Annotated in this window: 46 protein-coding genes, 1 tRNA gene and 1 pseudogene (1 of these 48 running past the window's edge); 10 read left to right on the top strand and 38 right to left on the bottom strand. The window is 65.6% G+C overall.

What is annotated here, in order from left to right:
- The 24 genes from QLH51_RS07815 to QLH51_RS07700 form a co-directional block, all read right to left on the bottom strand.
- Nucleotides 1–1,097: the 5' portion of an SPOR domain-containing protein gene (locus tag QLH51_RS07815; RefSeq protein WP_206429001.1), read on the bottom strand. 892 nt of this gene lie to the left of the window's left edge; only the first 1,097 of its 1,989 coding nucleotides appear in the window; it begins with the start codon at nucleotides 1,095–1,097; its stop codon lies beyond the left edge, outside the window.
- A 277-nt stretch (nucleotides 1,098–1,374) separates the two neighbouring features.
- Nucleotides 1,375–1,701 carry a hypothetical protein gene (locus tag QLH51_RS07810; protein WP_125657452.1) on the bottom strand — a complete coding sequence of 109 codons (327 nt, stop codon included), beginning with the start codon at nucleotides 1,699–1,701 and terminating at the stop codon, nucleotides 1,375–1,377.
- A gap of 90 nt (nucleotides 1,702–1,791) precedes the next feature.
- A complete protein-coding gene (ftsZ, locus tag QLH51_RS07805; RefSeq protein ID WP_125657450.1) occupies nucleotides 1,792–3,312 on the bottom strand; it encodes a cell division protein FtsZ in 1,521 nt (506 codons plus the stop codon).
- Between the two features lie 109 nt (nucleotides 3,313–3,421).
- Nucleotides 3,422–4,681: a cell division protein FtsA gene (gene ftsA / locus QLH51_RS07800; RefSeq protein WP_125657447.1), complete on the bottom strand. Its 1,260-nt coding sequence runs from the start codon at nucleotides 4,679–4,681 to the stop codon at nucleotides 3,422–3,424.
- A 16-nt stretch (nucleotides 4,682–4,697) separates the two neighbouring features.
- The gene (locus tag QLH51_RS07795; protein WP_125657444.1) at nucleotides 4,698–5,630 is read right to left on the bottom strand and encodes a cell division protein FtsQ/DivIB; all 933 of its coding nucleotides are present in this window, start codon (nucleotides 5,628–5,630) and stop codon (nucleotides 4,698–4,700) included.
- Nucleotides 5,627–6,550, bottom strand: coding sequence for a D-alanine--D-alanine ligase (locus QLH51_RS07790; protein WP_125657441.1), 924 nt, complete (start codon nucleotides 6,548–6,550; stop codon nucleotides 5,627–5,629). Before QLH51_RS07790 ends, QLH51_RS07795 begins: the two co-directional genes overlap by 4 nt.
- A gap of 172 nt (nucleotides 6,551–6,722) precedes the next feature.
- The gene (murB, locus tag QLH51_RS07785) at nucleotides 6,723–7,598 is read right to left on the bottom strand and encodes a UDP-N-acetylmuramate dehydrogenase (RefSeq protein ID WP_125657438.1); all 876 of its coding nucleotides are present in this window, start codon (nucleotides 7,596–7,598) and stop codon (nucleotides 6,723–6,725) included.
- Nucleotides 7,599–7,600: 2 nt separating this feature from the next.
- Nucleotides 7,601–7,795, bottom strand: coding sequence for a hypothetical protein (locus QLH51_RS07780; protein ID WP_125657435.1), 195 nt, complete (start codon nucleotides 7,793–7,795; stop codon nucleotides 7,601–7,603).
- A complete protein-coding gene (gene murC, locus QLH51_RS07775; protein ID WP_125657433.1) occupies nucleotides 7,792–9,198 on the bottom strand; it encodes a UDP-N-acetylmuramate--L-alanine ligase in 1,407 nt (468 codons plus the stop codon). The genes QLH51_RS07780 and murC overlap by 4 nt, the downstream gene beginning before the upstream one ends.
- Nucleotides 9,195–10,340 carry an undecaprenyldiphospho-muramoylpentapeptide beta-N-acetylglucosaminyltransferase gene (gene murG / locus QLH51_RS07770; protein ID WP_125657430.1) on the bottom strand — a complete coding sequence of 382 codons (1,146 nt, stop codon included), beginning with the start codon at nucleotides 10,338–10,340 and terminating at the stop codon, nucleotides 9,195–9,197. The genes murC and murG overlap by 4 nt, the downstream gene beginning before the upstream one ends.
- On the bottom strand, nucleotides 10,337–11,569 hold the full coding sequence (locus tag QLH51_RS07765; protein ID WP_125657427.1) for an FtsW/RodA/SpoVE family cell cycle protein: 1,233 nt from the start codon (nucleotides 11,567–11,569) through the stop codon (nucleotides 10,337–10,339). Before QLH51_RS07765 ends, murG begins: the two co-directional genes overlap by 4 nt.
- Nucleotides 11,566–12,948: a UDP-N-acetylmuramoyl-L-alanine--D-glutamate ligase gene (gene murD, locus QLH51_RS07760; protein ID WP_206429000.1), complete on the bottom strand. Its 1,383-nt coding sequence runs from the start codon at nucleotides 12,946–12,948 to the stop codon at nucleotides 11,566–11,568. The genes QLH51_RS07765 and murD overlap by 4 nt, the downstream gene beginning before the upstream one ends.
- A complete protein-coding gene (gene mraY, locus QLH51_RS07755) occupies nucleotides 12,945–14,015 on the bottom strand; it encodes a phospho-N-acetylmuramoyl-pentapeptide-transferase (protein ID WP_125657424.1) in 1,071 nt (356 codons plus the stop codon). The genes murD and mraY overlap by 4 nt, the downstream gene beginning before the upstream one ends.
- Nucleotides 14,015–15,403, bottom strand: coding sequence for a UDP-N-acetylmuramoyl-tripeptide--D-alanyl-D-alanine ligase (locus tag QLH51_RS07750; protein WP_206428999.1), 1,389 nt, complete (start codon nucleotides 15,401–15,403; stop codon nucleotides 14,015–14,017). The genes mraY and QLH51_RS07750 overlap by 1 nt, the downstream gene beginning before the upstream one ends.
- Entirely contained in the window at nucleotides 15,387–16,802 is a 1,416-nt protein-coding gene (locus tag QLH51_RS07745) for a UDP-N-acetylmuramoyl-L-alanyl-D-glutamate--2,6-diaminopimelate ligase (RefSeq protein ID WP_125657421.1), read from the bottom strand. The genes QLH51_RS07750 and QLH51_RS07745 overlap by 17 nt, the downstream gene beginning before the upstream one ends.
- A complete protein-coding gene (locus QLH51_RS07740; protein WP_125657419.1) occupies nucleotides 16,799–18,514 on the bottom strand; it encodes a peptidoglycan D,D-transpeptidase FtsI family protein in 1,716 nt (571 codons plus the stop codon). Before QLH51_RS07740 ends, QLH51_RS07745 begins: the two co-directional genes overlap by 4 nt.
- Entirely contained in the window at nucleotides 18,511–19,092 is a 582-nt protein-coding gene (locus QLH51_RS07735; protein WP_125657416.1) for a hypothetical protein, read from the bottom strand. The genes QLH51_RS07740 and QLH51_RS07735 overlap by 4 nt, the downstream gene beginning before the upstream one ends.
- The gene (gene rsmH / locus QLH51_RS07730; protein WP_125657414.1) at nucleotides 19,092–20,042 is read right to left on the bottom strand and encodes a 16S rRNA (cytosine(1402)-N(4))-methyltransferase RsmH; all 951 of its coding nucleotides are present in this window, start codon (nucleotides 20,040–20,042) and stop codon (nucleotides 19,092–19,094) included. Before rsmH ends, QLH51_RS07735 begins: the two co-directional genes overlap by 1 nt.
- Complete coding sequence (locus tag QLH51_RS07725) at nucleotides 20,039–20,506, bottom strand: division/cell wall cluster transcriptional repressor MraZ (RefSeq protein ID WP_164516140.1); 468 nt, start codon at nucleotides 20,504–20,506, stop codon at nucleotides 20,039–20,041. Before QLH51_RS07725 ends, rsmH begins: the two co-directional genes overlap by 4 nt.
- Nucleotides 20,507–20,985: 479 nt before the next feature.
- Entirely contained in the window at nucleotides 20,986–21,228 is a 243-nt protein-coding gene (locus tag QLH51_RS07720) for a hypothetical protein (RefSeq protein WP_206428998.1), read from the bottom strand.
- Between the two features lie 50 nt (nucleotides 21,229–21,278).
- Nucleotides 21,279–22,271 (bottom strand): cysteine synthase A, encoded by a 993-nt coding sequence (locus tag QLH51_RS07715; RefSeq protein WP_125657408.1) that lies wholly within the window; start codon nucleotides 22,269–22,271, stop codon nucleotides 21,279–21,281.
- Between the two features lie 84 nt (nucleotides 22,272–22,355).
- Nucleotides 22,356–23,147, bottom strand: coding sequence for a LysR family transcriptional regulator (locus tag QLH51_RS07710; protein WP_125657405.1), 792 nt, complete (start codon nucleotides 23,145–23,147; stop codon nucleotides 22,356–22,358).
- On the bottom strand, nucleotides 23,144–23,542 hold the full coding sequence (gene apaG / locus QLH51_RS07705) for a Co2+/Mg2+ efflux protein ApaG (RefSeq protein WP_125657402.1): 399 nt from the start codon (nucleotides 23,540–23,542) through the stop codon (nucleotides 23,144–23,146). Before apaG ends, QLH51_RS07710 begins: the two co-directional genes overlap by 4 nt.
- Nucleotides 23,539–24,747 carry a trans-sulfuration enzyme family protein gene (locus QLH51_RS07700; protein ID WP_125657399.1) on the bottom strand — a complete coding sequence of 403 codons (1,209 nt, stop codon included), beginning with the start codon at nucleotides 24,745–24,747 and terminating at the stop codon, nucleotides 23,539–23,541. Before QLH51_RS07700 ends, apaG begins: the two co-directional genes overlap by 4 nt.
- Before the next feature lie 119 nt (nucleotides 24,748–24,866).
- Here QLH51_RS07700 and QLH51_RS07695 point away from each other — a divergent pair, with 119 nt between their 5' ends.
- The 4 genes from QLH51_RS07695 (at nucleotide 24,867) to QLH51_RS07680 (ending at nucleotide 29,657) form a co-directional block, all read left to right on the top strand.
- Nucleotides 24,867–25,727 (top strand): hypothetical protein, encoded by an 861-nt coding sequence (locus QLH51_RS07695; RefSeq protein ID WP_125657396.1) that lies wholly within the window; start codon nucleotides 24,867–24,869, stop codon nucleotides 25,725–25,727.
- A gap of 49 nt (nucleotides 25,728–25,776) precedes the next feature.
- Complete coding sequence (gene recJ, locus QLH51_RS07690) at nucleotides 25,777–27,540, top strand: single-stranded-DNA-specific exonuclease RecJ (protein ID WP_125657393.1); 1,764 nt, start codon at nucleotides 25,777–25,779, stop codon at nucleotides 27,538–27,540.
- A gap of 66 nt (nucleotides 27,541–27,606) precedes the next feature.
- A tRNA-Glu gene (locus QLH51_RS07685) sits at nucleotides 27,607–27,681 on the top strand.
- 98 nt (nucleotides 27,682–27,779) lie between these two features.
- Complete coding sequence (locus QLH51_RS07680) at nucleotides 27,780–29,657, top strand: DUF6538 domain-containing protein (protein ID WP_125657390.1); 1,878 nt, start codon at nucleotides 27,780–27,782, stop codon at nucleotides 29,655–29,657.
- A gap of 96 nt (nucleotides 29,658–29,753) precedes the next feature.
- On the opposite strand, the gene QLH51_RS07675 is transcribed toward QLH51_RS07680, so the two are convergent.
- Nucleotides 29,754–32,735, bottom strand: coding sequence for a MobA/MobL family protein (locus QLH51_RS07675; protein ID WP_164516139.1), 2,982 nt, complete (start codon nucleotides 32,733–32,735; stop codon nucleotides 29,754–29,756).
- A 666-nt stretch (nucleotides 32,736–33,401) separates the two neighbouring features.
- On the opposite strand from QLH51_RS07675, the gene QLH51_RS07670 reads away from it, so the two are divergent.
- Nucleotides 33,402–34,043 (top strand): hypothetical protein, encoded by a 642-nt coding sequence (locus QLH51_RS07670; RefSeq protein WP_125657385.1) that lies wholly within the window; start codon nucleotides 33,402–33,404, stop codon nucleotides 34,041–34,043.
- A 98-nt stretch (nucleotides 34,044–34,141) separates the two neighbouring features.
- Here QLH51_RS07670 and QLH51_RS07665 read toward each other — a convergent pair whose 3' ends face one another.
- Nucleotides 34,142–34,810, bottom strand: coding sequence for a hypothetical protein (locus tag QLH51_RS07665; RefSeq protein ID WP_125657382.1), 669 nt, complete (start codon nucleotides 34,808–34,810; stop codon nucleotides 34,142–34,144).
- A 133-nt stretch (nucleotides 34,811–34,943) separates the two neighbouring features.
- On the bottom strand, nucleotides 34,944–37,136 hold the full coding sequence (locus QLH51_RS07660) for a S8 family serine peptidase (protein WP_206428997.1): 2,193 nt from the start codon (nucleotides 37,134–37,136) through the stop codon (nucleotides 34,944–34,946).
- 472 nt (nucleotides 37,137–37,608) lie between these two features.
- Between QLH51_RS07660 and QLH51_RS07655 the strand changes: the two genes are divergently transcribed.
- From QLH51_RS07655 to QLH51_RS07645, 3 genes are all read left to right on the top strand, one after another.
- Nucleotides 37,609–37,884: a hypothetical protein gene (locus QLH51_RS07655; protein ID WP_125657379.1), complete on the top strand. Its 276-nt coding sequence runs from the start codon at nucleotides 37,609–37,611 to the stop codon at nucleotides 37,882–37,884.
- 110 nt (nucleotides 37,885–37,994) lie between these two features.
- Nucleotides 37,995–38,513 (top strand): hypothetical protein, encoded by a 519-nt coding sequence (locus QLH51_RS07650; protein ID WP_125657376.1) that lies wholly within the window; start codon nucleotides 37,995–37,997, stop codon nucleotides 38,511–38,513.
- Between the two features lie 55 nt (nucleotides 38,514–38,568).
- Nucleotides 38,569–39,069: a hypothetical protein gene (locus QLH51_RS07645; protein WP_125657374.1), complete on the top strand. Its 501-nt coding sequence runs from the start codon at nucleotides 38,569–38,571 to the stop codon at nucleotides 39,067–39,069.
- Nucleotides 39,070–39,108: 39 nt separating this feature from the next.
- On the opposite strand, the gene QLH51_RS07640 is transcribed toward QLH51_RS07645, so the two are convergent.
- A complete protein-coding gene (locus QLH51_RS07640; RefSeq protein WP_125657371.1) occupies nucleotides 39,109–40,230 on the bottom strand; it encodes a DNA N-6-adenine-methyltransferase in 1,122 nt (373 codons plus the stop codon).
- Between the two features lie 170 nt (nucleotides 40,231–40,400).
- On the opposite strand from QLH51_RS07640, the gene QLH51_RS07635 reads away from it, so the two are divergent.
- Nucleotides 40,401–41,012 carry a hypothetical protein gene (locus QLH51_RS07635; RefSeq protein ID WP_125657368.1) on the top strand — a complete coding sequence of 204 codons (612 nt, stop codon included), beginning with the start codon at nucleotides 40,401–40,403 and terminating at the stop codon, nucleotides 41,010–41,012.
- A gap of 44 nt (nucleotides 41,013–41,056) precedes the next feature.
- Here the strand turns inward: QLH51_RS07635 and QLH51_RS07630 are convergent, their stop codons facing one another.
- The 6 genes from QLH51_RS07630 to QLH51_RS07605 all read right to left on the bottom strand — a co-directional run bounded on the left by QLH51_RS07630 (nucleotide 41,057) and on the right by QLH51_RS07605 (nucleotide 49,446).
- Nucleotides 41,057–41,293, bottom strand: a complete 237-nt coding sequence (locus QLH51_RS07630) for a hypothetical protein (RefSeq protein WP_206428996.1) — start codon at nucleotides 41,291–41,293, stop codon at nucleotides 41,057–41,059.
- Complete coding sequence (locus QLH51_RS07625) at nucleotides 41,266–44,661, bottom strand: YobI family P-loop NTPase (protein ID WP_206428995.1); 3,396 nt, start codon at nucleotides 44,659–44,661, stop codon at nucleotides 41,266–41,268. Before QLH51_RS07625 ends, QLH51_RS07630 begins: the two co-directional genes overlap by 28 nt.
- A 258-nt stretch (nucleotides 44,662–44,919) precedes the next feature.
- Nucleotides 44,920–46,173, bottom strand: a complete 1,254-nt coding sequence (locus tag QLH51_RS07620; RefSeq protein ID WP_164516138.1) for a hypothetical protein — start codon at nucleotides 46,171–46,173, stop codon at nucleotides 44,920–44,922.
- 35 nt (nucleotides 46,174–46,208) lie between these two features.
- Nucleotides 46,209–47,162 (bottom strand): toll/interleukin-1 receptor domain-containing protein, encoded by a 954-nt coding sequence (locus QLH51_RS07615; RefSeq protein WP_125657362.1) that lies wholly within the window; start codon nucleotides 47,160–47,162, stop codon nucleotides 46,209–46,211.
- 356 nt (nucleotides 47,163–47,518) lie between these two features.
- Nucleotides 47,519–47,788, bottom strand: a complete 270-nt coding sequence (locus tag QLH51_RS07610; protein ID WP_125657358.1) for a hypothetical protein — start codon at nucleotides 47,786–47,788, stop codon at nucleotides 47,519–47,521.
- 479 nt (nucleotides 47,789–48,267) lie between these two features.
- Nucleotides 48,268–49,446, bottom strand: coding sequence for a restriction endonuclease (locus tag QLH51_RS07605; RefSeq protein ID WP_125657355.1), 1,179 nt, complete (start codon nucleotides 49,444–49,446; stop codon nucleotides 48,268–48,270).
- Between the two features lie 123 nt (nucleotides 49,447–49,569).
- On the opposite strand from QLH51_RS07605, the gene QLH51_RS07600 reads away from it, so the two are divergent.
- Entirely contained in the window at nucleotides 49,570–50,667 is a 1,098-nt protein-coding gene (locus tag QLH51_RS07600) for a DUF4238 domain-containing protein (RefSeq protein ID WP_125657352.1), read from the top strand.
- 367 nt (nucleotides 50,668–51,034) lie between these two features.
- Here the strand turns inward: QLH51_RS07600 and QLH51_RS07595 are convergent, their stop codons facing one another.
- The 4 genes and pseudogenes from QLH51_RS07595 to QLH51_RS07580 all read right to left on the bottom strand — a co-directional run.
- Entirely contained in the window at nucleotides 51,035–52,759 is a 1,725-nt protein-coding gene (locus QLH51_RS07595) for a chemotaxis protein (protein ID WP_125657349.1), read from the bottom strand.
- Complete coding sequence (locus QLH51_RS07590) at nucleotides 52,756–54,510, bottom strand: hypothetical protein (protein ID WP_125657346.1); 1,755 nt, start codon at nucleotides 54,508–54,510, stop codon at nucleotides 52,756–52,758. Before QLH51_RS07590 ends, QLH51_RS07595 begins: the two co-directional genes overlap by 4 nt.
- A gap of 116 nt (nucleotides 54,511–54,626) precedes the next feature.
- Entirely contained in the window at nucleotides 54,627–57,503 is a 2,877-nt protein-coding gene (locus QLH51_RS07585) for a hypothetical protein (RefSeq protein ID WP_125657343.1), read from the bottom strand.
- A 51-nt stretch (nucleotides 57,504–57,554) separates the two neighbouring features.
- Nucleotides 57,555–57,671, bottom strand: a pseudogene (locus tag QLH51_RS07580) (IS5/IS1182 family transposase); the annotation flags it as partial.

Raw genomic sequence — 57,671 nt, 5'->3', positions numbered from 1 at the left:
CGCTGGGCCAGCGCGGCGCGGCGGGCGGCCTCGTCGGCCTGCGCCTGCGCGAGTTGCTGCGCGCGGGCGTCGGCGGCGCGACGGGTCGCCTCGGCCTGCGCGGCCTGCGCCTGTGCCAGTTGCTGCGCACGGGCTTCGGCGGCGCGGCGGGTCGCTTCGGTCTGCGCGACCTGTATGGCTTGCGCCTCGCGCTGGCGTTCGGCGCGGCGCTCGGCATAGGTCGGGCGGCGCGCGGCGGTGCGGGCCGGGGCCGCGGCGGCGACAGGCGTGGCGGAGGCCAGCGCGACCGGCGGCGCGGTGCGGACCGGCGCGGGCAGCGGCGGGGCGAGCCGGGCATCGGCCAGCCGCTCGGGACTCGGCACCAGTCGGCCATAATGGACGGCGAAGGCGCGATCGGCCCCGGCCAGCTGGGGCAGGCGGCGGAAGAAGGGCGAGAGGCTGGCGGAGAAGCCGGGCAGCACGCTGGCGGTGATCTTGTCCGCACCGGCGGCGTCGCCCGACATGGCGAGGACGAAGGCGCGCACCCGCCATGCGGCACGGTCGCCGCGCTGGAGCAGCGGGTTCAGTATGGCGGTCGAGCCGGCCATGTCGCCATCGATGCCGAGCGACAGCGCGAGACGGCGGGTCACCTCGTCATCGTCGCCCGCACGCAGCGCCTGCCGGTAATCAGCCTGGGCCAGCGATCCGCGGCCGAGCAGGTCGTAGGCAAGGCCCCGCTCGGCGAGATAGGGAGTCATGTTCACGCCGGCACGCTCGGCCGAGGCGAACAGCGCCAGCGCCTCGCCCGGCCGCTCCATCCCGACCAGCGCGACGCCGCGGGCGGCACGGATGCGCGGGTCGTTCGGCGCGACCTTCTCGGCACGCGCGAGGAACTGCATCGCCGCATCGGTATCGCCGAGCTTGCCCGACAGCCGCCCCGCCTCCACCAGCGCCGACACGTCGTTCGGGCTGCGGCCGAGGACGCGCATCTGTTCCGACAGGCGGTCGGCGTTGGGCGTCGGCGGCTGGACGATCGCCCCGGTCTGCGCCGCGGCGGGCAGGGGCAACGCGGTGGCGAGCAGCAGCGCGGTCAGATGAAGCGGTGAGAGTCGGGTCATGGGCGCGACCGCTTAACCATGCGGCGGCTGAACGGGGAATGTTCGGGCGGCGGTCCGGCGACGAAACGAGTGGTGGTGACGATGAAGCGAGCCATGCGGTCCAAAGGTCACGAAAGTCACACTCGTGCGCATTTGGTGCGGCGTGCGGATTGCGGGTCGGGAAACGGGTCGGTTGCGAAACGGGAAGCGACAGGCTGGCAGGATGTGTTGTTGTAGGAAAGGGGTTTGGGCAAGGTCGAGCGCACGCGTCCAACCGTTTGCCTCGCCTACGCCGCTATCAACCGAAACCGGCCGGCCGTTTCCCCGCAGTCCACAGGAACCCGATCGACCCGAGAATGGAACCGAGCAGTGCCACCTGAAACAGCAGCGGCCATCCGAAATCGGCAAAGCCCATCATCCGGGTCGCAACGACGTTGATAGCCACGTCGCTGACCATGATCGCAAGGCCGACAAGCAGTCCTGCCCGTATTCGCCCGATCGTCAACAGCACCACTACCGACAGATCGAGCAGGATAAGCGCCGACCAATATAGCTCGAACGCGGGCAACGGCGCCCAGCGATAAGGCCGCCACCCCCCGATCACGAAATCGCGCGCATGGTTCAACGCGCCGATCGAGAAGCAGGCCGCCTGAAGGAAGATCGCAATACGCGCCGCCCCGCGAAACGAGTCACGGGGCGGCATAGCAACGGTCGCCTACTGATTGTTCTGGCGATGCAGGAAGCGGGGGATGTCCAGCGGTTCCTTCGCATCGTCGGTGCCGCGCGCGGGGGCGCGGCCGGCATTGGCCATGCGTTCGAACAGCGTGCCGCCGGGCTTGCGTGCCGGCGGGGCCTCGTTGCGCGGAGCCTCGGCCGGGGCGTCGGGGGTCAGCCAGCGGCGACGGCCGTCGCTGGACGACGCACCGAAGTCGCTCGCCGGGGTCGGCGCGGGCATCGGGGCGGGCATCGGGGCGGCGGCCTGTTCGGCGCCAAGGACCAGTTCGTCCTCGTCATGCGCCGCGGTGGCCGGCGTGTCGTAGGTCGAATGCGGCACGACGCGCTCCGACGCCGAAGGCTGGCTCGTTCCTTGCGGGAAACGGTCCATCGGCGCGGGCGCCGGTGCCTCGTCGAGATGCTCGGCAGCGGCACCGCTGGGCGCGACCGGCGCGGCGGCAGGTGCCGTCGGGGCGGCGGGGCGGCGCGGCGCGTTGAACGAGAAGGCGCGGGTCGGTTCAGCCTGTGCCGGCTGCGGCGCAGCCTGCGACGGGGCCTCGTCCTCGATGCCCGTAGCGACGACCGAGACGCGGATCTTGCCTTCCAGCTCGCTGTTGAACGCCGAACCCCAGATGATGTTGGCGTCGTCGTCGACCAGCTCGCGGATGTGGTTCGCGGCCTCGTCGACCTCCAGCAGGCGCATGTCGTCGCCGCCGGTGATCGACACGATCACGCCCTTGGCGCCGTTCAGCGACACGCCGTCGAGCAGCGGGTTGGCGATCGCCTGCTGCGCGGCCTCGATCGCGCGGTTGTCGCCCTCGGCCTCGCCGGTGCCCATCATCGCCTTGCCCATTTCCTGCATCACCGAACGGACGTCGGCGAAGTCGAGGTTGATGAGGCCGGGCATGACCATCAGGTCGGTGATGCCGCGCACGCCCTGCTGCAACACTTCGTCGGCCATTTCGAAGGCCTGCTTGAAGGTCGTGTTGGCGTTGGCGATCAGGAACAGGTTCTGGTTCGGGATGACGATCAGCGTATCGACATATTTCTGCAGTTCCTCGATCCCGGCATCGGCCGACTTCGCGCGGCGCTTGCCCTCGAACGCGAACGGACGGGTCACGACGCCGACGGTCAGGATGCCCATCTCGCGCGCCGCTTTCGCGATCACCGGGGCGGCGCCGGTGCCGGTGCCGCCGCCCATGCCGGCGGCGATGAAGCACATGTGCGCGCCCTCGAGGCTCTTCTGCACCTGCTCGATGGTTTCCTCGGCCGCGGCGCGACCGATTTCGGGACGGCTGCCGGCACCGAGCCCCTGCGTGATCTTGGCACCCAGCTGGATACGCTGCGGCGCGGACGACTGCTTCAACGCCTGCGCATCGGTGTTGGCGACGAGGAACTCGACCCCCTGCACCTCGGCACGGATCATGTTGGCGATCGCGTTGCCGCCGGCACCGCCGACCCCGATGACGGTGATACGCGGGGTCAGCTCATCCACGTCGGGTGCCAGAAATTCGATGCTCATACTCGGTCTCCCTGTCCCGGCCGGCACCGGGCACAAATTTCGAAAGGCGGTTGTGCATCAAGCCGGGGGACGATCCTAGCCCCCCACCCGGCCCGATGGTAATAAAAAGTCAATAGTTCGTGCGGAATGCGGTCATCAGACGCTGGAACAGCGCACCGGTGCTGGGGCGCGATACCATCTGTTGCGTCGGCTGCAACGCGCGCAGGTCGACCGGGTTCGACGCGGCGAACATGGCGAGGCCGGCGAGCGTCGCGAATCCCGGGCCGGAATGCGCGTCGGGCAGCGCGACCAGCCCGCGGGCGCGGCCGACGCGGACCGGACGACCCAGCGCCTGCTGCGCATAGTCGGCGATCCCCTTCAGCTCCGCGCCGCCGCCGGTCAGCACCACCTGCCGCCCGACCGGGTCCTCGAAGTTCAACCGGCGCAGTTCCTTGTTGATCTCCGCCACCAGACGGTCGAGCCGCTGGCGGATCACCGCGATCAGCTGCGCACGGGTGATGCGGGTCCCCTCCGCATCCTCGTCGACGCGGACCGGCGCGACATCGATCATGTCGTGATTGTCGCGCGGGGACATGTTGGCGGAGCCATAGAAGCATTTCAGCCGCTCGGCCTGCGCACGGTTGGTGCCGAAGGCGGAGGCGACGTCGTCGGTGATGTCGCTGGCCCCCATGGCGATCGAGGCGAGGCCGGTCAGCACGCCGTTGGCGAAGACCGAGACGTTGGTGATCCCCGCGCCGATCTCGACCAGCGCGACGCCGAGTTCGCGCTCCTCCTCCGACAGGCAGGCGAGACCGGTGGCGACCGGGGCGGCGACGATCGACTTCGTCTCCAGATGCGCCGAGCGGACGCACAGGTCGAGGTTGCGGACCGGCGAGCCTTCGGTCGCGACGACGTGGATCTCGACGCCGAGGCGGTCGGCGTGCAGGCCCTTGGGCTCCTTCACCCCGCCGAGCCCGTCGAGCGTGTAGCGCATCGGCTGCGCGTGCAGCACCATGCGCTGGCCCGGATCGATCGCGTTGCGACCGGCCTTCAGCAGCGCATCGATGTCCGACTGTTCGACGCGGTGGCCGCCCAGATCGACCTCCAGCTTGACGATGTCGGACACGAGGCCCCCGGCCGAGAAGCTGACCCACACATCCTCGATATTGAAGCCGGCGATGCGTTCGGCCTGTTCCACCGCTTCGCGCACCGCCGTCTCGGTCGCCTTCATGTCGGCGATATAGCCGCGCTTGACGCCGCGGCTCTCGCGCTGGCCGGTGCCGAGCACGGTCAGTTCGCCGCCCTCGCCCGCCTGCGCGATCATTGCCGACACCTTCGACGTGCCGATGTCGAGTGCGGTGATGATCCCTTCCGGTGCCGTCTTCGCCATGGTCCCTGCCCCCTGTTCAGTCGCCGTCGACCGGTTGCGCGGTCGCGGTGCCGTTACCCTGTTCGCTGCCGTCGTCCCCGTTGTCCGGCGTCGCATGCTTCATCCGCACGACCAGCTTGGTCGGATCGCGCAGGTCGAACCGGTCATAGCCCTTGCCCAGCAGGCCGAGCGTCCCGTCGAGCTGCGCGAACTTGACCAGTGCGCGCGCCGATTCCCGGTCGCCTTCGGGCAGGACCAGCCGCTCGCCGGTCTGGAACAGGATGTCCCAGCGGCGATTGCCGACCCAGATCGCGGCCTTCACCACCGGCTTGAGCGCCGGCGCGGCAGCCATCAGCCTGCGATAGGCCGGTTCCTTCGCATTGGCGCCGTCGCCGATCACCAGCGGCAGGCGCGGCATCCGGTTGGGCTGTACGCCGTCGAGGAGCACGCCGCCCTCGTCGATCAGCATCAGCTGACCCTTGTTCTGCCACACGGCGGCGGGATCGCGTTCGACCACGTCGACGACCAGCGTGTCGGGCAGCCGGCGCGAGACGCGGGCGTCGGCGATCCAGCCATAGTCGAGCAGCTTCTGCCGCGTGGCGTCGAGATCGACCAGCGGCATCGCGCGCGAGCGCTGGTCGAGCGCGACGGCATAGACCGAGGTGGCGTCCATCCGCTTGAGCCCGGTCACCTCGATCTGTTCGACGCGGAAGCCCGCCGCGCCGACCGCCTCGGCCGCCGCCACGCCGACCATGCCGAACAGCCCGAACCAGTTGGCGAGCGCGATGACGATCGCGCCGGCACCGGCGGTCAGGCTCCAGCCGACGATGCGCCGCGCGGTCGCGGCACCGCCGGGGAGCGCGGCCACCGCCTGATCGAGGACCGAGACGCGGACCGGGCGCTTGGCCTGGACGCGGCGCTTGGGTTTCACGGTGCGGGTCTGGACGACGCGCTTGCCGGTCTGGGTCATCGCATCGCCTCTTCCACGATCCAGCCGACGAGCTGTTCGTAGCGCATGCCGACATGCCGCGCCTGTTCGGGGACGAGGCTTAGCGGAGTCATGCCCGGCTGGGTATTGGTTTCGAGGACGAACAGCCCGTCGATGCCACGCTCGTCATCCCAGCGGAAATCGGTGCGCGACGCGCCCTTGCACCCCAGCACGCGGTGGGCGGTGACGGCATAAGCCATGCATGCCTGCGCGATGTCGTCGGGAATGTCGGCGGGGCAGACATGTTCGGTCAGGCCGTCGGTATATTTGCTGTCGTAATCGTAGAAGCCGCTCTTGGGCTTGAGTTCGGTGACGCCCAGCGCGCGATCGCCAAGGACCGCGGTGGTCAGTTCGCGCCCGCGGATGAACGGTTCGGCGAGGAGTTCGTCGAATTCCTGCCACGGGCCTTTCGAGCCCTGCGCGATCGGGTTGCCGTAGTTGCTGTCGTCGGTGACGATCGCGACGCCGACCGAAGAGCCTTCGCTCACCGGTTTCAGGACATAGGGGCGCGGCAAGGGATCGCGTTCGAACAGTTCCTGCGTCTTCACGATGCGACCGCCGGGCATCGGCACACCGGCGGGGACGAGCGCGTGCTTGGTCAGCACCTTGTCGATCGCGATGACCGAGGTGGCGAGGCCGCTATGGGTGTAGCGCAGCCCCATCAGGTCCATCATGCCCTGCACCGTGCCATCCTCGCCGGGCGAGCCATGCAGCGCGTTGAAGACGAGGTCGGGCTTCGCCTCGGTCAGCCGCGCGGCGATGTTGCGGTCCATGTCGATGCGGGTGACGCGGTGGCCGAGCGATTCCAGCGCGGTCGCGACGCCGGCGCCCGACATGAGCGAGACTTCGCGTTCCGACGACCAGCCGCCCATCAGGACGACGATGTGGAGGAGGTCGGTCACGCGGTCGGTTCCTTCGTTGTTACACTATACCCGTTTGCTTCGAGCGCAGGGTCGAGCCTGTCGAGACCCGAAGTCGAGAAGGCGGCGGTTATTGCACGCGCGTTCTCGACGGGCGCTTCTCGACTACGCTCGAAGCTGCTCGAACCGAACGGGGAGGTTGGGGACAGGTTGGTCACGGCACCCCCACGCGCTGAACTTCCCATTCGAGCGTTACGCCCGATGCCGCCAAAACCTTCGCGCGCACCTCTTCCCCCAGCGCCTCGATATCGGCGCTGGTGGCGTCGCCGGTGTTCAGCAGGAAATTGCAGTGTTTCTCCGACACCTGCGCGTCGCCCCGGCGCAGCCCGCGGCAACCGGCGGCGTCGACCAGTGCCCATGCCTTGTGGCCGTCGGGATTCTTGAAGGTCGATCCGCCGGTCTTCGAGCGCAACGGCTGCGAAGCTTCGCGTGCCGACGCGATGCGGTCCATTTCGGCCTGGATGACCGACGGTTCGCCCTGCTCGCCGCGAAACGTGGCGGAGACGACGATCGCGCCGTCGGGCAGGTCGCTGTGGCGGTAGCGATAGTTCAGCTCGGCGCACGACAGCGTCACCGGCGTCCCGTCGCGCAGCAGGACTTCCGCCGCGACCAGTATGTCCGCCACCTCGCGGCCATAGGCGCCGCCGTTCATCCGCACGAAGCCGCCGACCGTGCCGGGGATCGAGCGCAGGAACTCGACGCCGGCAATCCCCGCATCGCGCGCGCTCGACGATACGAGGATACCGCTCGCCCCGCCGCCACAGGTCAGGGTCAGGCCGTCGGCGGATACCTTCGCGAAGGGCTTGCCGAGGCGGACGACCACGCCCGGCACGCCGCCGTCGCGGACGATCAGGTTCGAGCCCAGCCCCAGCCCCATCACCGGCGCGTTCCCGTCGAGCGCGCGCAGGAAGTCGGAGAGGTCGTCGGCATCGGCCGGTTCGAACAGCCATTCGGCGTTACCGCCCGCCTTGAACCAGACGAGCGGGGCGAGCGGGGCGTTCGGGGTCAGCCGGCCACGGACCGGCGGCATCGTCATTTTCCTGCGCCCCAGAAGCGCGCCCACGCGGTCCACGCCTCTGCCTGCGCATCGGCGATCTGCTTGCCCACCTCGGTCATGTCGCGCGTTTCGGCGGTGTCGAGCAGCTTTCTGGCCGCGTCGAGCTGCGCCTGCTGCGCGCGCAGGATTTCGCGCTGCATCTCGATCGCCGTGGAGAACCAGTCGCTCATGCCAGCTTCGCTCCGATCGCAGCCGGCAGGCCGGCGGCGATCTTCGTGATGTCGCCCGCGCCCAGACAGACGATCAGGTCGCCGTCCTGTCCATCCGCCGCCAGCGCGGTCGCCAGCGCGTCCTTGTCGGCCGCGACCTGTGCCGAGCGGTGGCCGCGCAGGCGGATGCCGTCGACCAGCGCCTCGGCGCTCACCCCCTCGACCGGGGTCTCGCCCGCGGCATAGACGGGCAGGACATGGACCGCATCGGCATCGTTGAACGCCTGTGCGAACTCGTCCATCAGCGCGCCCAGTCGCGAATAGCGGTGCGGCTGGACCACGGCGATCACGCGGCCGCCGGTAGCCTCGCGCGCAGCGGAGAGGACGGCGCGGATCTCGACCGGGTGATGGCCGTAATCGTCGATCACGGTCATGCCCGCGACATCGCCCACGCGGGTGAAACGGCGCTTGACCCCGCCGAACTTGGCGAACCCCTGCGCGATCGTCGCGTCGTCCAGCCCCAGCTCGACCGCGACGGCGATCGCCGCCAGCGCGTTCTGGACATTGTGGCGGCCGGCCATCGGCAGGTGGATGCCGGCGATGGTGCGGGCATTGCCGTCGCGATCGCGGACCACGCAGTCGAAGCGATTGCCGTCGCGACCCGCCGTCACCTCGACCCCGCGAATGTCGGACTGGGCGGAAAAGCCGTAGGTCACGATGCGCCGGTCGCGGATGCGCGGGATCAGCGCCTGCACCTCCGGGTGATCGAGGCACAGGATCGCGGCACCGTAGAACGGCACGTTCTCGATGAATTCGACATAGGCGTCCTTCGCCCGGTCGAAGCTGCCATAATGGTCGAGATGTTCGGGATCGATGTTGGTGACGACCGCATAGGTGCCGTCGAGGCGCAGGAAGCTGCCGTCGCTCTCGTCGGCCTCGACCACCATCCAGTCGGACGCGCCGAGCCGCGCGTTCGAACCATAGCTGTTGATGATGCCGCCGTTGATGACGGTCGGATCGACCCCGCCGGCATCGAGCAGCGCGGCGATCAGCGAGGTCGTGGTCGTCTTGCCATGGGTGCCCGCGACCGCGACGGTCGATTTGAGGCGCATGAGTTCGGCGAGCATCTCCGCACGGCGCACCACCGGGATGCGCTTCGCCAGCGCATGGTCGCGTTCGGGGTTGCCGGGCTTGATCGCGGTCGAGGTGACGACGACCGCCACACCCTCCACATTCTCCGCCTTGTGGCCGATATGCACGTCGATGCCGCGCGCGCGCAGGCCGTCGACGACATAGCCCTCGGCCACGTCCGATCCCTGAACCTTGTAGCCGAGATTGTGCATCACCTCGGCAATGCCCGACATGCCGATGCCGCCGATGCCGACGAAATGGATCGTGCCGATATCGGTCGCGACACCCTTCACGCAAATACTTCCTTCTGCCGTTTGACGGGGGCGACCTTGCCCACCTTCGCCCTGGGTGCGTCGATGCTTTCGACCAGATCGGCGAGGTCGCGCACCGCGAACGGCCGGCCGCAGCTGCGCGCGCGGGCGGCGGCATTGGCGAGCGCTGCCGGGTCGAGGCCGAGCTTCTGGATCTGCTTGGCCAGTTCGGGCGCGGCGAACTGCGCCTGCGGGATCGAACGCCCGCCGCCGGCGGCCACGATCTCGCGGCAGTTCGCGGTCTGGTGATCGTCGGTGGCCGAGGGCAGCGGCACGAGGATCGCGGGACGACCGGCGGCGGTCAACTCGGCGATGGTCGAGGCACCGGCACGGGCGATGACGACATGGCTCCATGCCAGCCGGTCGGGCAGGTCGGGCAGATAGGTCGCGATCTCCGCCGGAATGCCGTGTTCGGCATATTTGGCGCGCACAGCGTCAATATCCTCGATCCGCGCCTGATGCGTCACCTGCATCCGGCGGCGGAAGGCGACGGGCAGCAGCGCGAGGCCGTCGGGCACGACCTGGCTGAGGATGCTCGCCCCCTGGCTGCCGCCGGTCACCAGCACGCGGAACAGGCCGTCCTCGTCCAGCGCGGGATAAGGCCGTTCGCGGAGCGCAAGGACGCTCTCGCGCACCGGGTTGCCGACCAGATGCGTCTTGGGGACGTGCTTGTCCTTCAGCCGGTCGACGCGTTCGTAGCTGGTGGCGATGGCGTGGACGCTGCCCGCGACCAGCCGGTTGACCCGGCCGAGCACGGCGTTCTGTTCGTGGATGATCGTCGGCACCTTCTGCGCAAAGGCCGCCAGCAGCGCCGGGAGCGCGGGATAGCCGCCGAAGCCGATCACGGCTGCGGGGCGGAACGTCTTGTAGAGTTCGATCGCCATCGACCGGCCGGCCAGCATCTGTCGCCCGGCCTTCATCCAGCCGATCGGCCCGCCGCTCAGGCGCCCGGCGGGCAGGACATGGGTCTGCACGCCGTCGAACAGGTCGGGAAAGCGCACGCCGCGCTCGTCGCTGACCAGTGCGACGCGGTGCCCGCGTCGGGTCAGTTCGGTCGCCAGCGCCGCGGCGGGGACCATATGCCCCCCGGTGCCCCCGGCGGCGAGGACATAGTGCTTGCTCATTTCGCTGCGCTCCAGCGCTGTGGGCCGTAAGGTGAGCGGCTCAGATACGGGTTCCGGCGGGTGAAAGCGAGCAGCAGTCCCATGCCGATCGACAGCGCGATCATCGAAGACCCGCCGTACGAGATGAACGGCAGCGTCATTCCCTTCGACGGGGCGATGCCGACATTGACCGCCATGTTGATGAGCGCCTGCGCGCCGAACTGCAGCGCCAGGCCTGCGGCGGCGAGCAGCTTGAACGCATCCTCCTCGTCCAGCAGGCGGACGAAGACGCGCACGACGATGGCGAGGAAGATCAGCGCGATGATGGCGCAGGCGATCAGGCCGAACTCTTCGCCGACGACCGCGAAGATATAGTCGGTATGCGCCTCGGGCAGCTTGAACTTGACGCGACCGCCGCCGGGGCCGGTGCCGACCACCCCGCCCGCCGTCAGCACGGCATGGGCCATGTCGACCTGATAGCTGTCGGTCGCGGCGCTGGCGGGATCGGGGAACAGGAAGCCGTCGATGCGGACGCGCGCGGTGCCGTAGAAGGTGTAGGCGGCGGCGATCAGCCCGACGCCCGCAGCACCGAGGATCGCCATCGTGCGCACCGGGATGCCCGCGATCACCAGCAGCGCCGCCCATACGCCGCAGAAGATCACCGTCTGCCCGAAATCGGGCTGGAGCATCAGGCAGCCGGCGATGACCGCGGTCAGCGCGCCGGTGACCCACAGCATCGGCAGCTGCGGGTCCTTCGCGCGCAGCGACAGCAGCCAAGCGGTCGTGACGATGAACATCGGCTTGAGGAACTCGGACGGCTGGAACTGGCCGACGCCGAGGTTGATCCAGCGCCGCGCGCCGTTCGCCTCCACGCCGACGAACGGGGTCACCATCAGCGCGAGGAGCAGCACCGCGGCGCCGAGCAGGCACAGCCGCCGCGCGAGCGTGACCGGCAGCATCGAGACGACGATCATCACCGGGAAGGACAAGGCGATCCACCCCGCCTGTCGCCAGAAATACATCATCGGCGGCACGGTGACGTCGCCACCCGAATAACGCACCGCCGAGGCAGGCGATGCGGCTGCGACCGCGACAAGGCCGATCGCGATCAGCACCATCGCGATCAGCAGCAGCACCCGGTCGACCTCGCGGAACCACGCGCCGACCGGTGAGCGCGCGCTGCGACCCTGCAGCGTCTCCACCCGTTGCCGCAGCGCCCGGACGTCGCGCCCGCGTACCGTATCGGTCATTGCAATGCCCCCACCGCCGCCGCGAAGGCGCGTCCCCGCGCTTCGAAATCGCTGAACTGATCGAACGACGCACAGGCCGGCGACAGCAATACGGTATCGCCCGGCTGCGCGGCTGTCGCGGCCATTTTTACGGCGTCGTCCAATGTGTTGGCGATGGTGACCGGCAGGTCGGGTGCCAGCAGCCCGGCGAAGCGTTCGGCGGCGGTGCCGATGGTATAGGCGTGGACGACGTTGCCGAAGCCGGGACGGCAGGCATCGAGGTCGTCGGACTTGGCGAGGCCGCCGACGATCCAGTGGATGCGCTTGAACGCGTTGAGCGCAGGCGCGGTCGAATCGGGGTTCGTCGCCTTGCTGTCGTCGATCCAGGCGACGCCGTTCACGTCGGCGACGTGCGCCATGCGGTGCGGGAGGGCACGGTAGCTTTGCAGCCCGGCGCGGATGGTATCGGCGGACAGGCCGAGGGCTTCGCAGACGGCGATGGCGGCCAGCGCGTTCTGGGCATTGTGCGGACCGGCGAGCGCGGGGCCATGAGCGGGGGCGTCGGCGGGCACGGCGATGCGGATCGCGTGCGGCAGGGTGTCGGCGATGGCGGTCGAAGCCGCGTCGCCGGTGCCGACGATCGCGATGCGACCGGGCGACTGCATCGCGAACAGGCGGGCCTTCGACGCGGCATAGGCGTCGAACCCCGCATAACGGTCGAGATGGTCGGGGGTGACGTTGAGCAGCACAGCGACGTCGCAGTCGAGGCTGCGGGTCAGGTCGATCTGGTAGCTCGACAGTTCGAGGACATAGACGCCGCCCGCCGGCAGCGGGTCCTGCGCGAGGATTGGCAGGCCGATATTGCCGCCCATCCGCGTCGGCACGCCGGCCTGTTCGAGGATGTGGTGGATCAGCGCGGTGGTGGTCGACTTGCCGTTGGTGCCGGTGATGCCGACGACCCTGTGCGGGGGCAGGTCGGCGCGCGCCTGCGCGAAGAGTTCGATGTCGCCGATGATCGGCGCGTCGCCGGCGTGCTGGGCGATCGGGTGGCGGTTCAGTGGAACGCCCGGCGACACGACCACGCCATCGAAGCCGGTGAGGTCGATCGAGAGCGGATCGGCCAGGATCAAATCCTCCCCGGCACGGGGAGGGGGACCGTCCGCGGGACGGTGGAGGGGGGTGGCCACGGACGGGGTCGCTTGCGGCACTCCCCCTCCACCAGCCTGCGGCTGCTCCCCCTCCCCGCGAGCGCGGAGGATTTGGTGGCGCTTCGCCTCGTCACCGTCCCACGCCACGACCCGCGCACCACCGGCAAGCAGCGCGCGCACCGTCGCCGCGCCGGAACGGGCGAGCCCCAGCACCGCGAACCGCTTCCCCGCCCAGGCGGCAGCGACAATCACCGCAGCTTCAGCGTCGAGAGGCCGGCCAGCGCCAGCACGAAGGCGATGATCCAGAAGCGGATCACGACCGTCGCCTCGGCCCAGCCGAGCTGTTCGAAATGATGGTGGATCGGGGCCATGCGGAAGATGCGCTTGCCGGTGCGCTTGTACCAGAACACCTGGATGATGACGCTCAGCGCCTCGACGACGAACAGCCCGCCGATGATCGCCAGCACGATTTCATGATGCGACGACACCGCGATCGCGCCCAGCGCGCCGCCCAGCGCAAGGCTGCCGGTATCGCCCATGAACACCGCCGCCGGGGGCGCATTGTACCACAGGAACGCCAGCCCGGCGCCGACGATCGCGCCGCAGAACAGCGCGAGGTCGCCCGCGCCCAGCACGTGCGGAATGCCGAGATACGCCGCGAATTTCGCGTTGCCGACCATATAGACGATCAGCATCAGCGCGACCGACGCGATGATGACCGGCATCGTCGCCAGCCCGTCGAGCCCGTCGGTCAGGTTCACCGCATTGCCGAACGACACGATCGTGAACGCGGCGAAGACGATGTAGAACGGCCCGAGATCGATCGCGACGCCCGAGAAGAACGGCACGTACAGCATCGTGCCGGTCTGGCGGATGATGATCCAGCTGGCGATGCCGGCGATCAGGAATTCGAGCAGCAGCCGCACCCGGCCGGAAACGCCGGCGGTGCTGGCCTTTCGCACCTTGTCGTAATCGTCGAGGAAGCCAATCGCCGCAAACCCCAGCGTCACGAACAGGCAGGCCCAGACGAACGGGTTGGCGAGGTCCATCCACAGCAGCACAGACGTGGCGAGCGACGTCAGGATCATCAGCCCGCCCATGGTCGGCGTGCCGCGCTTGGCGAGGTGGGTCTGCGGCCCGTCGACGCGGATCGGCTGCCCCTTGCCCTGTCGCACGCGCAGCCAGCCAATGAAGCGCGGGCCGATGATGAGCCCCAGGAACAGCGCCGTCGCCGTCGCCGCGCCGGTGCGGAACGACAGGTAGCGAAAGAGGTTCAGCACCCCGGGAAAGCCGAGATATTCGGCGAGTTCGTACAACATCAGTCCTGGCCCCACAGGTCGGCGACGACCCGCGCCAGCCCCACCCCGTTCGATCCCTTTACGAGTACCGCATCGCCCGGCGCGATCAGGGTCGCAAGGACCTGCGCGGCGGCGGCGGCGTCGGGCACATGGACGGTTTCGATGCGGCCCTCAAGCGCCTTGGCGAGCGGAAGCATCCCCGCCCCCACCAGTACGGCGCGCGAAACGCCCGCTTCGTCGATCGGGACCGCCAGCGCGGCGTGATAGGCGTCGGACGACTCGCCCAGCTCGCGCATCTCGCCCAGCACCGCGATGCGGCGATCGGCGCGTTCGGCGGCCAGCACCTTCAGCGTCGCGCGCATCGATGCCGGGTTGGCGTTGTAGCTTTCGTCGATCAGCAGCGCGTCGCCGCCGCCCAGCCGAACCTGCCGCCGCGCGCCCCGTCCGGCCAGACCGGCGAGATCGGCGAGCGCGAGGCCGGCGACGCCCAGGTCGCCGCCGATCGCATCGACCGCCGCCATCACCGCCAGCGAATTGGCGACCCAGTGTTCGCCCGGCGGGGCGAGGGTATAGCTGACCTCGCGCGCGCCCAGCCGCGCGGTGACGAAGCTGTCGCCGCCCGACAGGCGGACATGTTCGATCGCGCGGACATCGGCCCCCTCACGCAGGCCGAAGGTGACGATGCGGGCGGCATGCGGACGCGCGGCGGCGATCAGCGTGTCGCGATGCGGGCTGTCGAACGGGACGATCGCGATGCCGCCGTCGACCAGCCCTTCGAAGATCTCGCCCTTGGCGCGGGCGATCGCATCCTCGCCGGTGAAGAATTCGGTGTGGGCGGGGGCGATGGTGGTGACGATCGCGACTTCGGGGCGGACCAGCCGGGTCAGCTTCGACAGCTCGCCCGCATGGTTCATGCCCATTTCGAACACCGCCGCCTGCGTGTCCGCCGGCATGCGGGCGAGGCTCAGCGGCACGCCGGTATGGTTGTTGTAACTCTTGACCGAACGATGCGCGGCCCCATGGGTAATCCGGTCGAGCGCGGCGAACAGCGCTTCCTTGGTTCCCGTCTTGCCGACCGATCCGGTCACACCGATGATCCGCGACGCGGTGCGCGCGCGCGATGCGGTGGCGAGCAGGTTCAATGCCGTGGTGGTGTCGTCGACCAGTACGTGCGGGCCATCGACGGCACGCGACACGATCGCCCCCGCCGCCCCTTGCGCGAACGCCTGTGCCGCGAACCGATGACCATCGGTCGCCTCGCCCGACAGCGCGACGAACAGGTCGCCCTGCCCCACTTCGCGGCTGTCGAACGCCACGCCGCTGGCGGTGAAGTCTGCGGAAGCGACGCCCCCGGTCGCGGCAGCGATCGCAGCCGAGGTCCAGAGCGGCCCGTCAGCCCGCACAGTCACGCGCCACCTGCACGTCGTCGAACGGCAGGATCATGTCGCCGACGATCTGCCCCTGTTCATGGCCCTTGCCCGCGATCAGCACGATGTCGCCCGGCTGCGCCATGTCGCAGGCGGCACGGATCGCGGCGCGGCGGTCGCCGATCTCGGTCGCGTTCGGGGCACCGGCCAACACCTGTGCGCGGATCTGCGCGGCGTCTTCGGTACGGGGATTGTCGTCGGTGATGATCGCCACGTCGGCCCGTGCCGCGACGACTTCGCCCATCGGTGCGCGCTTGCCGTTGTCGCGGTCGCCGCCCGCGCCGAATACGACGATCAGCCGCCCCTCCGCATGCGGGCGCAGCGCGGCGATGGCCGCCTCCAGCGCGTCGGGGGTATGGGCATAGTCGACATAGACCGGCGCGCCGTTCGGCAGGATCACCGCGCGCTCCAGCCGCCCGCGCACCGGCTGCAACCGGGCCAGCCCCGCCAGCGTCGCCGCCAGCGTGCCGCCGGTCGCCAGCACGAGGCCGGCGGCGGTCAGCGCGTTGGCCGCCTGATACGCGCCGATCAGCGGCAACTGCACCTTGTGCGTCGTACCCTCCGCCTCGATCGTCAGCGCCTGTCCCAGCAGGCTGGGGTCGCGGCCGACCAGTTTCAGCGTCTCGCCATGTTCGCCGACGGTGATGAGCGCGTTGCCGCGCACCCGTGCCAGATCCATCACGCGGTCGGCATGCGGATCGTCAATCCAGACCACCGCGGTGCCGTCATCGGCCAGCACTTCGGAAAACAGGCGCAGCTTGGCGGTCAGATAGGTCGCCATGTCGCCATGATAGTCGAGGTGATCGCGGCTGAGATTGGTGAACGCCGCCGCGCGCACCGGCAGCCCTTCGGTGCGGTATTGCGACAGGCCGTGGCTCGACGCCTCGAACGCGACATGCGTCACGCCCTCGCGCGCCAGCCCCGCGACGTTCGACAGGAAGGTGACGATGTCGGGCGTGGTCAGCCCGGTCGTGACGCGTTCGTCGGCGGTGGTGACGCCCAGCGTGCCGATCGACGCGGCGTGATGGCCCTGCATCCGCCACAATTGCCGGACCATCTCGACGGTGCTGGTCTTGCCGTTGGTGCCGGTCACCGCGATGCAGGTCGGCGGGAACGGCGCGAAGAAGGCGGCGGCGGCGCGGGCAAAGGCTTCGCGCGGATCGCCCGCGGCGATGTGTACCGCGCCTTCGACCACCGCTTCGGGCCGGGCGACGACGGCGATCGCCCCGGCGGCGATGGCGGCGGGAATGAAGTCCTCGCCATTCACCCGGGCACCTTCGAACGCGCCGAAGATCGTGCCCGGTGCGACCTTGCGATGATCGATCGCGAAGCCGGTCACCGTCTGCGGTTCGTCGCCGCCCGTGATCGTCCCTAATTTCATTCCACGTTCGCCAGCTTCTTCGCATCACCCGGCGCGTGCCACAGCAGCCCGCGCAATCCGGCGATGTCGATATCGGCATTGGCGTCGGGAATCACCCCCAAGAGCGGCCCGGTGCGCGAAATCACCCGGCTGACCACCGGCGCGGCGGTCCATGCGGCGGTGGTGAAGCCGAAGGTTTCCTTCGTACCCCTGGGGCTGTCGAGCATCGCGATCACGACATAGCGCGGGCGATCCATCGGGAACACGGCGGCGAAGGTCGAGACATTGACCTTCTTCGAATAGCCGCCGCCCGCGCCGACCGTCTCGGCGGTGCCGGTCTTGCCGCCGACGCGAAAGCCCGGCGCCTCGGCCTTGCGGCCGGTACCGTCGGTGACGATCAGGCGCAGCAGCCCGCGCATCTTGGCGCTGGTGGCTTCCGAAAACACCCGGCTGCCCGCCGGCGCCTGACCGGGCTTCAGCTTCAGCATGGTGGCCGGCCGCCAGATGCCGCCATTGACCAAAGCGGCATAGGCGCTGGCAAGGTGCAGCGGGGTGACGGCGATGCCGTGGCCGTAGGCGGTGGTCATCGTCGTGGTCCGACCCCAGTAATGCGGCCAGATGGTGCGCGATTTTTCCAGCTCGATATCGGGCGCGCTGTCGAAATGCAGCGCGCGGAACAGCTTTTCCATGCGCGCCTGCCCCATTTCGTCGGCGATGCGCGCAGTGGCGATGTTCGACGAATGGACCAGCGTCTCGGGGATGTTCAGCCAGCGCTTCTGCGCATGGTCGTCGCGGATGCGGAAGCCGCCGACGGCCAGCGGCTGCGTGGCGTCATAGCGCTTCGACAGCGACGGGGTGACGCCGGTGTCGAGCGCGGCGGCCATGGTCAGCGGCTTGAACGCCGAGCCCAGCTCGTACACACCCTGCGTCACCGTGTTCATCTGGCCGGTATTCGCGGTCACTTGGTTCGGGTTGAACGTCGGCAGCGAGGTCATGGCGATCACCTCGCCGGTGTCGCTGTCCAGCACGATGCCGCCGGCGCCGCGCGCCTGGAACACCGCCATCGCATTGGCGAGTTCGCTTTCCAGCGCCGCCTGTACGCGCAGGTCGAGGCTGAGCGCGACCGGGCGGCCCCGCTCGGCCGGGTCGATCAGCCGGCCGTTGAGATATTTCTCCATGCCGCGCACGCCGCGCCCGTCCATGTCGAGATAGCCCAGCGCATGTGCCGCCATCGCGCTCTGCGGATACAGCCGCTCGGGTTCGCGGCCGAGCGCGATGCCCGGCTCACCCAGCGCGTTCACCGCCTGCACCAGTTCGGGCAGCGCGCGGCGGCGCAGATAGACGAAGCCACGATCGAGGTTCAGCTGCGCATAATAATAGGCTGCGTCGTGATCGGGCATCAGCGCGGCAAGCTGCTGCGCGAGTTGCCGCTTGTCGCCGATCACCTTGTCCGGGCGCACCGCGATCGACCATGCGTCGATGGTGCGCGCCAGCGGTGCGCCGTTGCGATCGACCAGATCGCCGCGCAGCGGCACCAGCGCCGCCTCCGCCGCGATCGCCGAGCGCGGCTCGGCCGCGACCGCCAGCAGCATCAGCCGCGCGAGGACCACCGTGACACCCGCCGCGAACAGCAGCATCAGCACCATCAACCGGTAATGGGCGATGTTGACCAGCGTATGCCGGGCGCCATCGGCACGTTGCTGGTTGAGGGGGGGCGCCACGACGACGATCACGGCCGCGCGGCTTCCCTGCGCGCCGAACGCGCGAGGTCGGCCATCGTCGCGTCGCTCAGCAGCGTGCGGTCAAGCATCGCCACGGCGCGCGCCTTGGCCGGCACGATCGCGGCGGTGCGCACCGCGCCGACCGGCTTCACGGCGGGCTGGCGCTGCTCCACCTTGCCCGGGGCGGCGGCGGGTGCGGGAGTCACGGCAGCGGCGGCGAGCGTGGGTTCGGGCATCGCCGCCATTTCCATCGGCGCGGCGGGCACGACATAGGCGAGCGCGAGATTGCCGCCCTCGGTCCGGCCGGGCAGCGACGCCAACTGATGTTCGCCGCCGACATATTGTTCGGCCCGCGGCGCGGCGAGCGACAGGACGTCGCCGTTCCAGCGCTCGAGCTGCGCCATGTTCGCGCGGGTATCGAATTCGGTTTCCAGCGCGCGGATATCCTTGCGCGCCTGCACGATCGAGCGTTCGACCGCCTCGACCCGGCCCCGTTCCGCCGCCCCTTGCGAGATGACGAGGTAGAAGGCCGGCGCCATCACGCCGACCGCCACCAACTTACCCAGGGTCCCGAACCCGAACGTCCCCATCACATCGCACTCCCGTTCGAACGCCACGGCGCCGCAGCCGTGCGAAGCCCCACGCGCAACGTCGCCGAACGCGCGCGCGGATTGACCGATACTTCTTCGTCACCCGGCCGCACCGCCTTGGCGATGTCGGCAAAGCTCGGCGCAGGCCCCTGCGCCACGACCGGGCGGTGGCGCGACCCGGCGGGCATCGCCCCGCCGCGCTCGCGCAGAAACCGCTTCACGATCCGGTCCTCGAGGCTGTGGAAGCTGACCACCGACAACCGCCCGCCCGGGCGCAACACCCGCTCCGCCGAGTCGAGCCCGGCGGTCAGCTCGCCCAGTTCGTCGTTCAGGTGGATGCGAATCGCCTGGAACGCGCGGGTCGCCGGGTCCTTCTTCTCGTGCGGACGATGGCCTAGCGCGCGGCGGACGACCGCGGCCAGTTCGCCGGTACGCGACAGCGGCCGCGCGCCGACGATGAAGTTCGCGACGCGGCGATGGCGCGGCTCCTCGCCATAGCGGTCGAGCACGTCGGAAATCTCGGCCTCTTCGGCGGTGTTGAGCCATTCGGCGGCGGTCAGCCCCTCGCGGCTCATCCGCATGTCGAGCGGGCCGTCATATTGAAAGGAAAAGCCGCGATCGGCCTGATCGAGCTGCATCGACGACACGCCGATATCCATGATGACGCCGTCGACCGCGTCAATGCCGCGCGCCGCCAGTTCGCCCGCCATCGCCGAAAACGGCGCACGGACCAGCGTCAACCGGTCGCCGGCTTCGGCGAGCAGCGGCGCGGCGGCCTCGTGCGCGGTCGGATCGCGATCGAACGCGACGACGTTCGCACCGGCGGCGAGCATCGCGCGGGTATAGCCGCCCGCGCCGAAGGTCGCGTCTACATGACATTCGCCCGGCCGGATCGCCAGCGCGGCGACCGCTTCGGTCATCAGGACGGGGATGTGCGGGGCGGCGGTCATTGCAGCCCCTTTTCTTCCATCAGGAACTCGCACAGCTCGCGCGTGTCGGCGTCGATCTCCAGATCGGCGATCAGCGTGAACGGGTCCCAGATGTTGAAGGTGTCGCCGCGCCCGTGGAAGAACGCCCATTTGTCGATCTTCGCCCGGCGGCGATAGAAGGTCGGCAGCACGAAGCGGCCGGCGCTGTCGAACGGCGCGGTTTCGAGGTTGCCGAACGCCTTGCCCGCGACGTTATAGTCGGTGTCGGCATCCTCGTCGCTGCCCTGCGGACGGCGCGAATACAGCAGCCGGGGCCATGCGGCGTCGAAGGCGCTGAGGCAGACATGCTTGCCGTGACGCTTGAGCAGCAGTTCGCGGGAGTCGGCGTTCTTCTCCAGCACCGAGCGCAGCTTGGCAGGCACCGCGACGCGACCCTTCGCGTCGACCGCCTGTAGCCCGTAGCTCAGGTAGAGTTCCCTCTCCAACACAGCCCCTGTTCGGTCACGCAGGAGAAGCGTCGCCCGCCGGCAAATACGCGCCGGGCGGTGTGATTTCGACGATCCCAGGACCTGCCCCCTGTGACGTCCAAGGCGTACCAAAACACAACATGGGTCACAATGGGAGAAGTTGGGTGAGAGTGGGAAAATCACCCACTGGAACGTCGCTTTGTGGGATGTACGTTGTTTGTTCGCCAACCTTCCGCGTCGGATTTTTGGTACGGGGATGGGAACGCCCGCTACCGGGGTGGGTGCGGGCGGTAGCGAGTGGGTTTGGGGGGCGGACCGCGCGAATCTCGCTGCGTCACCTGTCAGGCAAGGGGTACGCCAAACCGTCACCCCGGCGAAGGCCGGGGTCTCTCACGGCGAACAGACCGCGCTGTTACCGGGAGACCCCGACCTTCGCCGGGGTGACGCTTGTCGCCATGTGGTCCGTCGGAAGTTTCAGGCTATCGGAACGATGGCGCTCAGCGCGCTTCCGGCACTACCGCGTTGGCGCCCGGCGCGGCGCCGGGGGAGATGCCGAGCTCGGCCAGCGGTTCGTCGGGATTGCCCGGTGCGGCCAGATTCGCCAGCGCGACATTGGCCTGTTCCTCGACCGTCGCGACATCCTCGCCGATCGGGGCCTCGTCGATCGCCGAGCGGAACAATGCGCTTGCCAGCACGATCAGCAGCACGACCAGCACCAGTCCGGTCGCACCGACGCGCAAACGTTGCAGAAGCTGGGATTGATCGGAGCGCGGCACCATCAAGGGCGGTGTTACGCGCAAGTCGCCCCGCTGTCGACCGCCAACCCCTTCGCCGCCAGCCATGCCGGATCGTAGAGCGTCGAGAGGTAGCGGAAGCCGGTATCGCACAGGATCGTCGCCACGCGGCTGCCCGGTCCCAGCTGCCGCGCGAGCAGCACCGCGCCCGCGACGTTGATGCCCGACGACAGGCCGAGGCACAGCCCCTCCTCCGCCAGCAGCCGGCGGACCCAGACCATGCCTTCCTCGTCCGACACGCGGAACTGGGTGTCGACCGGCGCACCTTCCAGATTGGCGGTGATCCGCCCCTGCCCGATCCCCTCGGCGACCGAGGTGCCTTCGGACCGCAACTCGCCATGAGCATAATAGTCGTACAGCGCCGCACCATGCGGGTCGGTCAGCGCGATGGTGACCGATTCGTCCTTTTCCTTGAGGCCGAGGCCGACGCCGGCCAGCGTGCCCCCGGTGCCGGCCGCACAGGTGAAGCCGTCGATCCGCCCGCCCATCTGCTCCCAGATTTCGGGGCCGGTGCCGACGATATGCGCGCGGCGGTTGGCGATGTTGTCGAACTGGTTCGCCCAGATCGCGTTCGGCGTCTCCTCGGCGATGCGGCGGCTGGTGTGGACGAAATGGCCGGGGTTCGAATAGGGCGCGGCAGGGACCAGCACCAGTTCGGCGCCCAGCGCGCGCAGCGTGTCCATCTTCTCGCGGCTCTGCGTCTCGGGCATGACGATGATCGTCTTGTACCCCTTGGCATTGGCGACGAGCGCGAGGCCGATGCCGGTATTGCCCGCCGTCCCCTCGACGATCGTCCCGCCGGGCCGGATCAGCCCCCGCGCCTCGGCATCCTCGACGATGAACAGCGCGGCGCGGTCCTTCACGCTGGCGCCGGGATTGGCGAACTCGCACTTGGCGAAGATCTCCGCCCCGGCCGCCTCGCTCGGCCCCTTCAGGCGGACGAGCGGGGTGTTGCCGATCAGGGCGAGCGTATCGGGAGCGGTGTGCATGTCGATCAGATGGCCCGCCGCGCCCGCCGGGGCAAGCGCGGCGAGCGGTAGAATGGATTGGCGGGCGGCAAAGATGGCTATGCGCTACCCCGCCAGCGCATCCACCAGCGCCTTCACCTTCGCCTGGCGCCATTGCGGCAACGGCGCGACCAGCCAATAGCCCAGCCGCCCGGACTTCGGATCGCCGACCACCGCGACGCGGTCTGCCGCAATGTCGTCGCGGGCCAGCAGTTCGGGGACGGTCGCACGGCCGAGGCCGGCCGCCGCCGCGTCGATCGCCAGCCCGGCATCCGCCACGCGGACCAGCGCGCTGGCATCCTCGGGCGAGCAGCCGGGCCAGCCGATACGGGTGTCGGCACCGCCGCCCGCCCGTTCGATCGTGACCATGCCGTCCGACTCGAGCGCCTCGCCCTCATGCGCGCCCGGTCCCTCGCCCCAGCGGATCGCGAGGTCGAGATTGGCTTCGGTGAAGTCGAGCGCATCGTCCGCCGCGACCAGCGCGAAGCGCAGCTCGGCATCGGCCGCGGCGATGCGCGACAGGCGCGGCAGCAGCCATTTCTGCGTCAGGTCGCGCGGCGCGGCGATGGTCAGCGACTTGGAAGACTGGCCCGCCTGCATCGCGCGGACCGCTTCCTCGAACTGCAGGAACCCGCCGCGCAACGCGACCAGCCCCGCCTCCCCCTCCGGCGTCAGTTCGAGGCCGCGGGTCGTGCGGCGGAACAGGACGACGCCCAGCGTGTCCTCCAGCGCGCGGACCTGCTGCCCGACCGCCGCCGGGGTCACCGCCAGTTCGTCGGCCGCACGGGTGAACGACAGGTGCCGCGCGGCGGCGTCGAGCACGCGCAGGCCGTTCAGCGGCAGGTGCGTCCGCTTCATGCGCCCACCGCCGGCGCCAGCAGCGCGAAGCGGGGGATGGCGACGTCGAAGGTCGCGCCGTCGTCGGCCAGCATGTGATAGCTGCCCTGCATCGCGCCGGTGGGGGTCGAGAGCGGACAGCCCGAGACATAGTCGAAGCTGCCGTCCGGTTCGATCACGGGCAGTTCGCCGATCACGCCTTCGCCCTCCACGCTGTGCCGTTCGCCGCGCCCGTCGGTGATGATCCAGTGGCGGGTGAGCAGCTGCACCGTCCGGTCCGATCCGTTCTCGATACGGATATGATAGGCCCAGAACCAGCGTCCCTGCTGCGGCTGCGACTGTTCGGGCAGATAGGTCGCCGACACCCGCACCACGATGCCATCGGTCGTCGCCTCGTGCGGGAACAGCGCCTTCATAGGGCGACCGCGCGCAATGCCTGATCGAGGTCGGCGATCAGGTCTTCGGGGTCTTCGAGGCCGACGTTGATGCGGATCATCCCTTCGGAAATGCCCATCTCGATCCGCTTGTCCTCGGCCACGCCCGAATGGGTGGTCGAGGCGGGATGCGTCATCAGCGAGCGCGAATCGCCGATATTGTTCGAGATATCGATCAGTTGCAGCGCGTCGAGCAGCCCGTGCGCCTGGGCGCGCCCACCATCCAGCTCGAACGAGAAGATCGGCCCGGCCATCCTCATCTGCCGCATCGCCAGCGCGTGCTGCGGATGGCTGGGCAGGCCCGGCGCGTTGATCCGCGGGACGCGACCTTCGAGGAAGCCTGCGACCTTCAGCGCGTTCTCCGACTGGCGGATGACGCGCAGGTCGAGCGTCTCCAGCCCTTTCAGCACCACCCATGCGTTGAACGCGCTGAGCGTCGGCCCGGTGTTGCGGGTGAAGGGCAGCAGCACGTCGTCGACGAACGCCTTCGTCCCGCAGACCGCCCCGGCAAGAACGCGGCCCTGCCCTTCCATCAGCTTGGTCGCGCTATAGGCGACGACGTCGGCCCCGAAGTCCATCGGGCGTTGCAGCGCGGGGCTGGCAAAGGCGTTGTCGACCACCGTCACGATGCCGCGCTCGCGCGCCGCCGCGCAGATCGCGGTCAGATCGGCGATGTCCATCGTCGGGTTGGCCGGCGTCTCGAAGAACCAGACCTTCGTGTTCGGGCGGCTGGCGTCGATGAACGCCTGCGTATCGCGCGCGTCGACGACGTCGGTCCCGATCCCGAACCTGGGCAGCAGGGAGTCGGTCAGCCAGCGGCACGAGCCGAACGCCGCACGCCCGCCGACCAGATGGTCCCCCGCCGACAGCTGACACAAGAGCGACGCGGTCATCGCCGCCATGCCGGTCGCCATGGTGCGACACGCCTCCGCCCCTTCGAGCAGGGCGATGCGTTCCTCCAGCATCTCGACCGTCGGGTTCTGCAACCGCGAATAGGTCATGCCGACCTGATCGCCCGCAAACCGCGCCGCGGCGTCGCCCGCGCAGTCATAGGCATAGCCCGAGGTGAGGAACAGCGCCTCCGACGTCTCGCCATATTCGCTGCGCGCGGTGCCCCCGCGCACGGCCTGCGTTGCGGGACGCCAATGGGCGGTAATGCTGCGGTCTTGTCCGGTCTTGCGCTTCATGGGCACGGTCTTTGCGCGTTCGGAAGACAAATTTCCAGTGCGGGTTGGCGCCACCGGGCTTTGCATATGCCCGACGTTCATGGTTAGTTGCCGGGATCGGACGGGAACGGGGAAAGCATATGCGGCATGCGGTTCGGATGACGGGGCTTGGTGCGGCGCTGCTGTGCGGCACCGCGAACGCGCAGACGCCGCCGCCCGCCGCGCCGCCAACTTCGGAGATCGTCGTCACCGGCCGCGTCGCCCTGACCCGGGACGAGGCCCGCACCTTCACCAACAGCATATCGGTGCCGATCGACCGGCAGCTCGCCCGGCTGGGGGTGACGGCCTGCCCCCGCGCGATCGGCTTCCCGCCGGCGATCGCCGCCGAGATCGAGGCGCGCATCCGGGCGGTCGCCGCGGCGATCAGGCTGCCGGTCGGCAAGGCGGACTGTCGCGGCAACATCGCCATCATCGGCGTCGACGATGGCGCGGGCCTCGTCCGCGCACTGGAAAAGACGCAGAGCCCGCTGGTCTACGGCCTTCCCGGCACCCTGCTCGGCCGGCTGCGCACGATGCAGGCGCCGGCGCGCGCATGGTCGCTGGTCGAATTGCAGAACGAGGACGGCATACCCGGCCTGACGCCGGTCGGCGCGCTATGGGCCAATCTGGAGGTACGCCGCGCCTCCTATCTCGCCCCGCCGACGCAACAGGCGATCCAGTTTTCGGTGGTGGTGCTCGAATGGCCCGCGCTGCCCGGCAAGACCACGACGCAGATCGCCGACTATGTCGCGATGCGCACCTTTGCCCGCACGAAACCGGTAAGCGGCGCGGGCAAGGTCGGCACGATCCTGTCGCTGTTCGAACCGGACGGTGCCCCGCCGCCGTCGATGACCGCCACCGACCTCGCCTATCTCCACGCGCTCTATGCCCGCTCGGCGCCGCAATATGCCCGCCAGCAGGTCCGCGAGATCGCCGCCAGCCTCGAGAAGGCAAGCCGGTAGGCTGCCAAGCCGCTGGACCCGTGCCGACCGCGCGCCTAACAGGGCGGACATGCGTTCCGTACTCAATGTGCATCGCTCGATCCTGGGGCAGCCATGGCGCTGGCGCGGGCTGGAGGGCGATGTGTGCGACGAAGGGTTCGTCGCCGACGATCTGGTCACCCGTATCCTGCTGGCGCGCGGTTGTCCGCGCGAGGGGCTGGTCGCGCACAAGGCGCCCAGCATCCGCGAATTCATGCCCGATCCCTCGATCTTCCGCGACATGGACCGCGCCGCCGAACGCCTCGCCGACGCGGTGATCGCCGGAGAGGCGGTCGCGATCTTCGGCGACTATGACGTCGACGGCGCGACGTCGTCGGCGCTGCTGGTGCGGTTGCTGCGCGACCTCGGCCTCGCCGCCCGCCCCTATATCCCCGATCGGCAGCGCGAGGGGTACGGCCCCAACGCCCCGGCGATGTTGCGGCTGGCGCAGGAGGGCGCGACGCTGATCGTCACAGTCGATTGCGGCGCGCAGGCGTTCGAGGCACTGGCAGCGACGCGCGATGCCGGGGTCGACGTGCTGGTCGTGGACCATCACCAGTGCACCACGGCGCTGCCCCCTGCGCTGGCGATCGTGAACCCCAACCGATTGGACGAAGGCGATGGCGCGGCGCACGGCCATCTGGCGGCGGTCGGGGTCGCGTTCCTGCTGGCCGCCGCGCTGGTGCGGACGCTGCGCGCGCGCGGCTTCTTCGCCGGGCGGGCCGAGCCCCGGCTGCTCGACCTGCTCGACCTCGTCGCGCTCGGCACCGTTGCCGATGTCGCGCAACTGCGCGGGCTGAACCGGGCGTTCGTCGCGCAGGGGCTGAAGGTCATGGCCGGACGGCGCAACATCGGCATCGCCGCGCTGATCGAGGCTTCGCGGCTGACCCGCGCGCCTACCGCCACCGATCTGGGCTTTGCGCTGGGGCCGCGGATCAATGCCGGCGGGCGGGTGGGCAAATCGGATCTCGGCGTCCGGCTGCTGACGACGCAGGACCCGGAGGAAGCCCGGGCGCTGGCGGCCGAACTCGACCGGCTGAACGAGGAACGCCGCATGATCGAGGGCGATGTGCAGGCATCGGCCGACCTGTCGGCACGGGCGCAGGACGCGCGCGGCTGCGTCGTCGTGTCGGGGCGCGGCTGGCACCCCGGCGTCATCGGCATCGTCGCCGGGCGGCTGAAGGAAAAGCTCGGCCGGCCGGTGCTCGTCGTTGCCGTCGACGACCATGGCGTCGGAAAGGGATCGGGCCGTTCGATCCCCGGCGTCGACATGGGCGCCGCGATTCTCGCCGCAAGGGAACTCGGGCTGGTCAGCGCGGGCGGCGGCCATGCCGCGGCGGCGGGCGTCACCGTGGCGGAGGACGCGATCCCCGCCCTCGCCGACTTCCTGCACGAACGGATGGCCGGGGCGGTCGAACGCGCGCGCGAGGACCGCGCGCTGCTGGTCGATGCGGTGCTGGCGCCGGGCGGGGTCAGCCCGATGCTGATCGAGGCGCTGGAGGCCGGCGGCCCGTACGGCATGGGCTGGCCCGCGCCGCGGGTGGCGGCCGGGCCGGTGCGGATCGTGAAGGCCGATATCGTCGGCAACGGCCATGTCCGCGCGATCGTGACCGGCGACGACGGGCGCGGGTTCAAGGGCGTGGCGTTCCGCCAGGCCGAAACCGATCTGGGCCGCGCGCTGCTGGGCGCACCGCCGCACCGCCGCCTGTGGCTGGCGGGTCGTGCGAAGCTCGACGACTGGGGCAGCCGCCCCGCCGCCGAACTGCATATCGACGATCTCGCCTGGGCCGATTGACGCATTTCTGCAAAAGGGTGTTGACCGATCGGGCAAGCTCGCCTAACCGGCCCTCCACGCCATGACGGCCCCTTCGTCTAGCGGTTAGGACGCGGCCCTTTCACGGCTGAAGCACGGGTTCGATTCCCGTAGGGGTCACCAGCCTCCGCCTAAGTGGCGGATTTCGGCGGATAAGCAGCAAAATCAACGCTTCGGTAGGCACCTTATGCTACGAAAAGGTGCTACGAATGAGGCGTCGCATGACTCACTCCCATCGTCGGAAGGCGTCGAGTAACAGCTATTTCCGCATGGATGTTCCGAAGGACATCCGCGATCTGGCTGGCGTCACGTCGTGGCAGCGCAGCCTTGATACCGCCGACCTGACGCTGGCCGAGGCGCGCCGTTCTTCATACGCTGCTCACTACAAGGGAGAGATCATCCGCCTGCGCGCGCTGAAAGCCGATCGCAGGCGCCATAGCGCCGCCAGCCTGGTCGACGAGGCGCTGACGCGTCTGGCGCGCTTCTTCGGTTCGATGGACAGGGCGATCGCTGCCGAATTGACGAGGGTGGCGACGATCGTCCGCTCGTCCTGGAGCAACGAACATGCGCGCGCAGTCGAACTCCAGCATCTTGCCGAGTCCTATACCGGCTATAGCGATGATGAGCCGGTGCCGATCCCCGCCATTGATACGGAGCATGCACGCCAGATGTTCCGCGTCCGCGCGGAAGTATTCGAGGGCAAGGACCTTTCGACCGATGGTCTGGTGTATCAGGAACTCGCACGCGCCCTGCTGGTCCGCGGCGTCTATGAACCACTGCGCTTCGTCATCGGCTACCTGCCATATCTCGTTCCCAGGATCGATCTGTCGAACAAGGGAGATTATGACGCGATTACCCAAGCGTATCTGACCCGTCTCGCGGATCACGACTTCTCTTCCTACTGGCCGGACGGCATCCGCGAGGCGCTGGCACCGATCGTGGCGCCCATCGCGCAGCCGGACGATCATCCTCCTGCTGCTGTCTCGGTCCCGCCGCGAATCGTAGCAGGACCGACGTTAAAAGAGGCGTTCGACGCGTGGGTGGCTAATCGCGGCAGGACTGGCCGCGACAAGACGACCGACGAGTTTCGGCTGGCTATAGCGCGGTTCGAGGAAATCTGCGGGACCTCGGATGTTACGCTCATCACCACCGAGATGGTGGAGACATTCGCCGCCACTGTCGCAAAAATGCCCGCTCGTGCGAAGAAGGACGTCGCCACTCTGCCGATCCTCGAACAGATCGCCCGTGCGGAGCGGGACAAGCTACCCACATTACAGGCACCGACCGTGGGCAAGCAGGTCGCCGGCATCCGATCTGTGCTGGCCATCGCGAAAAGGAAGAAATGGATCGCATTCAATCCGGCGACCGACATCGCTGTGGCAGGCGCCAAATGGCAGGGCGACGAGCGCGACCATTTTTCCGATGAGGATATGCGACGCATATATACGTCACCGCTGATGACCGACCCGGATGCATGTAGCGACACGATGTTCTGGATTCTGTTTCTGGCTCCATTCCATGGCTCACGCCCGGGTGAGCATTGCAAACTCAAGCCGAACGAGATCGTGCAGGAAGAAGATGCGTGGGTCATGCGCTTCCGCCGTGACCGGCCCGGCAAGTTCGATAAGGCCGATCCGACGTCGATGCCGCGTCGCCAGAAGACGCGGCATTCGGTTCGCGACGTGCCGTTACATTGGATCGTGCTGGAAGGCGGCTTCCTGGATTACGTTGCGCATCAGCGCAATCTGGGTGCCGAATGGCTGTTCAACGACCTGAAGGTCGACAGCTATGGCGATCGCTACAAGCTGCTCTCCAACGAGATCAACCGAGCCCTCCGTCGCATCGGCATCGACGCCGCGAACAAGGCGTTCTACTCGACGCGCCATACGATGAAGCGCGAAGGCCGTCGTCGGCGCATCGACAGGCAGAGCCTGGATCAGATCGCCGGTCACGCAAGCTCGCACGTCGGCGATCGATATGGTCAGGGCCTGCCCATCGAAATTCTGAAGGAGGATATCGACCGGCTCGAATTCCGCAGCGTGCCGTGGGACGCCGTGGTTGCATGCGCTCGGACACGCGTCCGTCGCCTGATCGGGTAAAGCCGGCCCGGCTTCGCTCCCGACGCTCGATCGCTCGTTCAAAGGCTCAGGACGGCAAATGGACCGACATTCTGAGATGTTAAGCCGAGAGGCCATTTAGCGCGATTTCTGTCCGGCTTGCTGATGCAATCTCCGCAGGATCATCTCCGCTTCTGCATCGTCGAGCGGTCCTTTTGACAGCATGGGTGGGGATCGATCGGGATCGACCCTCCTGACCATTTTCGATGGCTCGCCCTCCATCCGGTTTTGGTCAAGGGGCACGTAGGAAAGACCCGCATCGATCAAGTCACCCTCCTCCGCAGATCGTTGCTTCGTCGACGCAATGGGTGACACGTCAATCCCGGACGGGGCAACGTCGATCGCGGAGGCTACCGGGTTCCCACGCTTGATCCCGGCGCTGACGGCGTTCCTGACCTCGTCAGACGATCCCCAATGCTTATGCAATGTCCGCACGGATTTCGGCGCGGCCAGCAAGGCTGTCTCGAACTCGACCAGATTCGCGAAAACTGCCTTGCCGACCCACGTCGCAAGCCGCTTGATCTCAGCTTGCTGAAACCGATAAATCGCCATCAGCCGCGCCTGGGCACGCGCCTGCCCTTCCACCCCGAGCGCCGGGTCGCTTAGGGCGGCATCGAGAACCGGTGATCTGTAAGCGATATCTGCATCGCTGGGCATCCTGCTGACCGGCAACCGGTCCTCGCTGATCTTTGTCAGCAGGGTATCGAGCAATTGCCTGGCCGCCAACCTCCCAGGAGAAATCCGCCCCGGCCTACCCGAAACCTTGGTCAGAGTTGGAGTGACAAGAGGCCGCACGGTCTCGTTCGACGACGTGGCGCTCTGCCTATCAGCTTTCGGATCATGGCCAATCACAATCCCGGCTGAGCCAGCCGGGTCTAACGGCGGCTCAGTCGCATCCGCCCCGATAGACCGGCCGCGCGACGCGCCTAACATATGCGGGAGGGCGGCATCGGCGTTCACGGCGAGCGGGTCGGATATCGACGGGAGCGGAGTCTCTGCGAATTCCGTCGACCCAGCGGCGATCGTCGGTGGCAACGGGCTTTTACCGTGCGCGCCTCCAGTCGCCGCTATCGTGTCCGCTGCCCTGTCCTGCGGCAGCGGCGCCTGCGATAGCGTATTCAACAACATGGAGAGTTGCCGGATCTGATGCTCGAGCCGCTTCTCCTTTTCGGCAAGCCCGTTCGCGGCAAGTTCGAGTTGGCGGCGTTCGATCGCGCCAACCTGAGCGAAGTCGGCCAGATATGCCTCTGCATCCGCCTTGCGGCGAGCATAAGCCGTCACGTCCTTTCGGGCCCGCTTGGCCACGTCAGGCCCGGCCTCCAACATATCGCGACAATGATCGCGTACGAACTCGGCTCGCGAGCGACCCTTGCGCAGGGCAAACGCGACAAGATCGATCTCGAGACGCTGTTCCGATAGATTCGCAGCCTCGACCGAAATCCTGCTGCGAAGGCTCAGCACTGCGTCCAGTGTGTCACGATTCGGGGCATGCCGCCCCGCCTGCCCCGCCCGATCCAGCAAAGCGTCAAGCTCCGCCATGCGGTGCTCATGACGACGTCGAACCTGCTGTTCCTCGTCGTCCCAGATGGCGATGGCATTGCGATCCCCGACCGCGGTCGCGATGCCGATCTGCTCGGGCTTGTGATCGTGCCCTAGATGTTCGGTTTGCGTGCGCACCATGCCGCATTCGGCCAACGTCCCCGGGTGGAAACGCGTGGTCGTGTTCTTGCGCTCAAGGACCTTGTTAACCGACGCCGCGAATGCTTCGCGCAGATGTTTCGTGTATCCCCTGCCGACATCATCACGGTCGAACATCTGTCGTCCCTGCTGATCTTTCGCCCGCTTCGATTGCGATACCGCAACCAGTTTGCGCTGCCGATGCGGGTAGCGCGTGCGCACTTCACCGCGGTGTTGATGGGTTTCCGCAACCGCAAAATCCCATTGGCAATGTTCCGGCAGGAAGCGCGCCGGCCGATCGTGGGCGATCACATGCAAATGGTAGTTGCGGCGATCATTGTTCTCGTCGGGGGCGTGGATGACGGCAGTATACATCCAGCCGACCCACTGCCCTTGCTTATTCCTTTCGACCCGTTCGAGACCTGCGCAGAAATCGCGTACGATCTCGAGCCGTTCGGCGGGCGTCGCCTCGTGCGGCAACTCGGCAATCATGCGGGTCTGGACGCGGCCGTGCCGCACCTTGGCGGACACAGGAGGCTGGCGCTCGTCCCACGCGCCGACCGTCTCCAGCGCACGCATGAAGTTCTCGCGCTGATGCACCGGCACCTTGAATGACAAGGGTCTGAATGTCTTGTCGGGGCGGTCGGCAATGTGCCGGACGTAGCGATCTCGCTCCGTAAGAAGATGGCGATGCAGGTCACGATCGAGCACCGTGTCGGTCACCAGCCTATCCCACCACTCAGGGCATCTGGATGGGTCCGCGAGCAGTGTCGCACTATGCGTCTTGCGCTCATGATCATTGACCAGCGACCAGTAAGTCTGGCGTTCGATGATATCGTCGGAGATGTTGGACAACACCGCCAAATCGCCGCCGACCAGCGGCGCAGCGCCCATGCCATCGAGCTCGGGAACACCGAGCAGCGCCTGCGCTTCGTCACGGGTCAGGAGCGTGATGGAGCCGTGCTGTTCGACCGCATCCTCACGACTCAGATAAGCCTCCCGGTCCTGCGACACGACAGCCTCGGCAGCACCGTCACGCTCGACATAGACCGCGTGCTCGAACCCGGGTCCGCGACCGGAAAACGCGCCGCAACTCGTCTGGGCAGCAACGGCGCTCGGGTTACGACCCACGGTCTTCATCTCGAAGTGAAACGGCCTCGCGCCGGTGGGAGTCGACCGCTGGATCAATGGCGTCGGGCGGCTGAAACTGGGCGGCGTTGTGAAGCGGCTCTGGCGATGTGGCCGCCCCGTCTCGTTATTGATATCACGACCACGACGGGCCGCATTGTTCAAGCGACTTTCCTCTTCCTCGCGCCGACGCAGAAAGGCAGCCAGCTTGCTGTTCGCCGCCCCTGCCAAATGACTGATCGATGTCGATTGCACCGCTCGTGCCCTTCCCGTCGCAGAAGAAGTATACGCTCCCGCATAATGCTCCTGAAGCCCCCCCTCGCAACATTTCCAGGTGCCCACATCAGCGGCGTTTCTGACGGACGCTGGCATAGCCGCGCTTCAAGAAGCAGCTATGCCAAATCCGGCCCTCACGGGCATGCGGGAGGAAAGACAGCTATGCCAAAATCGACGATTTGTCATAGGGAAGATGTCAGGCGCAGTTCCGTAAAGCTGGGGGGCCCAGCTTTACTGTGTTGACCGACGTATGTGTCCAGTCACGGCGCTTCGCCTTGTCGAGCTCCTGTTTCTGCAGTCGACGAAATGGCATATCGGGCGGTGAACAAGCTGGCCCGGCCTATAGTCGATTTCGATCCGCCAAACCCGGTCGGACGGTCGAATCAAAAGCGGCAACCGAGGCTTGCCTTGGGGTCCTCCACCATCGTGAAACGATGGCTCCGGAAGGGGGCCTTCGATCATAAGAATGCAGATCGCAATGGACCGTTCGAGTGATGCGAACAGCATATGACATCATGAATGGCGCGCCCATTCTGGCGCGGTAAAAATCGGACGGAAAGGCCTGTCGGCTGCACCATGATGGTGAAAAACTGACCCTGGCGGCATGTGAACAGCCCCGCGCCGCTTGAAGACGGAAATACCCTGATGAAGACCAAGAAGACGGCTGTGACGACGACGTGGCAGAGCCCGCGCGAAGTGATGGACACGCTCTATGATGTCCGCGAGCCCGGCTGTGACGGTGTCGGCTTCGCGCTACTGCGTCCCCGCGCCAAGCAGAAGGTGAACAGCGTCACGGCGCTGATCGGTGCGAAGCTCTCGCCGATTAAACCGGCGGGCGGGACGCCGACGACGGTCTGCGGCATGCCGGTAACCGCGCGCGATCACCGGGTGGTGCTGGCGCGCGGCGTCGCCGACACCGCGCTCACCCGGCTGCTCGACGATTACGATGCGGCGGTGCGCCCGCATCAGCGCCTGCTGGCGGCGGTCATCACCATGCGCGGTGACGAGGACATGCCCGCGCACGATCTGCTCGACATGGCCGCGACCTATGCCACGATCCATCTGGCGCGGGGGCGCCGGCTGACCAGCGTCGTCGCGCTGCATACGCCCGGCGACGAGCTGAGCAGGGCCTTGCCCCACGCGCATATCTGCATCCTCGCTCGCCAGCATGCCCCGAGCGGCTGGCTCGCCGAGCATGAGGATCTGACCGACACCGCACACGGTATGTGGGCGGAGGAATGGGCAGCGTTCCGCGCCGGCTGGGAGCGGATCGCGGCGGCGGCATGACGGCCTCGACGGGGCGGCTGGCGCCGCCCCATCAGCTATCCCGCCGTTGACGGGGCGGCCAAGCCCGCCCCGTCTGCCATCCCTGTGCGATAGTGGCGTCAAAACGACGACTTGGCCGGCGTGCCGCCGCCGGCTGCGCGTTGCAGCTGTGCCTGCCAGGCGCGTTCGGCGTCACCGCCCTCCATCAGGATGAGCTTGGCCTTGTGGTAGACGTCTTCCTGCGCACGCAGCGCCGGCTTGGCGGCTCCGTACGCGAATCGGCACGGCTCGCCCGCACTGCACCAGGTCAGATCGAGCGGAAGCTGTGGTGAAGCGGCGCGCGTCGGTGCGCCATAGCGTTGCGTCAGCTGCGCCCGGAGTTGCACACCCGTGCGACCCGCCATCGGCGCCTCGTATTTGACCACCTTGACTTCGGCGCCGGACGGCACCGGCCGGAACTCGACGATCAGCGCCTCGTCACCCTTGCTCGCCTGGATGGTGGCGAGGCCAGTGCGCGGCAGGTCGAAAGAGGAGGCGCCGCGCTGCTGGCGCTTTTGTTCCTCGACAGCGGTCGCCCAGTCGTAGCCGGGGAAGGTCTCGACCTTCCAGCCGTCGCGGGTGAGTGCGGTCTGCACCTCGGTCGCCGGCATGCCGATCCGCACGCCCGCGATCGCCAGCGGCTTTGCGGCAACCGCGGTCTGCGCGGCGGCATCCTGTTCGGCGACGGACGCCGATCCGCAGGCGGCGAGCAACGCCAGAGCGGCGGTGGCAGTGATTCTGGTCATCATGATGTGTCCTTGTGCGTGGGACGTGCGTCGTCGTTCGCCGGGAGGCATCCCGGCGTGGCAGGTCCGATGGTGGTGGGTGTTTACTGGTCGGCTGCAACCAGCGGGGGCGGGGAGCGCGCCCGGAAGCTGCGGGTCATCGCAGCACCAGCGTAGCGAAGCCGGCGGTGTCGTGGACGCCGGCGACGTGGCCGGCGTTGACGGCGTGGGCGATACCGAGGCGCAGCGACTGGTTCGGACCGAAGGCGGTGGACCAGCCGAGTTCGATATCGAGTTCGCGTGCGGTCGGCGTCAGGTCGATGCTCGCGGTGCGGGTGGTAAGCGCGCCGCTCAACAGGTCGTAGGCAACCGGTGCCTGCACGGTGGCACGGGCGCGTTCCAGCCGCAGGGGTGACGAGAGCCCTAACGTCGCGGTGCCACCAGCCAGCCGTCGGGCGGCGTCAAACGCAAAGGCGCTGCCGACGAGCGGACCGGTGAAGCGCAGCAAATCGGAGCCGCCCTCTACCCTGGTCGTCGCGGCGGTGGCGCGGGCGGAAAGCAGCAGACCGGCGATGCCTCGGCTGGCCGTCAGCGTGGCGAGCGTCGTCCTGCCGCCGGACAGCGAAAAGCCAGTGGCGCCGCGCAGGCCGAGCACCTGACCCCGTTCGGCAAGGTCCGACAGCTCGACGCCGATCCCCACCGGCGTCGTCAGCCACACGGTGCGCAACGCGGCACGACGATCGCGCGCGATGCCGGATGCGAAGCCGGCGGACCAGCCGCTGCTTACCCAAGCGAAGGACTGGCCGACGGGCGTCGCGACCACGCCGCGCAGTGCCGAGCCGCTGATGCCCGCGTTCTGGCCGATGGCGATGTTAGCGGCCAGCGTCACCGACTGGCCCGGCGCAGGTGAGAAGGCGATGGTGGTGGGCTGGTTCGACCGGGCACCTTGCCATGGCCCGGTCGTGGCGGAGGTGAAGCCGAGCCGCGCGTCCGTCTGTGTCGGCGTCAGCCATGGCGGATCGACCGGCGCCAGCATCGCGCCGGCGAGCAGGCCTGAACCGCGATGGCGCGGCGCGGCAGAGCCGGTCATCCGATAGTCGCGGCCATAGCGGTCGAACACCGTCATCGCGGCGGTGGTGGCTGCCAGCGCACCGCCATTGCCGAACGGTCCCGACAGCGTCAGCGAAGAGTAGCGCGCCAGCACCGTGTCGGCAGCGGCAAAGGCGCTGGCGGGGGCCTGCGCCTTCATCGCCTGCTCGATGTCGAGCAGCCCGGCGCCGTAGATCTGGTCGACGCCCTTGTCGCCGAGGTCGGTGGCGGTATCGAGCAGGATGCGCGCGATCGCCTTGCCGCCAAGCTGCGGCCAGTATTGCTTGAGCAGGGCAGCCGCGCCGGCGATCGCGGGCGCGGCAAAGCTGTTGCCCGTCGTGATGACGAAGCTGCCGTCCTTGCCGACGACCTGCACGTTCGTGGCGACCACCGCCAGCGTGCGGTCGGCGAGATCGCCGGGGCGGCCGTTGCCGGTAGGCGGGCGCAGCGCGGCGTCGACGCGGATGCCGAACAGGAACCAGTCCCTGTTCTCGAGAGTGTCGCCGACGAGGTTGCGCGCGATGGTGCCGGCGGCGGCACTGTCGTCGCCGATATCATTCGATACCGATGCCACCATCAGCCGGTCGGCACCAGCGACCTGATCCATCGCCGCCCTCTGCTCGGCGGCGGCCTGACCGCTCGATACGCCGTTGAGGCTGAGCGACAGGACGAAGGCACCCTTGTCGACGCTGTAGCGGATCGCGGGGGCGATGTTCATGGCGTTGGCGGCGCCGCTCTCCTTGATCGGTGAGGTGGCGGTGACGCCTTCGAGATCGGGACCGCTGATCTTGAGCGCCAGCAGCGTCGCGTCGGGGGCGACGCCGTGGACGCCGGTGCCGTTCTTCGCCGCCAGCGCGACCGAGGCGGTCTCGGTGCCGTGCCCTTGGAGATCGTCGAGCGCGAAGGTCACCGTCTCCGGCGCGCAGGTCGGGCAGCGCGCGATCCTGTTCTCGAACGCCTTGCTGTCGGGTGAGATGCGCCCCATAAACTCGGGACCGTTCACCGCGATGCCGGTGTCGATGACGGCGATGGTCACGCCCTTGCCGGTGATGCCCTTGTCATAGGCATAAGCCGCCCTGGCCCCGACCACGGCGGCGGACGCCTTGTATTCTGCGCCATCGGCGGCTGTCGGCGGCGGGGTCGGTGTAGGCGTAGGCGGCAGTGCCGGGGTTGGTGCGGGTGTCGGCGTCGCGACCGGCGGCGCGTTGGTGCCGGGCGTGCTGACGCCGCCGCCACCGCCGCCACATGCGGCAAGCAGCAACGCACCCGATAAGACCGATCCTGTATGAAGCGCCGCGCGCCATCGGCGGCGATATCCCACAACCATGCACACCCCCCGTGTTCGGCGGTGCAGGCTTCTCCAGCCGGCGGCACCGCCCCATGAAACGAGGCGGTGCCGGCCCGTGAGCCGGAAGTTGATAACTCGCTCTTAGACGAGCGCGAACGCCTTTAGGCCCCGAAGGGCCCTGGACATACGCGTCCGCCTCCCGGCCGAAACTGGTTCGGGCCGGGCATTCGGCTACTAAGAGCGAGGTTATCACGCCTCGGTTCGCCTGCTGGCGAACGGTCCACTCATATGCCGGCGCGGTTAACGAACCAAGTCATGTTGTGCAGGTGATGCGACGCATGCGCCTCGTCATGGGTCGGAGCCGCAGGAGCCAACGGCAGATTTAACAAGTGATCCGCGAAACTTAGCGAGCCGCCAGCGTGACTGATCCGCTGGAGGAAAGAAGATGAAGCAATGCCGGTTCCCGTGGGTGTTCCGCATGGCCACCGCCGTGATGCTGCTGAGCGTGGTCGCTGGACAATGGTGGCAGCGCCAGCCTGCTGGCGAGGTCGGTCTCGCTATGCTGACGATCATCGCCGCGCACTGCCCTGCCGCCGCCCACCGCCAACCCGGCAGGATCAGCGTTGCCGACACCGCCCGCGCGCTGGACCGCTGGGGCTATGCGCGGCTGACCGAGATGGTCCGCCGCGATGGCCGCGACCGCTGCCGGCGGCAGGGCTGAGGGGAAAAACGATCGGGGCGAAGCGAAGCCCCTGACGAGAATGAAAATCGAAGGGGGCCTGATCCGGACCGAGCCGGTCCGGGGATCACGCCAAGCCACGAAGGCCCCCGATGTCCAACATGATCTACGAAACGCTGCCGACCGCGTCGGTTGCGCTCATGCACTATGTCCTCGCCGAACTCGAACCCGACGAACCCGACCAGCTCTACGGCAACACCGGTCTGCCCGCCGCGGTCGACTTCCCCGTCCACGACGTCATCGTCTCGGTGACGCCGGTCACCGCCCGGCTTTTTGATCAGGCGCTGCTGCGCTGTGCCGCGGCACGCCGACGCGATGTGATGCTGATCCGGCACGGTTTCCACCCGGAGACGATCGACCCGGTCCGGGTCGATGTCGTGCTGCACTCGGTCGGCGGCCCGCTGCTGCTGACCGACCTCAGCTTCTTCCGCCACCGTGATCGCAGCCTGCACCTCGTACCCGACGACGCCGGTCGATCCGTGAAGATCGGCGATGGCGGTCTCGAGCTGGGCATCCGGCCACCCTGGGACACCGCGTGGGATCGCGCCGCCGGACTGGAGAGCGCCGCCGCACAGATCGTGATCGCCTGCCGCCGCAGGAACCGGGGGTGAGATGAGGAGGAGGGCAAGCGGCCCCGATGCGGGGATGAAACAAGGAAGCAAGACTATGACCATGACCAACGACGCGTTCGAGACCGCCTGCACCAAAGCCATCGCCCGGCTGCTGCTCGGCAACCGCAGGCTGAGGGAGGGCATCGTGCTCACCGGCGGCGACCAACTCGACCTGGACGGCAAGGTCCGGCTCGCCCGGCAGGCGCGGGCCAGCGGCACCGATGTGCTGCACCTCGAATATGGCACGGACGATGATGGCCGGCATGCGCTGACCGGCATGATCGTCTTCATGGTGCGCGGTGACATCTGCCACATCCAGACGCAGTGCCGGCTGTTCCTGTCGAAGGGCGGCACCCGCGGCGTCGTCCTGCCGCAGCCCGGCGCCCGTGGTCACTACCGTCTGGCGCCCGGTGAAATCCTCCACATCGATGGCAAGCCCACAGGGGACGTCACCGACGGCATGGCGCGCGCCGATGCATGGCTCGCCCGTCAGCTGGCCCTCGGCAACGACGGCACCGATGACGGTCGATATCAGGTCTGGTCGCAGGCAGCGTGACGGTAGCGGCAACACCGACCATGGAACGGCGAAGGCGGGTCACCGAACCAGCGATAGACGAGGCCGATTGGCGGATGCCGCCGTGACGCTGCGGGTCAGCCAGAACCCCGGGACCAGTTCCGCATAGCGGTCCTTCTGCTCGGGCGTCGCGCCCAATGTCAGCACCATCAGCGAGAACGGGGTCTGCTGGCTTTTGCCGCGTATATCGAGAAAGCGGACGCGGCCCTGCAGCAGGTAGATGTCCGCGTCGGCGCTCAGCGTCCCGTGGAACCAAGCAGAGTCAGTTCGGACCGGCACCAGACAGACGACCGTCTCGACCTTGCCGGCCCGCCACTGATCATGGGCACGCCGCAGCCAGCGCAGGAGCTGCGAATAGGGCGGATTGACGAAGGCGACCTTGCCCGACCAGTCGTCGATCAGCCCGTCGCCGCCGTCGCGCGGCAGGATTCGGCGATGCGCGACGACAGGACTGAGCGGATGCCCACACGGGTCGAGGTCGATCTTGCCGAACGCGGCGTAGATGTTCGCCATGAAGTCGGCCGGCGTAAAGCGGATGTCGCGATCGTCCTTGTCGCCCTGCCCCCAATAGGATCGTTCGAGGGCGCGGCGGCGGGCGGTCGGTGCGATCACGGCCAGCAGGCGCAGCAGGCTGTCGACCGATCCGCCGCCTCGCTCGAGGCTGGCGATGGTGGTCGGTGACAGGCCGGTCTTTTCCGCCGCGTCCCTCAGCGACATCGATCGCTTGCGCCGCTCCGCGCGCAACTGCTCTGGCAGCGTCTTGCCCGCCGCCAGACCGGTCAGGCGAAAGTTCAGCCCCGCCATGGCCGCGATGAGGGTCGGCACCGAACCGACACCCTTCTCCAGCCGCTTGATGGTCTGGGCGTCGACGCCGATCCGGTCCGCCAGGGTCCGCTGCGACCAGCCGGACGCCCGCCGCGCATCACGTAGCTCATGTATCAGAATCTGATCCTGTTTGAGTTCACATCCTATGCCGGTATCTAACGTTGCACGGCACCGGCAAGCCCCTTGGCACGCCGTGCACCCATACATCACTGTCCACCCGGTTAGCGGATACAGACAGTCCGCTTCTCGGCAACGCTGATCGAAAGCCGCCCGTCCGCTCTCCGGGCGCCCAGGCAGCACACGCAGACGCTTATTCACGAAGCTCGCAACGGCCGCTTCGCGCCCCAAAGCCGGACGTTCATGACGTTCGCCTCACAGCCCGCAACCAGACGCTTTATTAGCCAGGTCGACAAACTCCCAAATTGGTGAAAGCCTAACGAGTGCGGATTGACGCGCGCAGCGAATTTCTCCAACGACGGGACCACGTAATGCCGGACACTGCTGACAGAACCGAACACTTTCAGTGGTTAGTCGAGAATCGGCACCGCAATCAAATGTGTGCGCTGCAGCTTAGACTGCTTCTCAGAGATCACGAGAAAACGTGGAAAACGGGTCGCTACTCGTATGCTGCTCAAGAGCTGATATCTGTGTCATTCTCGCTGTGGAGAGCGGTATTTTTGGCAGAAAAGACTGGCAACAGATCGGCTGTATTCAACGATGGCTTCTCTTTCCTTGAACGAGTGATAGAAGATAACTCCATCGCCTATGCACAAGACAAGGCGATGCGCGAGTGGTCGTTCAATTATTACACAAAGGCGGCTCGGTTCTCCTTAGAGTATCTTCATCGTCTTTATCCTACTGCTTCGCCTAGCTATTTACATGCTACGCGTAAGCCAAAGGAGAGATGGGAGTATTGTCAAGCCCTTCTTGAGCAGGCGGTGCTGCAGTTTCGATCTCAACTGGAAAAGCCGAAACCTCGAAAGGTTCGCGACATCGCCGCAAAGCCCGCCAAATCTCGTCCTAAAGCGCAAACGAAAGCTAATCGGAAAACCGTTCGAAAGATGCAGCTCGATGCGAAGAACGGCGCGGGCGATTCCTAGGAAAGGCAATACGGTCGGCTACTCTCTTGAAGCTCGGGAAGCGGTTATTCTTCGGAGTCGCGCCGGAAAAGATTGATACGAATTTCGCCGAACCAGCCTTTGCCTACAGACGAGATGATTTTGCGCGAAACGAGCCAGGCTGCGAGCGCAGCGTTGGTCTGCGTGTTTTCAAGCCGCGGAATTCCATAGCCTCGCTTGATCTCAGAAAAGGGCCTGGGGAGCTCGGCCAGAGTCTCGCGGACGTCTTCGTCGCTTAGAAGCGACTGGTAGCGGTTGAACAATCTGACCTGAACCTCGATCGGCCCCGTGGCCAAGATGATAGCGCGCGCGGGGCCCGCGCTGAGCCCGGGCAGGTCGGCTCCGGTTTTTCCAATATGGCGCCCACGACGCGCGCCCGTGTCGCGAGCCCGGAGAGCAAAGCGAGATCCATCGATCGTATGATCGCCACTTTGTGCCCGTCACCCATCGGGCTGCCAAGCAGGGCCTCCCGGAAATCGTCGTCGATCGAAAGCCTGGCCTGCTCGTTTAGGAATGGTTCGATGTTTCTGATCGCAAACGCAAGGCGAAGGTCATCGTGGGCGCTGAGGAAATCCAGCGCCTCGCCCGAAAAAGCGACTCTTCCCTCTTCTATCAAGATCTGAAGCTTGGGGACGCCCACGCCATCCGGGAATTGCGAATGGCCTCTCGGCAAGGCCCGAACGTAGGTCCGATAGGCCACCTCGGTCAGTCCATCATTCTCAATCAGGAAACGATGGAGCGGCGCAGCGCCTTCGTCGTCGGGCATGGGTTCGGCCGAAAGCGCCGCTTGCGACGCGTCCATATTGAGAAAGGTGGTGAGGCTCTCGGAATCGAATACCTCGCTGGAAAGGAAGGCTTGAACGTTCTCCCAGGACGGTGCGATCCGGCCCAGTTGAAACGCCGGGCTATGGAAGCGCGCCGGCACCGCTGCCAGAATGGGGATGACTGCCGACTGCGTCCGGAGAAAGGTGACCAGATCGTCGAAATCTGCGTCGTTTCGCGCGAGGATGGCGAGGATAGTGGCGGTGCTCTCTTGCCGATTATCGGGAAGACCTATCAGGACGAGCTTCAGATGCCCCGCGAATTCACGCTCGATCCTTGCGGTAAGCGGGGCGTTCGCGATCTGGGAAATGGTGGTATAATGACGCGTATGCAGAGACTGCATGTCGCTCTCGCCCAGGACGGCCTGAACGGCATAGTCCAGATTGTCGATCGTAAGCGTGTAAAGCCCCGCCTCGAACAGGAAACGCGCGATCCCGGGAAAGCCATCCACGCTACGCAGGTTTTCCAGCTCGAAGCCAAGGGCTTCCAGCCGTGACGGTTCGAAGCCAACACCCAGCGCCAGTATTTCGGCAAGATTCGCCGCGAGAAATTCCGGAAGTTCGGCATATTTCTCCGGCAGCGCCTTGAGCGTGGCGAACGGTAAATACGCGATCAGCTGCGCGACGTGGGGCAGATGCCTGGGGTTGACGAGGATTGCGGGGATGAAGCCAGCCCATGACCGGACCATGCCGGCGGCGAATTTCGGCACCTGCGTGCCGGAAGCGTAATAGCTCGTGAAGAAATTATCGATCGTGTCGAATTCGGATTCCAGATAGCCGAACATGTCGGCGATGTGGGAGGCATAGAGCAACGGCTCGGAGAGCAGGCAATCGACAATTTTGACGTTCAGCACGTAGCTTTGCCGGAAATCCTCGTCGCGCATCGCGGCGATGACCTCCTTAGGATTGTCGATTGGGAAGCCGGGCTCCGGCGTGATGAAGCCGCGAACCTTGATGAGATATTTGTTGTCGTTCGGAGAAAGGCGGCCGGAATGGAATAGCGACGTGTATTGGTAATACGTGTCGTCGAGATGTCCTTCAAGGATCAGGAAGCGTGCGAGCTCAATCCTTTCGTCGAAGGCGTTGAAAATTGCGTCGAGCCCGTCTGTATCGAGCCGAATGATCTCATTAAATTTGGCGCCTCGCAGGCCAGCGCTCTTTGTTCGCAGAAGGCGCAGTTTTCTGGCGGCCGCAGTTCTGAATTCGGCACCCCTGCGCTCGATCTCGTCTTTGCGCTGTCTGTAGGTGCGAGAAGGGTCGACTTCGGCCTCAAGCGTCGAGAGATTGACCTGACTCTGATGCCCCTGTTGCGATCGAAGGGAAACATTCGAACTTTTGATGAGCTGGTCGAACATGTCGAGATTGGCGATCGATGGAATCTCGATCCAGTTCTGCCCGTTTATCGTCAGGAGCGACATGTGTCCGGGGATTCTCTCGATCACCGCCATCGCGTAGATCCTGCGCAATTCCAGAAGGTTGGATGGAATTTGCCGCTCCGCGACGTCTATTTCGCCTTCTATGAGCGCGATCCGGGCTTTGTAGTCCGCCTCGGCATGCACAATGAATTCGTCGTGACGGTCGAGGATCCGAGCGAGATTGCCTTTGCCACGGTGTAGCGCCTCGAAATCCTTGGGAAAGACATTCTTGTAGATGAGGATGGCGAGGAGCTTGGTTGCATTCAGATCATTGCCACCGTCGGTTTCCAAGTTCGCGGCGTAGATCGCATATTCGTTGAAGATGTTCTGTATAAGTCTCAAATCATTGAGATAGCGCGATACCTCTCGCAGAAACTGCCTGTCGAGCCGATCATCCAGGGCTAGGCGTTTGCCCTGCTCCAGCATCTTGTCGATCGAATTCGAGCTGTTGATAATCGGAATGACGGGAATGATGAATTCGAAAAATTTGGTGCGATCGGTGTTGATGAACATGTCGTCACGCAGCGCATAGAGAAAGCGTATCGTGCGCTTTACACCGGCATTCTCGTTAATAAGCTTGTTGATCTCTCGCAACGTGACGAAAATCTCGGAATCGTCAAATCTGTCCAAATCCTCGATGATGACGAGATCATATTTCGTCGATTGGAAAAAATATATAATCTCGTCGAGATGACGGTTCAGGATCGATTCCTGCGCGATTGCCGCCGGCGTGATCTCGATATCCTTGAGCGAGATGCTCTTCAGCGATATCCCGAAACTGGCCTTGTAGACCTGGTGAAGGATTACCCAGACAAAGGAGGCCCCCACCGCAAACCAGACAAAATGCGGCCAGTTGCTTTTTGCGAGGGGGAGGAAATATGCCCCGTCGAGGATGTCGTCGCGCTTCTGGAAGAGGTGCCAGACCGATACCGCGCCGATCAGGGCGTAGAGCGACAGAAAGGCCGACAGCCGGCCCGGCGACCGGATCCGCTTGAAGCGCGAGAAAGGAAGCTTTTTCGCGTCTGCCCCATAGAGCATCTGCTGAAGGATACTCCTCTCGATCTCCTGCTTGCTCACCTTGCGATCGGGGACAGCCTGATCCGACCCGGCTTTGATCGCTTCGGGAAGGAATGCCGCGAGCGAGATCTGTAGCGCGGATATTTCGTTCTGTTTCAGGAACGTTTGGATGATGCTGCTTTTGCCCGACCCGTAGGGTCCGGTCAGCGCGATGTTCGAGACCTTCGGGTCATTTATCGCGCCTTTCAGCGCCTTGGCATAAACGCCGGCTTCATCCGCCGTATCGGTCGGCGCGAGATTGACGAACTGGGATGGTGCGTCGGTAGCCGTTATCGATCGGCTGAACCGGTTCCTGATTTTCGCGATGAGTTGCCGCAAGTTCGTTCAAGTCCTGTGAAACGAGGCCGAGATCGAAGAACTAGCACGGCTGGCGTCGGCGCCAAGGTTGAAGTGGAACATAACGGGTGCGAACCGTGTCTGGCTTTGGTGCGAAGTGTTTGCGGCAACGTCGGCCGCTCGGCTCGTAGCCGGCGCGGAACGCCCTATCCAATCCCGCCTCCGTTGAGGCGGGTTACTCGGGGCCGGTGAGCAGATCGAGCGCTCGATACATCCACCATTGGATTGAAACAGTAATCGCTAAATGTCCCGACCAGTATGCTGCTTTATAAGCGCGGCGTGAGTATGTGACCGCTCCCGCATGGCTGATCCGAAGATCACCGTCTGAAGGCATCTCGCGACGATCAATTCTAGGTCGCGGGTCGCGTCCTCTTCATACCGCTCATAATATTTGTGATAGTCGCTCGATTCATAGACGTTCGGCGCGCCGCCGTGGATGACGCTGGCTCTGAGACCGAGCAGAAGCTTCAGGCGATCATAGTCGTAGGCAAAGCCCATGACTGGCCCAACGGCTTCGATTACGCTCTGTGTCGCCTTGCCGGCGTCGCCGTAAATAGCGTCGAGCGCGCCGAACAAGGTTGGGAAGCGCCGCGTGGTATCGGGCACCCATGCACGATAGAAATACTCAAGCGCCCGCATTTGTCGCTTGTCGACCTTTGTCGGCGAGACGAGCTTCGCGGCCAGGACGGCCAGCCACCCATGATCCGTCTTCCCGATTACAACGTCCTCCGAAAGCGCTGGCGTATGCGGATCACCGCTCGTCATGCTGAGAGAGCCCGCGAACGTGCAGAGGCCGCCGAACAGCGTCCGGCCAGAAAACAGATAGCGCTCCATGGGGTGCGGAAGGAGGGCTACAGCGCCGAGGATAGCGGCCCTATGCCGCTTTGCCACCTCCGGCGTGCCCGCCCAAACACCAAGCCATGACAATGGCGCTCGGCGGATGCCATCCCACCGACCGAACGGGGGAAAGCTGTCCGATTGCAGATCGGCATCGTTATAGCCGGGAGGCACGCGGCTAAGTTTCAGACCATCCGGCTTGACGAAGAAGAATGTGGGACACTCGAACTCTTCCTCGACACCTACTGTCACCAAGGGAAATGCGACAAGCTGGCGGGGTTCAACGAAAAGGTCGGAGACCGCGATTGTCTCAGCCAGACGCTGCTTCGTGGTAGTCGAAACGAACTCCGAGAAAGGAGCGTCTCGGGTTTGGCCCGCGCCAAGCAGACAGCCATCCCAAGCCTCGTTGCCAATGATCCAGAAGTTATTGCTGATGAAGTCCGTCAGCACTCTTTGGACATGACTCACCGACAGCGATCCGAGGTGTGGCGCGGCGTTGCGGCGCATAAACAGCGCTGCCTTCAGCAACCCGCGATCCTCGTAATTCACCTCGAAGCCAGCCCCGCCCACAAATGGATGGCCGCCCGGCTTGTTATACATGAAGCTGTGTTGCCGCCGATCGGGAGCGCGCTGGCAAAACATAGCGTCAAGCGTCATATCGACCACTATGCGGGCATTCGAAACCGGCGCAGTCACGTATTATGCTCACCCTTGTGACCAGAACGAAAGCTCTTCTTCTTGTGCGGCGCAATCGCATAGGAAAAAGTTACCTCGTCGACCGACGAGCCATGGCCGCGACTTTGTAGCTTCTCAATTTTTGTTGCGAGATAATAACCAGCGGTATTGTGCCAGATTACTATTTCACCAAGATGAGGTGAGCGGTAGCGAGAAGACGTATCATACACCGAGGCATCCGCGATTTCGGTGATCTGGCTGACCCCGACAGCGAGCGCAACCGTCCGTATGCTGCCAGGATCGTTCAAGGCATAGATTGAAGTCGATCCACCCCGCGACCATGCGGTTTCGAAAAGCATGTCTCCCGCACCGACAGCGAACCGACCATTGTTGTTCGAGTAGTCGAATGTAACCGAGCCAGAGAACGCGGGAAATACATAGCGCTCGGGCGAAAATGCCAGCCGTGGTTCGATTGCAGGAGCGGTTTGGACAAACGGATTCGGACCAAGGGCGGGACGTGGCGCAACGGGCTGATTGTGGATGTCGCGCAGCAGTTCGGCGTAACGTCCTTCGAACGTCTCATCGGCGCGAAAATCGACATACAGACGTGATAGCAGGAAGGTCGGCAAAACATCGGTCGAAGCGTTGTTGCGAATTGCCGGAATGATCCGATCGGCAGTTACCTCGCGCATAAGCTGACCCGTCAGGATCATCTTTTCGTAGCCGACGCCGCCTTGGCCGCCATTCGCTTTCTCGACATAGGTCGTACTACAAACCGCGAGCACTCGGTCGGCGCCAGTCAGTCCGGTCTCCATAAAGCGCGGTAGGTCGGAGCCCAGTCGCATATCCCATTGATCGAGCAGAACGTCGACACCGTTCGCCACGAGCCGGGTGGCAAGCATCAGCACCCAATCTTTATGCGCTTGGTCATCGTGGGAGTAAGAGATGAATAGTCGGGGAGCTTCTTGCATCTCGCGAACTGGCCCGATCAGCGCGGCGAGGTCAACACATCAGCATAGCGCGCACCGGCGCATCGCTAACCAGCGGCAGGTTATGCACAGGAAGCCGCCATAGAGGAAAGCTGCAATGAACGGCAGATTTGTCCCAGAAAATGGCGATCAGCCGTGGCAGCAGGCGACCAGTTGTCGCCGTTCCCATGTGCTGTTGAGAGTGTCAGCTTACGCCGACATCGGTCATTCCGAGCTCATTGAGATCTTCGATCAGGCCCGTGGCCAAAGGCGACATTCGCGGGCCAAGTTGCTTGTCCGAATCTGCCCTCCATAATTCTTTCGCAAAGAGGCGGGAGCTAGGCCCCACCCAAGTAAAATCAGGGCTTGATGCCATGATCCTTAAGTGATTGCTTGAACGATTCCAGATCGTCTTCAATGTCATCCAGATCGTCGGCCAAGTCGGCTAGTTCTTGCGCCACCTCAGGCCGCTCCTCGCCATCCAACTCATTCACGGTGTCCTCGGCCTTGTTGAGAGCCTCCTCCAGCTTCGAACCGGCATTTTCGTTTTCTTCGTCATCGCCGTCGTAGGCGAGATCTTGCTCGTCCTCATCAAGGCCCTCGACATAATCCTCAAGCTTATCCGTCACCGCCTCGCGCAGGTCGCCAAGAGTCTGCTGGGCAGTTTAAATACGGGACTGAAGGGCGCGCGACACTTCTTCGTTCGACATAATGCCTCCTCATGCCAAGTTCATGGCGATCAAATCGATGCTGTGCTGAGCTTTTCCCAAGCCACGGATCCCAGACGCAACTTATCGCCGGCAAAATCGTGGTTCGGGGGTGCCACCGCCCATCTGGGATCGGCCCGGTGCGTTTGGTCTTGCTTCAATGGATAAGTGCGCAAATCGCCGTTTGCAAGCAGGTGCCTATCGGCCTCACTACAAATTTACACCCGCCCCTTGCAATCAGGATGTCAGCGGAATTCGTGGTCCATCGCTACATCAACTTCGCGGGGTCCAATAACATAGGCGTTTCAGAGCAAATCTCTCGAGCCCAGAAATGAACGGCAGCTTGCCCCTTCGATGATCCGGAAGGCGGCTTTCCCTTTGAGGATTCTAGCGGCGTTCGTTTAACTCCGCGGATCCGAACGGCGCCATGGTAATTGCCATGGCCGCCGGCCCAGCCTGGGTGGTTCGGCAACCGGACGAACGCCGCCGCTCCGCAGCGCCTGAAAATCGGCAAGGCGCCATTCAAGACGTTTGACGATCGCCTTGTCGGTGACCGGGATGTAATGCGGCGCATAGTCGGTCGACTGGGTATAGGCCCCCGACATCTTTTCACCGCTCTGGAAGCTCTCGACCAGTTCCCAGGTGACCAGTCCGTCGTGCACATCGGCGCAGTGATAATAGCGCAACGGGTGCAGTAGGAAATAGAAGTTGCCCGGGTTCACCGGCCCGGTGCCGAGCGGTAGCTGGTCAAGCGCGAACCGGTCGACCGTCCCGGTCACGACGTTGGTGTAGATGACCGGCGGCCGGAACGCGCCGGGATCGATCCGCACGTTCCCGCTGATGTGCCGCGCCTGGCGCAGCGCAATGACGCACTCGATCGCCTGCAGCTTGCCGGCGGGGAAGTAATAGGTGTCAGGCGGCGTGACAGTGCGCGGCGGTCGGAGCTTGATCACTTCCTTTCGTGTTTTATTGAGCTCAACCGGACCGAAGGGATGGTGATCCATCGCGTCTCTTAGGACGCGGCCGTCATCGAACCCCGTCTTGCCGACATAATAGGTCAATTGGGACTGCTCGTCGGGTAGCGCATACCGCCGAGCTCCCGTGAACAGGAGGGTGACGCTGTCGATCGAGAGAACCGGTCCCTGGTCGCCGATCGACAGTGTCGGCACCGTCCCTGGGGGGATCGGTATAGCGGCGCGACGGATCGCGATATAGCCCGAGGTCGTGGAGAGTTCGAGCTGCTCTTCATCGAACGACACCTGGAACAGGTCGACGCCGTGTCGTTTGCCGACCTCGATCGCACCCGCCTGAAAGCCCGCCGCGCTCACGAACACCGCCTTGTTCGAATTCTGGTCCCGCGCCTTGGTGACGAAGGCGTCGAGATCCTGCGCGGAGGCGCGGCGTGTCTTGTTCTTCACCTCGATCAGCACGAGGTAGCGAAGCGTACCGAGCGCAAAGCGCACGACGACATCGAATTGTCGTCCGTTGATGACCTCGTTCCAGCTGACGTCGGCATCGCTGGACGTGACAGCATGAATGCCGGCGACGATGCGCTCTAGATATTCGTCTTCGCCGATCATCGCTCGCCCCTTTTCGCCTTGGCGAACGCCCGGCGCGCGCCTTGTTGTTTTCCTTTCGTTCCGCTATCTGGCACGTTGCGGCGCCCCGGGGAAGGGGCGCCGATCTTGTGTGGCGAAGCGGCGATGGCGGACAACAAGAACCAGCATTTCGTCCCGCGCACGCACCTCAAGCCGTTTACGTTGAATGGCGAAGGCCTGGCGATCAACCTCTTCAACATGACGGGTATGAAGGCGATCCCGAACGCGCCCGCCAAGAACCAATGTTCGAAAGACTATTTCTACGGGCAGGACCCACGGCTCGAAAAAGCAATCCAATTCGTCGAGGGGCATTACGGCTACGCGGTGCGGCAACTTGCCGAGGGCGGTTTGGTCCAGCCCGGCGTGGACATCGTGCTGCGACGCTATGTCTATCATCAATATTTGCGGACCGAGGCTGCGGCGCGGGCCTCGGCGACGATGGTGCTGGCCATGACCGATTTACTCGGTTCGGATTTTCCGGTTCCGCCGTTCAGGGAAGCGGTGAAGATCGCCACCAAACAAGCGATGCTGCACTATGCCGAGGCGATGGGGATCGTCGATGATCTCAAGATTTGCATCGCCCGCAATGCGACCGATGTCCCGTTCGTTACCTCCGACAATCCCGCCGTGCTCACCAATCGTCTGCACTATCAGCGACCCACGCCCGGCAAGCGCGCGTTCGGCGTGAAGACCGCGGGCGCGCTGTTCGTCCTGCCACTGACACCTTCCTTGCTCGCCTTGTTCTACGACGGGGCGGTCTACTCGGTCACTCACAAGAGTCACTTCGTGGACCTCAAGCGCCCATCGGACGTCGCGGCGCTCAACGATCACCAATATCTCAATTGCGCGGCCAACATCTATTTCGGCGCGTGGGAGGGCCGCGACCAGGTTGCCGTCGCGGCGGCGGCCGCGGCGCCACGTCGACCAGAGACGCCACACACGCGGACGCATGCGGTTCTCGACCAGTCGGGCGATCGGGGCGAGCGGTTCACTGTCGAGCCCGTTTCCGACATTCGCGACGGGCGCAAGCGTCTCGTCCACATCGTAACAAACAAGCCGACCCCGTCCACCTGGCCCTCGTTTCTCCGATTTCGGCCCGATGCCTCGGGCTGGTCGAACGGGACGGGCGCAGGGCTGACGCGGCGCGGTTGCCTCGATAAGGGTTATGTCATGGGCAACGGTTATGCCCGGGTCAGGGTCTGAGCGCGGTGGCTAAAGTCTTCGGACTGATCCGCGATTCCTATCTGCTCCGCAAGGCGCGAGCCTGCAAGGCGATACGGATACCCGCCCATCTTCAGTTGCTGTGCATTACAGGGCAAGCGACGGTTGAATGTCGCCTTCCGGCCAGAGCTGCCGTTCGACATGTCGCACGCCAACGGTGGCAAAGTCCCACGATCCCGCTACGCCTCCGGTGGCAGTCGATCAACATACGCCGTTGGCCGATCAAGCTTTGGACGACAGCTTCCGCCAAAACCAGCCGTTCCCGGCGCGAAGCCGTCTGACAACAATGCTCCATGCCGACCGTAGGGGGCCGATGACGGCGATCCTGATTGCGGAAGGTCAGTCACCGTCAATCTTCGCCGTCAGCAGCCTTCGCCGATCGCGCCTCCCGCAGCAGGCCCAGCCACAGATTTGGCGGAAGTGGCAGCCCGGCATGCCTGCATGCCATCGCAAGCACCGGCCAGTGGCCCAGCGAGATAGCGGACAGATTTTCGAACCCCGTCGTTGACGCGAGCTCCGCCTCCAGCATGCGCATCGCGCCTTCGCCGTCCGTCGTGATCGGTATTCCGCCGAGCGACGCCCCGTGCGACCGATCGCCCAAGTATAGGAGGTTCTCACTGTCGGCGCCGGCTAGCCAGAACTGCATGTTGCAGTGGCCCAGTTCCTTCTCTGCGAACTCCGAGAGGAAGCGGGCGCCCACGCCCTCGCCGAAGGTCGACGCCCAGAGGGAAAGCAGAGGAAAGAGCGAGCTGCCCTTCGTCTGACCCTCACGGTATTCGGACGTGCGCTCGCGCGGATGGACGAGCAGCGACCGATAGTCGGCGTAGATCGTCGGGTATCTGCTGTGGGACCGGAAGGCGTAGACCGTGCGCTCGATGACGGCATCGGCGTAGTTGCCGGCCGCTTGGTTCCACCCTCCCATCATCGTTAGAAAAATCAGGGCGCCCCCGATCTCGACAGACTGCTCGTCCGTGAAAGGTGTCAGGAGGATCGGGTTGTTGCGGACGAGCTGGACGATCTGCTGCGCCAATTCCGACGCTTCCGGGCAGTCCCAGTCGTCTCGTGCCATTGGCAGCCGGTCGCCGCCTCCCGCGAACCACAGGTGCCACAGCCCCCGCATCGCCATGCGCCCGATCAACGTGAAGAGCTTCAAGTTCACGTCGACCGGCGAGGCCGATCCTACGGCGACCGAGATCGCGTGTTCGTGATCGACGAAGGGGAGAATCTTCCCGCTGGCAAGCTCGTCCCAGATCATGAAGTGCAGGTTTAGGAGTTCGGCGAATGCCGACCCGACCTCCTCGGACGCCTTCGTGCTCTTCGGCACATCCGCCCGGATCAGGTGCCACGCAAGCAGGATCGCGAGCTCACTGGCTCGATACGGTCCCTCCACGTTCCCGGCATCCCGTGCCCAGACGAACTGGACCCAGAGACAGATGTAGATCTGGCGCAGGATCGTGGCCCGCTGCCGGGGGGTGGAGTCTTCTACCTTGCAGAGCCCGCGCAAAAGCCGTTCGAAGTGCTCAAACGCGATCTGCGGTTCGTCGACCATCGCGACCGCCTTCTGGAAGCTGGCGCGAAGGGACTTGTCGACCAACTGCTCCCGAAGGACGCCGTTGACCAGTAGCCCCGCCATATAGTCGCCGTTCCATTCGGCGAACGAGACGCCGTTCTTCGTCTGCTGCTTCGTAAACTGCGTGACGTTGTCTCGGACTGCTTCCTGGATATCGCCGCCAAAGCACAGGCAGATGATGATCTCGAGCTTCGAATAGGCCTCGGGAACGCGCGTCGGGATGTAGACATCGAGAATGTCATTGATCGAGCCGCGCAGCGCCTGCGGACTGCCGTCCCAGTCTGCGCGGGTCAGATCACCCTGCTTGATTGAAAACAGGAACAGCTTCCGGCAGCCGTCCGCGTCCCGGCCTACGGCCGCGACGTCTACGCCGTATTGGCGGGTGCCCACTGACGGCCTAGAGATCACGGTGTAGCCGAGCTCGCTCAGCAGGTCCGGCAGCACAGCGTCGAGCTCTCTGCGCTCCTTGAGGGATGCGAGATACTGTCTGAAGATGAGCTTCATTCCGGCCGAGCCTCCGCTCTGAATGATAGCAGCATCAGCTGCAACCCGACCGGATCCACGATGTCCACGCGAGGCACCTCGAACGAGGTGCTGATGCTTCCCATCTCGGTCTCCATCCGGCGGGGTTCGTCTCCGGCGTGCTCGACCCAACTCACGGCGCGCTTGCCGTAGAGGATGACGGACTCTGTCGCGATCTGAGCGAAGATGGATTTTCTCCTTGCGTTGCGCATCGCCTCCGACATGCTGTCCGTGTGACGCTCCCACTCTAGCTGACGTTCCCTCTCCGACGGGCAAAGTTCGGGAACGAAGCCCGGCGCCCTCAGCCTCTCCAGGTAGCTGTCCTGTGCCGCGATCGCGCGCGCGATCGCAGGCGCCGCCGGATCAGTCGCGTCTTCGGAGATTGGTATCAGCAGGTCACGGGTCGATCCCGCATAGTTTTGCAGGACCGGATCGACGAGTACCTGCTCTACCTCCATTGACACTTCTGCGGGCGCCGTCCGGAGGAGCGAGGAAAGCAGCGAGGACATGAGCACGGGCTTCAGGAAGAAGCTGCCGACGACCTTGCGCGCCAAGTAGGCATACTCCGCTTCGTGCAGTCCGTATCGGGAAAAGTCGACGCGCAGCGGCCGCTCGTCCCGGCCCGCGCCGAACATCGCTCGGTCCATAGCGGCGCAGAGCCGGTGGTCGCCGTCGCGCAGCCAGGCGACTATCCAGTCGGGTAGCGCGTCGTTCGGGTTCTCGACCACCGCGCGCATCGTGGAGTCGAGGCGGCCCAGCTTAACCGCTCCCTCGTCTCGCCTGATAAGTGCCTCGGCGAGCTGCCTGACATCCACAACCTGCCCCGCCTTCACCATTTTTGACAGCGCGATGTCAAGTAAGTCGATGGTCCCCTTGTTCTCAGCGTCGACCTCGCGAAGCTTCTCGAGCATCCTTGCCTTCAGCGCGGCGCTCAGCGGCTCCGGATACAGGGCCAGCAGTCGGGACGCGGAATGGAGCGTATGTTCCCCACCCTCCGACAGCGCCAGGCCGGCCAGCGCCTCGAGCGCGTCGATCCGCTCCGCTGGTGCGTCCTTCAGTCGCTCTCCGATCGACGAAACGAAGTAGGCGCAAAACGTGTCGTCGGGGTTCGCCGCCAGCGCCGTTTCCAATGCTTCGAGGAGGCGATTCCAGTCGGCCTCGTCTGACATCCCGATCTGGCCAAGCGCGCTCAACGCATCCCACCGCTGCCGCTCCGTCCCGCTTTCTAGGAAACCGTATGCCCGGTCGACGAACAGCGTTCGGTCGATGGCCACGCCGTTCTTGATGGCAATGATGAGGTAACCGTTGGCTTCCGCAAAACCCTCGTCGATCAGGGCGAGGAGTTCGGCCGGCCGCGATGGATCGTCACCGCACCACTTCGCGAACTTGTCGATGTGTAGGCCAGCCGCCATGTCGTTGCCGCCGCCGACCCGTAACGTCTCGACGACCCGGACCATCTCCCGGACCGAGCCGGTAATCCTCGGGATGAGCCGTTCATAGAGATGCTGCCCATCGAAGAAGTTCGGCCCCGTGTGCCGCGCGACGGCCTCCGTTGTGATGATGCCTAGGAGATCGATCTCGCCTGCATTGTGGAGGTCAGCGAGCAGGCCGATCGTAGGGCTCTCCTCGTCCAGCCAAATGCGACCGTATTCGGCAAACAGGGCGTCGACCAGCCTGCCGTCGCCCCACTTCGTCAGTATCGCATTCCGATCGGGCAAAGGGGCGTCGTTCATTTATGGAACATATCATGCACACAAGCCGATACCAGCCCGCGAGCGGTCGCCGACCGCGAAAAGTTGAGAGCCCCGCTCGACAGTTGTGGCCGCGCGGACGCCAATCGGGTGCAGCCCTACTTGCTGCCGGTGCGCTTCTTCGTTGATGCCGGCTTTCGGTTCGGTTCGGAGGCCTTTCGCTTAGCGGCAGCCTTCACCCTAGCCTGATCGCGCTGCACCTTGATCGGCACCACTTTCGAAACATCGATGGTGGCAACAATCGGCTGCTGGCCGAGGGCCGACGCTTCGCGGATCAGTCGGGCCTTCTCGTTCAGGTGGGCTAGGACGTTGTCGAAGGGAACCTTCGGCGCGCCTGATGTCAGTTCCCAGCCGTCGCGCCGTGCGTTCTGGTAGACGAGCAAGAGAATGCCGTGCCGCGTCGTATCATGACGAAGGTATTGACCGCACAATTGCGTGGCCAAAGCCGCCTCCATCTGTGCGACCGAGAGTCCGTCGGCAACCTTGATCTCGATCGGCATCTCGACTCCGCTATGGCGACTGGCGAGCACGATGTCGGGTTCCTTTTCGTCGACATAATGGGTTTCCCTATGGACGGTGTAAGCCTCTTCCTGACGCGCCTCCAACGTGCTGGCGACCCAGCGCTGGACCGCATTCTCGTCGACTAAGCCTTGCACCGTGTCGCCCTGCGCGAACTTATGGTTGATCAGATCGTGCTGGATACCTGCGAGGCGGCGCTGGGCGATAAATTGGAGGTCGGCGGTCGTTGTCGGCGGACGGTCAAACTTTCGCTCGAACACCAGCAGATCACTTGCCATCCACGCTGGCAGGTAGGCGTCGCCCTCCGCCCGCCGATACGCATGAATGTGCAGCCATTCTGGCTCGATATGAAAGCCGGGGATATTCGCCAACCGCAGGAGCGCGGCGTGGGTGGCTTCGCCTGGCGTCTGCAACAGCCGATTGAAGATCGCGCTGCGGGCATCCTGCGCCTCGTCACGCAATTCAGGCGAGTAGACCTCCCCGCTCGGTCGATTGATATCCTCGTCGGGTCGGACGCCCTCAAACGCGAGGACGAGAAGCTGTTCAAGCCGCTGCACCGAGAGCGCCACGGGCACCTCGATCGACCGGTGGAAGCGGCCGCCAAACAATCGCGGCAGCAACGTGCAACAAAGGGTGGCTTGGTCGTTGGGGCCAAGCGGCAGCATCTTTCGTTCAAGCGCATCGACCGCGGGATCGCCAAGAATGCCGAAGAGCAGGAAAAGGTAGTAGGCAGCGATGACAGGGTCGGCGGCCTTGTCGATGCGCTCGGCGACAAAGGCAGCCACGCCGTCTGGCACATGCGGCAAGGCACGAATGATCACCGACACGGCCTTCTCGAGCATCACGGCCGATATCGAGGGATGCGTCTCCAGATAGCTTAGGAGATCAGGAGCCATCAATCGAGCAAAAGCGGGATCAGCATACTTGAGCCGATCGAGCAATCCGTGGCCTTGCGGGTCGGCACGGTCGAGCTGGCGTTCAATCGCCGTCCGCAGCACCGATCGCACACGATCCGGATGAGCCGTCGCCAGCGGTAGCAAATACGCAGGCAGACCGTTCAGTTCGATCAGCGCCAGATGGGCGGCTTGGTCGGCACGCTCCGGACTGATCGTCTTCCCCCAACTGGGGATGGTGCTGGCGGCGAGCGCCATGCCGCCCAACGCCATTATGTCGAAATTCGTGACGGATCGAGCGCCGCCTTCTTGTTCGGTGGCCCCTTGCGGTGTGTGAGCGTAAGCAAAGGCGATCAACGCCTCGCCGAAACGCCGCGTCAACTCCGGCCCGAAGATGGGGGCCACCACGTCGAGGCTCTCGATCGCGTAGACGTTGCGCGACTGTGTCCGCCACGACAGAAACTGCCAAAGATGGAAGAGGCGTGAATCGACCGAATCGGCTGTCTGCGGCGAAAGGTGGTCAAAGAAGGTTGGATCGGCACGCAGCGTATCGATTAGCTCGATCCAACTCGTATCCCGTTCGGTGGTGCGTTCCTCGTTCCGCTTACGAAGCTCCTCCACTCGCACCATGTGTCCGGCCATTTCCGATGTTTCGGGCGGCGGAGATTGCCAACCGGTGAGTTGCTCCCATAGGCTTGGGTCGCTTTCGGTCGCTGCAAACATTGACGCAAGGATCGCGGGATCTTGACCGAAATCCCGCCACAGAACGTGCGCGGTCCGCAGCGCGGTCTGTCGATCCCGCGGATCGGTGCGCAATTGAATATCGGGAACGAGCCAAGCGAGATCATCAGCGGTGAGCACCACCGGCCAGCCGAGATGCTGCACCATGAACAGGTTCACGTCGTCGGGGCTGGTGATGTAAGGATGACTGCGGATACGATCGACTGCGCGCCAAAAGGACGATTGTCGGCGACCCCTAGACGTGCCGAATAGCTTGCCAAGGGTTTGAAAGGCGTCGTTGCTGCCCGAATAGCGTTCGGTTTCCCGGAGGAGCAGAACCAGGTCGGTCACCACGTCGGGAACGACGTCGGGATGACTGTCGAGCAGCCGGTTCGCCGCGGCGCTGGCAAGTTCGGCAAATGCCTCTCGAAACCGATGCTCTTCCCCTTCGCCCGTAAATTCGCCGGAGCGCGCGATGATCTCGTCGAGGAAGGCTTGGAGGTCTGCCGGCGACACCAAGTTGGTCGGCAGTTCGGGGCCAAGAGGCAAAATTGATTTGTGGCCATCGTCATCGGAGACCCCAATCGCATCGATCAATGCGAAAAACTCGTCCACCGAGATGAAGGTCGGGAAGAGCTCCGACAGCGTCTCCAGAACGATCGATCGCCGGAGCGAGGTATGCTCGCCGACGACATAGCGTGCATAGCGACGACGATCTTCGTCGTCACCGATCACCATAAGGCCGCGGCCGGCGAGAAGCTGAGAAATCTCGTCGGCGGATTGGTCGAAGGCGACGGCTCGGACGGTTTCGAGCCCGCCGCCCTGCCGCCCGGCATGGATCAATCGCAGTACGATGTGACGTGCTTCCTCGTCTAATCCCGCCGCTAGAGGCTGTTATGAACCATCAGCGAGTGCAGCGGCCTGTTTCATCATGAGGCAGGCGAAGGCGACGATGTGAAGTCCTGCGAGTGTTTCGGCGTAACGTTCGTAGTCTTTGACGAGGCGTCGGAA

It is taken from the genome of Sphingomonas sp. 2R-10 (assembly GCF_030062225.1).
In the GTDB taxonomy this organism is placed as follows: Bacteria; Pseudomonadota; Alphaproteobacteria; order Sphingomonadales; family Sphingomonadaceae; genus Sphingomonas.
Note: the sequence above shows the minus strand (reverse complement) of the source record. Positions and strands in the feature narration are given on the sequence as shown.

Bases quoted from the DNA above. Each gene is read 5' to 3' on its own strand.
- ftsZ (WP_125657450.1), bottom strand. From the start codon at position 3,312: ATGAGCATCGAATTTCTGGCACCCGACGTGGATGAGCTGACCCCGCGT.
- ftsA (WP_125657447.1), bottom strand. From the start codon at position 4,681: ATGGCGAAGACGGCACCGGAAGGGATCATCACCGCACTCGACATCGGC.
- QLH51_RS07795 (WP_125657444.1), bottom strand. From the start codon at position 5,630: ATGACCCAGACCGGCAAGCGCGTCGTCCAGACCCGCACCGTGAAACCC.
- murB (WP_125657438.1), bottom strand. From the start codon at position 7,598: ATGCCGCCGGTCCGTGGCCGGCTGACCCCGAACGCCCCGCTCGCCCCG.
- QLH51_RS07780 (WP_125657435.1), bottom strand. From the start codon at position 7,795: ATGAGCGACTGGTTCTCCACGGCGATCGAGATGCAGCGCGAAATCCTG.
- murG (WP_125657430.1), bottom strand. From the start codon at position 10,340: ATGAGCAAGCACTATGTCCTCGCCGCCGGGGGCACCGGGGGGCATATG.
- QLH51_RS07765 (WP_125657427.1), bottom strand. From the start codon at position 11,569: ATGACCGATACGGTACGCGGGCGCGACGTCCGGGCGCTGCGGCAACGG.
- mraY (WP_125657424.1), bottom strand. From the start codon at position 14,015: ATGTTGTACGAACTCGCCGAATATCTCGGCTTTCCCGGGGTGCTGAAC.
- QLH51_RS07745 (WP_125657421.1), bottom strand. From the start codon at position 16,802: ATGAAATTAGGGACGATCACGGGCGGCGACGAACCGCAGACGGTGACC.
- QLH51_RS07735 (WP_125657416.1), bottom strand. From the start codon at position 19,092: ATGGGGACGTTCGGGTTCGGGACCCTGGGTAAGTTGGTGGCGGTCGGC.
- rsmH (WP_125657414.1), bottom strand. From the start codon at position 20,042: ATGACCGCCGCCCCGCACATCCCCGTCCTGATGACCGAAGCGGTCGCC.
- QLH51_RS07715 (WP_125657408.1), bottom strand. From the start codon at position 22,271: ATGCACACCGCTCCCGATACGCTCGCCCTGATCGGCAACACCCCGCTC.
- QLH51_RS07710 (WP_125657405.1), bottom strand. From the start codon at position 23,147: ATGAAGCGGACGCACCTGCCGCTGAACGGCCTGCGCGTGCTCGACGCC.
- apaG (WP_125657402.1), bottom strand. From the start codon at position 23,542: ATGAAGGCGCTGTTCCCGCACGAGGCGACGACCGATGGCATCGTGGTG.
- QLH51_RS07700 (WP_125657399.1), bottom strand. From the start codon at position 24,747: ATGAAGCGCAAGACCGGACAAGACCGCAGCATTACCGCCCATTGGCGT.
- QLH51_RS07695 (WP_125657396.1), top strand. From the start codon at position 24,867: ATGCGGCATGCGGTTCGGATGACGGGGCTTGGTGCGGCGCTGCTGTGC.
- recJ (WP_125657393.1), top strand. From the start codon at position 25,777: ATGCGTTCCGTACTCAATGTGCATCGCTCGATCCTGGGGCAGCCATGG.
- QLH51_RS07680 (WP_125657390.1), top strand. From the start codon at position 27,780: ATGACTCACTCCCATCGTCGGAAGGCGTCGAGTAACAGCTATTTCCGC.
- QLH51_RS07670 (WP_125657385.1), top strand. From the start codon at position 33,402: ATGAAGACCAAGAAGACGGCTGTGACGACGACGTGGCAGAGCCCGCGC.
- QLH51_RS07665 (WP_125657382.1), bottom strand. From the start codon at position 34,810: ATGATGACCAGAATCACTGCCACCGCCGCTCTGGCGTTGCTCGCCGCC.
- QLH51_RS07655 (WP_125657379.1), top strand. From the start codon at position 37,609: ATGAAGCAATGCCGGTTCCCGTGGGTGTTCCGCATGGCCACCGCCGTG.
- QLH51_RS07650 (WP_125657376.1), top strand. From the start codon at position 37,995: ATGTCCAACATGATCTACGAAACGCTGCCGACCGCGTCGGTTGCGCTC.
- QLH51_RS07645 (WP_125657374.1), top strand. From the start codon at position 38,569: ATGACCATGACCAACGACGCGTTCGAGACCGCCTGCACCAAAGCCATC.
- QLH51_RS07635 (WP_125657368.1), top strand. From the start codon at position 40,401: ATGCCGGACACTGCTGACAGAACCGAACACTTTCAGTGGTTAGTCGAG.
- QLH51_RS07620 (WP_164516138.1), bottom strand. From the start codon at position 46,173: ATGACGCTTGACGCTATGTTTTGCCAGCGCGCTCCCGATCGGCGGCAA.
- QLH51_RS07615 (WP_125657362.1), bottom strand. From the start codon at position 47,162: ATGCAAGAAGCTCCCCGACTATTCATCTCTTACTCCCACGATGACCAA.
- QLH51_RS07605 (WP_125657355.1), bottom strand. From the start codon at position 49,446: ATGATCGGCGAAGACGAATATCTAGAGCGCATCGTCGCCGGCATTCAT.
- QLH51_RS07600 (WP_125657352.1), top strand. From the start codon at position 49,570: ATGGCGGACAACAAGAACCAGCATTTCGTCCCGCGCACGCACCTCAAG.
- QLH51_RS07595 (WP_125657349.1), bottom strand. From the start codon at position 52,759: ATGAAGCTCATCTTCAGACAGTATCTCGCATCCCTCAAGGAGCGCAGA.
- QLH51_RS07590 (WP_125657346.1), bottom strand. From the start codon at position 54,510: ATGAACGACGCCCCTTTGCCCGATCGGAATGCGATACTGACGAAGTGG.